Source organism: Sphaerisporangium flaviroseum, from assembly GCF_039537005.1.
In the GTDB taxonomy this organism is placed as follows: Bacteria; Actinomycetota; Actinomycetes; order Streptosporangiales; family Streptosporangiaceae; genus Sphaerisporangium; species Sphaerisporangium flaviroseum.
Genome location: NZ_BAAAZR010000002.1, coordinates 485,112 through 541,460, shown reverse-complemented (window position 1 = coordinate 541,460; position 56,349 = coordinate 485,112). Strand labels below are relative to the sequence as shown.

54 protein-coding genes and 1 pseudogene (2 of these 55 running past the window's edge) are annotated in these 56,349 nt (G+C 70.2%); 20 read left to right on the top strand and 35 right to left on the bottom strand.

Annotation, left to right across the window (positions count from 1 at the left end; genetic code table 11):
* Positions 1-992: the 5' portion of an ABC transporter ATP-binding protein gene (locus tag ABD810_RS08690; RefSeq protein WP_344936545.1), read on the bottom strand. It extends 232 nt beyond the left edge of the window; the window shows 992 of its 1,224 coding nt (coding positions 1-992); it begins with the start codon at positions 990-992; the stop codon falls past the left edge of the window.
* 166 nt (positions 993-1,158) lie between these two features.
* Here ABD810_RS08690 and ABD810_RS08685 point away from each other — a divergent pair, with 166 nt between their 5' ends.
* The gene (locus tag ABD810_RS08685) at positions 1,159-2,157 is read left to right on the top strand and encodes a LacI family DNA-binding transcriptional regulator (RefSeq protein WP_344936542.1); all 999 of its coding nucleotides are present in this window, start codon (positions 1,159-1,161) and stop codon (positions 2,155-2,157) included.
* Positions 2,158-2,173: 16 nt separating this feature from the next.
* On the opposite strand, the gene ABD810_RS08680 is transcribed toward ABD810_RS08685, so the two are convergent.
* A complete protein-coding gene (locus ABD810_RS08680; protein ID WP_344936539.1) occupies positions 2,174-2,662 on the bottom strand; it encodes a glutathione peroxidase in 489 nt (162 codons plus the stop codon).
* A 411-nt stretch (positions 2,663-3,073) separates the two neighbouring features.
* Between ABD810_RS08680 and ABD810_RS08675 the strand changes: the two genes are divergently transcribed.
* Positions 3,074-3,874, top strand: coding sequence for an aggregation-promoting factor C-terminal-like domain-containing protein (locus ABD810_RS08675; RefSeq protein WP_344936537.1), 801 nt, complete (start codon positions 3,074-3,076; stop codon positions 3,872-3,874).
* A gap of 52 nt (positions 3,875-3,926) precedes the next feature.
* Here ABD810_RS08675 and ABD810_RS08670 read toward each other — a convergent pair whose 3' ends face one another.
* Positions 3,927-4,583 (bottom strand): TetR/AcrR family transcriptional regulator C-terminal domain-containing protein, encoded by a 657-nt coding sequence (locus ABD810_RS08670; protein WP_344936535.1) that lies wholly within the window; start codon positions 4,581-4,583, stop codon positions 3,927-3,929.
* Between the two features lie 91 nt (positions 4,584-4,674).
* Here ABD810_RS08670 and ABD810_RS08665 point away from each other — a divergent pair, with 91 nt between their 5' ends.
* Positions 4,675-5,790 (top strand): ferritin-like domain-containing protein, encoded by a 1,116-nt coding sequence (locus ABD810_RS08665; protein WP_344936533.1) that lies wholly within the window; start codon positions 4,675-4,677, stop codon positions 5,788-5,790.
* 136 nt (positions 5,791-5,926) lie between these two features.
* Here the strand turns inward: ABD810_RS08665 and ABD810_RS08660 are convergent, their stop codons facing one another.
* From ABD810_RS08660 to ABD810_RS08645, 4 genes are all read right to left on the bottom strand, one after another.
* A complete protein-coding gene (locus tag ABD810_RS08660; protein ID WP_344936531.1) occupies positions 5,927-6,271 on the bottom strand; it encodes a DUF202 domain-containing protein in 345 nt (114 codons plus the stop codon).
* A complete protein-coding gene (locus ABD810_RS08655) occupies positions 6,268-6,612 on the bottom strand; it encodes a YidH family protein (RefSeq protein WP_344936529.1) in 345 nt (114 codons plus the stop codon). Before ABD810_RS08655 ends, ABD810_RS08660 begins: the two co-directional genes overlap by 4 nt.
* A gap of 163 nt (positions 6,613-6,775) precedes the next feature.
* Positions 6,776-7,144 carry a hypothetical protein gene (locus tag ABD810_RS08650; protein WP_344936527.1) on the bottom strand — a complete coding sequence of 123 codons (369 nt, stop codon included), beginning with the start codon at positions 7,142-7,144 and terminating at the stop codon, positions 6,776-6,778.
* Between the two features lie 24 nt (positions 7,145-7,168).
* Positions 7,169-8,395 (bottom strand): Gfo/Idh/MocA family protein, encoded by a 1,227-nt coding sequence (locus ABD810_RS08645; RefSeq protein ID WP_344936525.1) that lies wholly within the window; start codon positions 8,393-8,395, stop codon positions 7,169-7,171.
* A 159-nt stretch (positions 8,396-8,554) separates the two neighbouring features.
* Here ABD810_RS08645 and ABD810_RS08640 point away from each other — a divergent pair, with 159 nt between their 5' ends.
* The gene (locus tag ABD810_RS08640) at positions 8,555-8,827 is read left to right on the top strand and encodes a UBP-type zinc finger domain-containing protein (RefSeq protein ID WP_344936522.1); all 273 of its coding nucleotides are present in this window, start codon (positions 8,555-8,557) and stop codon (positions 8,825-8,827) included.
* A gap of 17 nt (positions 8,828-8,844) precedes the next feature.
* Here the strand turns inward: ABD810_RS08640 and ABD810_RS08635 are convergent, their stop codons facing one another.
* Positions 8,845-10,458 carry a Na+/H+ antiporter gene (locus ABD810_RS08635; RefSeq protein ID WP_344936520.1) on the bottom strand — a complete coding sequence of 538 codons (1,614 nt, stop codon included), beginning with the start codon at positions 10,456-10,458 and terminating at the stop codon, positions 8,845-8,847.
* Between the two features lie 100 nt (positions 10,459-10,558).
* Positions 10,559-12,310 carry a hypothetical protein gene (locus ABD810_RS08630; RefSeq protein ID WP_344936518.1) on the bottom strand — a complete coding sequence of 584 codons (1,752 nt, stop codon included), beginning with the start codon at positions 12,308-12,310 and terminating at the stop codon, positions 10,559-10,561.
* A gap of 407 nt (positions 12,311-12,717) precedes the next feature.
* On the opposite strand from ABD810_RS08630, the gene ABD810_RS08625 reads away from it, so the two are divergent.
* Positions 12,718-14,847: an ATP-dependent DNA helicase gene (locus ABD810_RS08625; RefSeq protein ID WP_344937564.1), complete on the top strand. Its 2,130-nt coding sequence runs from the start codon at positions 12,718-12,720 to the stop codon at positions 14,845-14,847.
* Positions 14,848-14,878: 31 nt separating this feature from the next.
* Here ABD810_RS08625 and ABD810_RS08620 read toward each other — a convergent pair whose 3' ends face one another.
* The 6 genes from ABD810_RS08620 to ABD810_RS08595 all read right to left on the bottom strand — a co-directional run bounded on the left by ABD810_RS08620 (position 14,879) and on the right by ABD810_RS08595 (position 19,872).
* Complete coding sequence (locus ABD810_RS08620; protein ID WP_344936515.1) at positions 14,879-15,640, bottom strand: SGNH/GDSL hydrolase family protein; 762 nt, start codon at positions 15,638-15,640, stop codon at positions 14,879-14,881.
* Positions 15,637-16,071, bottom strand: coding sequence for a type II 3-dehydroquinate dehydratase (aroQ, locus tag ABD810_RS08615; protein WP_344936513.1), 435 nt, complete (start codon positions 16,069-16,071; stop codon positions 15,637-15,639). The genes ABD810_RS08620 and aroQ overlap by 4 nt, the downstream gene beginning before the upstream one ends.
* A 34-nt stretch (positions 16,072-16,105) precedes the next feature.
* Positions 16,106-17,179 carry a 3-dehydroquinate synthase gene (aroB, locus tag ABD810_RS08610; protein WP_344936511.1) on the bottom strand — a complete coding sequence of 358 codons (1,074 nt, stop codon included), beginning with the start codon at positions 17,177-17,179 and terminating at the stop codon, positions 16,106-16,108.
* A complete protein-coding gene (locus ABD810_RS08605) occupies positions 17,176-17,682 on the bottom strand; it encodes a shikimate kinase (protein WP_344936510.1) in 507 nt (168 codons plus the stop codon). Before ABD810_RS08605 ends, aroB begins: the two co-directional genes overlap by 4 nt.
* Positions 17,679-18,857, bottom strand: a complete 1,179-nt coding sequence (aroC, locus tag ABD810_RS08600) for a chorismate synthase (protein WP_344936509.1) — start codon at positions 18,855-18,857, stop codon at positions 17,679-17,681. The genes ABD810_RS08605 and aroC overlap by 4 nt, the downstream gene beginning before the upstream one ends.
* A 157-nt stretch (positions 18,858-19,014) precedes the next feature.
* Positions 19,015-19,872, bottom strand: coding sequence for a prepilin peptidase (locus tag ABD810_RS08595; RefSeq protein ID WP_344936507.1), 858 nt, complete (start codon positions 19,870-19,872; stop codon positions 19,015-19,017).
* Between the two features lie 68 nt (positions 19,873-19,940).
* Between ABD810_RS08595 and ABD810_RS40985 the strand changes: the two are divergent.
* Positions 19,941-21,851 (top strand): annotated as a pseudogene (locus ABD810_RS40985) (glycoside hydrolase family 2 TIM barrel-domain containing protein); the annotation flags it as partial.
* A 90-nt stretch (positions 21,852-21,941) separates the two neighbouring features.
* Positions 21,942-23,057 carry a beta-galactosidase small subunit family protein gene (locus ABD810_RS40980; RefSeq protein ID WP_425566878.1) on the top strand — a complete coding sequence of 372 codons (1,116 nt, stop codon included), beginning with the start codon at positions 21,942-21,944 and terminating at the stop codon, positions 23,055-23,057.
* Positions 23,058-23,072: 15 nt separating this feature from the next.
* On the opposite strand, the gene ABD810_RS08585 is transcribed toward ABD810_RS40980, so the two are convergent.
* From ABD810_RS08585 to ABD810_RS08560, 6 genes are all read right to left on the bottom strand, one after another.
* Positions 23,073-23,648 carry an SseB family protein gene (locus ABD810_RS08585; RefSeq protein WP_344936503.1) on the bottom strand — a complete coding sequence of 192 codons (576 nt, stop codon included), beginning with the start codon at positions 23,646-23,648 and terminating at the stop codon, positions 23,073-23,075.
* Positions 23,649-23,713: 65 nt separating this feature from the next.
* The gene (gene bar / locus ABD810_RS08580; protein ID WP_344936501.1) at positions 23,714-24,820 is read right to left on the bottom strand and encodes a barbiturase; all 1,107 of its coding nucleotides are present in this window, start codon (positions 24,818-24,820) and stop codon (positions 23,714-23,716) included.
* Between the two features lie 75 nt (positions 24,821-24,895).
* Positions 24,896-25,804, bottom strand: a complete 909-nt coding sequence (locus ABD810_RS08575; RefSeq protein ID WP_344936499.1) for a carbamate kinase — start codon at positions 25,802-25,804, stop codon at positions 24,896-24,898.
* Positions 25,805-25,923: 119 nt separating this feature from the next.
* On the bottom strand, positions 25,924-26,406 hold the full coding sequence (locus tag ABD810_RS08570) for a VOC family protein (RefSeq protein WP_344936497.1): 483 nt from the start codon (positions 26,404-26,406) through the stop codon (positions 25,924-25,926).
* The gene (locus ABD810_RS08565; RefSeq protein WP_344936495.1) at positions 26,403-26,774 is read right to left on the bottom strand and encodes a PadR family transcriptional regulator; all 372 of its coding nucleotides are present in this window, start codon (positions 26,772-26,774) and stop codon (positions 26,403-26,405) included. Before ABD810_RS08565 ends, ABD810_RS08570 begins: the two co-directional genes overlap by 4 nt.
* Entirely contained in the window at positions 26,771-27,133 is a 363-nt protein-coding gene (locus tag ABD810_RS08560; RefSeq protein WP_344936493.1) for a VOC family protein, read from the bottom strand. The genes ABD810_RS08565 and ABD810_RS08560 overlap by 4 nt, the downstream gene beginning before the upstream one ends.
* 129 nt (positions 27,134-27,262) lie before the next feature.
* Between ABD810_RS08560 and ABD810_RS08555 the strand changes: the two genes are divergently transcribed.
* Positions 27,263-27,601, top strand: coding sequence for a hypothetical protein (locus tag ABD810_RS08555; RefSeq protein ID WP_344936491.1), 339 nt, complete (start codon positions 27,263-27,265; stop codon positions 27,599-27,601).
* 65 nt (positions 27,602-27,666) lie between these two features.
* Here the strand turns inward: ABD810_RS08555 and ABD810_RS08550 are convergent, their stop codons facing one another.
* From ABD810_RS08550 to ABD810_RS08540, 3 genes are all read right to left on the bottom strand, one after another.
* Positions 27,667-28,047 carry a type II toxin-antitoxin system death-on-curing family toxin gene (locus ABD810_RS08550; RefSeq protein ID WP_344936488.1) on the bottom strand — a complete coding sequence of 127 codons (381 nt, stop codon included), beginning with the start codon at positions 28,045-28,047 and terminating at the stop codon, positions 27,667-27,669.
* The gene (locus ABD810_RS08545) at positions 28,044-28,241 is read right to left on the bottom strand and encodes a ribbon-helix-helix protein, CopG family (protein WP_344936485.1); all 198 of its coding nucleotides are present in this window, start codon (positions 28,239-28,241) and stop codon (positions 28,044-28,046) included. Before ABD810_RS08545 ends, ABD810_RS08550 begins: the two co-directional genes overlap by 4 nt.
* 61 nt (positions 28,242-28,302) lie before the next feature.
* Positions 28,303-29,490, bottom strand: coding sequence for a pyridoxal phosphate-dependent aminotransferase (locus tag ABD810_RS08540; RefSeq protein WP_344936482.1), 1,188 nt, complete (start codon positions 29,488-29,490; stop codon positions 28,303-28,305).
* 93 nt (positions 29,491-29,583) lie between these two features.
* Here ABD810_RS08540 and ABD810_RS08535 point away from each other — a divergent pair, with 93 nt between their 5' ends.
* The 6 genes from ABD810_RS08535 to ABD810_RS08510 all read left to right on the top strand — a co-directional run bounded on the left by ABD810_RS08535 (position 29,584) and on the right by ABD810_RS08510 (position 34,039).
* Positions 29,584-30,543: a DUF418 domain-containing protein gene (locus ABD810_RS08535; protein ID WP_344936479.1), complete on the top strand. Its 960-nt coding sequence runs from the start codon at positions 29,584-29,586 to the stop codon at positions 30,541-30,543.
* 76 nt (positions 30,544-30,619) lie between these two features.
* On the top strand, positions 30,620-31,441 hold the full coding sequence (locus ABD810_RS08530) for a carbon-nitrogen hydrolase family protein (protein WP_344936476.1): 822 nt from the start codon (positions 30,620-30,622) through the stop codon (positions 31,439-31,441).
* 37 nt (positions 31,442-31,478) lie between these two features.
* Complete coding sequence (locus ABD810_RS08525) at positions 31,479-31,910, top strand: hypothetical protein (protein ID WP_344936473.1); 432 nt, start codon at positions 31,479-31,481, stop codon at positions 31,908-31,910.
* Positions 31,907-32,335 (top strand): hypothetical protein, encoded by a 429-nt coding sequence (locus ABD810_RS08520; protein ID WP_344936472.1) that lies wholly within the window; start codon positions 31,907-31,909, stop codon positions 32,333-32,335. The genes ABD810_RS08525 and ABD810_RS08520 overlap by 4 nt, the downstream gene beginning before the upstream one ends.
* Positions 32,332-32,841 (top strand): SigE family RNA polymerase sigma factor, encoded by a 510-nt coding sequence (locus ABD810_RS08515; RefSeq protein WP_344936469.1) that lies wholly within the window; start codon positions 32,332-32,334, stop codon positions 32,839-32,841. Before ABD810_RS08520 ends, ABD810_RS08515 begins: the two co-directional genes overlap by 4 nt.
* Positions 32,834-34,039, top strand: coding sequence for a hypothetical protein (locus ABD810_RS08510; protein ID WP_344936467.1), 1,206 nt, complete (start codon positions 32,834-32,836; stop codon positions 34,037-34,039). The genes ABD810_RS08515 and ABD810_RS08510 overlap by 8 nt, the downstream gene beginning before the upstream one ends.
* 11 nt (positions 34,040-34,050) lie before the next feature.
* On the opposite strand, the gene ABD810_RS08505 is transcribed toward ABD810_RS08510, so the two are convergent.
* From ABD810_RS08505 to ABD810_RS08495, 3 genes are all read right to left on the bottom strand, one after another.
* Entirely contained in the window at positions 34,051-35,619 is a 1,569-nt protein-coding gene (locus ABD810_RS08505; protein WP_344936465.1) for a carboxyl transferase domain-containing protein, read from the bottom strand.
* 52 nt (positions 35,620-35,671) lie between these two features.
* Positions 35,672-36,829, bottom strand: a complete 1,158-nt coding sequence (locus tag ABD810_RS08500) for a CaiB/BaiF CoA transferase family protein (RefSeq protein ID WP_344936462.1) — start codon at positions 36,827-36,829, stop codon at positions 35,672-35,674.
* A gap of 179 nt (positions 36,830-37,008) precedes the next feature.
* Positions 37,009-37,161, bottom strand: coding sequence for a hypothetical protein (locus tag ABD810_RS08495; RefSeq protein ID WP_344936459.1), 153 nt, complete (start codon positions 37,159-37,161; stop codon positions 37,009-37,011).
* A gap of 358 nt (positions 37,162-37,519) precedes the next feature.
* Here ABD810_RS08495 and ABD810_RS08490 point away from each other — a divergent pair, with 358 nt between their 5' ends.
* Both ABD810_RS08490 and ABD810_RS08485 read left to right on the top strand, forming a co-directional pair.
* Positions 37,520-38,284, top strand: a complete 765-nt coding sequence (locus tag ABD810_RS08490; RefSeq protein WP_344936457.1) for a DUF2786 domain-containing protein — start codon at positions 37,520-37,522, stop codon at positions 38,282-38,284.
* 729 nt (positions 38,285-39,013) lie between these two features.
* Positions 39,014-40,912, top strand: a complete 1,899-nt coding sequence (locus ABD810_RS08485) for a DUF6571 family protein (RefSeq protein WP_344936455.1) — start codon at positions 39,014-39,016, stop codon at positions 40,910-40,912.
* 2 nt (positions 40,913-40,914) lie between these two features.
* On the opposite strand, the gene ABD810_RS08480 is transcribed toward ABD810_RS08485, so the two are convergent.
* Complete coding sequence (locus ABD810_RS08480) at positions 40,915-41,400, bottom strand: hypothetical protein (protein WP_344936453.1); 486 nt, start codon at positions 41,398-41,400, stop codon at positions 40,915-40,917.
* A 104-nt stretch (positions 41,401-41,504) separates the two neighbouring features.
* Here ABD810_RS08480 and ABD810_RS08475 point away from each other — a divergent pair, with 104 nt between their 5' ends.
* On the top strand, positions 41,505-41,807 hold the full coding sequence (locus ABD810_RS08475; RefSeq protein WP_344936451.1) for a hypothetical protein: 303 nt from the start codon (positions 41,505-41,507) through the stop codon (positions 41,805-41,807).
* 85 nt (positions 41,808-41,892) lie between these two features.
* On the opposite strand, the gene ABD810_RS08470 is transcribed toward ABD810_RS08475, so the two are convergent.
* The 3 genes from ABD810_RS08470 to ABD810_RS08460 form a co-directional block, all read right to left on the bottom strand.
* Positions 41,893-43,227: an NsdA family TPR-like regulatory protein gene (locus ABD810_RS08470; RefSeq protein ID WP_486387623.1), complete on the bottom strand. Its 1,335-nt coding sequence runs from the start codon at positions 43,225-43,227 to the stop codon at positions 41,893-41,895.
* Positions 43,228-43,830: 603 nt separating this feature from the next.
* Positions 43,831-44,028, bottom strand: coding sequence for a hypothetical protein (locus tag ABD810_RS08465; RefSeq protein WP_344936446.1), 198 nt, complete (start codon positions 44,026-44,028; stop codon positions 43,831-43,833).
* A gap of 42 nt (positions 44,029-44,070) precedes the next feature.
* Entirely contained in the window at positions 44,071-44,913 is an 843-nt protein-coding gene (locus tag ABD810_RS08460) for a cellulose binding domain-containing protein (RefSeq protein WP_344936443.1), read from the bottom strand.
* Positions 44,914-45,387: 474 nt separating this feature from the next.
* On the opposite strand from ABD810_RS08460, the gene ABD810_RS08455 reads away from it, so the two are divergent.
* Together ABD810_RS08455 and ABD810_RS08450 are read left to right on the top strand one after the other, a co-directional pair.
* A complete protein-coding gene (locus ABD810_RS08455; protein WP_344936441.1) occupies positions 45,388-45,801 on the top strand; it encodes an ATP-binding protein in 414 nt (137 codons plus the stop codon).
* A 275-nt stretch (positions 45,802-46,076) separates the two neighbouring features.
* The gene (locus ABD810_RS08450; protein WP_344936439.1) at positions 46,077-48,344 is read left to right on the top strand and encodes a glycoside hydrolase domain-containing protein; all 2,268 of its coding nucleotides are present in this window, start codon (positions 46,077-46,079) and stop codon (positions 48,342-48,344) included.
* A gap of 133 nt (positions 48,345-48,477) precedes the next feature.
* On the opposite strand, the gene ABD810_RS08445 is transcribed toward ABD810_RS08450, so the two are convergent.
* Complete coding sequence (locus tag ABD810_RS08445) at positions 48,478-48,924, bottom strand: hypothetical protein (RefSeq protein ID WP_344936437.1); 447 nt, start codon at positions 48,922-48,924, stop codon at positions 48,478-48,480.
* A gap of 151 nt (positions 48,925-49,075) precedes the next feature.
* Positions 49,076-50,206, bottom strand: coding sequence for a hypothetical protein (locus ABD810_RS08440; RefSeq protein ID WP_344936434.1), 1,131 nt, complete (start codon positions 50,204-50,206; stop codon positions 49,076-49,078).
* 284 nt (positions 50,207-50,490) lie between these two features.
* Here ABD810_RS08440 and ABD810_RS08435 point away from each other — a divergent pair, with 284 nt between their 5' ends.
* The gene (locus tag ABD810_RS08435; RefSeq protein WP_344936432.1) at positions 50,491-54,033 is read left to right on the top strand and encodes an nSTAND1 domain-containing NTPase; all 3,543 of its coding nucleotides are present in this window, start codon (positions 50,491-50,493) and stop codon (positions 54,031-54,033) included.
* On the opposite strand, the gene ABD810_RS08430 is transcribed toward ABD810_RS08435, so the two are convergent.
* Both ABD810_RS08430 and ABD810_RS08425 read right to left on the bottom strand, forming a co-directional pair.
* Positions 54,030-55,892 carry a hydantoinase B/oxoprolinase family protein gene (locus ABD810_RS08430; protein WP_344936430.1) on the bottom strand — a complete coding sequence of 621 codons (1,863 nt, stop codon included), beginning with the start codon at positions 55,890-55,892 and terminating at the stop codon, positions 54,030-54,032. The genes ABD810_RS08435 and ABD810_RS08430 overlap by 4 nt on opposite strands.
* Positions 55,889-56,349 carry the 3' portion of a hydantoinase/oxoprolinase family protein gene (locus ABD810_RS08425; RefSeq protein ID WP_344936428.1) on the bottom strand. It continues 1,651 nt past the right edge of the window, so 461 of the gene's 2,112 nt are visible here — the last part of the coding sequence; its start codon lies beyond the right edge, outside the window — the gene reads right to left on this strand; its stop codon occupies positions 55,889-55,891. Before ABD810_RS08425 ends, ABD810_RS08430 begins: the two co-directional genes overlap by 4 nt.

Below are 56,349 nucleotides of genomic sequence, written 5' to 3'. Positions count from 1 at the left end.
GCGTCGATGAGGAACAGGACGTTGATCTCGCTGCCCAGCTCCTCGGTGACCTCGGCGCGGGTCGGGATACGGGCCCAGCCGGTGGAGCTGCCGTTGGCGGCGGAGGCGTCCTCGAAGTCGGAAGGACGGATGCCGAGGATCAGCTTCTTGCCGAAGTACTGGTCGAGGCCCGGCTTCTCGGCGAAGGTGGACTCGGGGACCGGGAGCTTCATGCCCGCGAAGGCCACCGCCGCGCCGCCGTCGCTACGCACCAGCTCGGCGTTGACGAAGTTCATGGACGGGGAGCCCATGAATCCGGCGACGAACAGGTTGACCGGGGCGTCGAAGAGGTTCTGCGGGGTGTCCACCTGCTGGAGGATGCCGTCGCGGAGCACGCAGACCCGGTCGCCCAGGGTCATGGCCTCGACCTGGTCGTGCGTGACGTAGACGGTGGTGACGCCGAGGCGCTCGTGCATCTGGTTGAGCGAGGCGCGCATGGAGACGCGGAGCTTGGCGTCGAGGTTGGACAGCGGCTCGTCCATGAGGAAGGCCTGCGGCTCACGCACGATGGCGCGGCCCATGGCGACACGCTGGCGCTGGCCACCGGAGAGGGCGGCGGGCTTCCGCTTGAGGTACTGGTCGAGGCCGAGCATCTTGGCGGCCTCCTGAACACGCTTGGCGATCTCGGCCTTGGGCATCTTGCGCAGCTTGAGACCGAAGGCGAGGTTCTCCTCGACCGTCATGTGCGGGTAGAGCGCGTAGTTCTGGAAGACCATCGCGATGTCGCGGTCCTTGGGGGGCAGGTGGTTGACCACCCGCTCGCCGATGGCGATCTCGCCACCGCTGATGTCCTCCAGGCCGGCGATCATGCGGAGCGCGGTGGACTTACCACAACCCGACGGGCCGACGAGGACCATGAACTCGCCATCGTGGATGTCGAGGTCGAGGCCGTTCACGGCCTTCACGCCGCCGGCATAGATCTTGTCAACGTTACGCAGAACGATTGATGCCATGACAGTCCTTCGTGCGTCCGGGTGCCGCCAGATGTGGATACGTTTTCATGAATCTCATCTGAACCGGACATCTCTGTCAAGCCCTTCTGAAATATAGGCTCCTCACACTCTTCGGATGCCGTTCACGTATTGGCTCATCCATGGAAACCATGATGGAATCGATTCCATGAGGGTGAGCGGACAGCGCCGATCGACCATCAAGGATGTGGCCGAGGCGGCGGAGGTGGGCGTCGCGACCGTTTCGCGCGTGCTGTCGGGGACGGGATCGGCGAGCCCCGCGACGAGGGAGAAGGTCCTGGCCGCCGCCGCGCGGCTCGACTACCGCCCGAGCGCGCTCGGGCGGAACCTGCGCCGGCAGCGCACCGGCGGCATCGGTCTTCTGGTTCCCGACATCACGGACCCCTTCTACGGCCGGCTCACCGACGGCGTGCTGACCTGCGCGCAGTCCGCGGGCGAGCCGGTGATGATCGGCACCACCCGGGACGACCCGGAGCGGGAGGCCCAGCTGATCGGCTCGCTCATCGAGGAGAGCGTGGAACGGGTGATCGCGGTGCCGTCCGGCGACGGGGAGATGTGGGGGCCGGCCTTCCGCGCGGGGCTGAGCGTCGTCTTCGCCGAGCGGCCCGTGCAGGGCCGCGAGAACATCCCCACCGTGGTGGCCGACGACCGCACGGGGGTGCGCACGGCGGTCGAGTACCTCGCCGGGCTCGGGCACCGGCGCATCGCGTTCCTCTCACGGCACGGGCAGGCGCAGCGGGTGCGCGCCTTCAGGGAGGCGCTGGACGCGCTGGGCGTGCCGGTCGACGAGGAGCTGATCGTGCGGGCGCACTCCAGCCGCGACTCGGCCTACGCCGCCGCCTCGGGCCTCTTCCAGCACCGCCCCGACCTCACCGCCGTGCTGGCCGGGGGGAACATGCTCGGGGAGGCCGCCGTCCTCGCGGCCAAGGAGCTCGACTTCCGCGTGCCCCGCGACGTCTCACTGATCATGTTCGACGACGTGCCCTGGGCGGAGCTGTGCTACCCCCCGCTCACGGTGATCTCCCAGCCCGCCCAGGACATGGGCTACCGTGCCGCCGAACTGGTGCTGCGTGAGGGGCGCCGGTCGCGCACGGTCACGCTGCCCACCGAGCTGATCGTCAGGGGCAGTTGCGGGCCGCGGCGCTGACCGGCTCCTCGCCGGGCTAGCCGACCGCCTTCTCGATGGCCTCGACGACGGCCGGGTCCTCGGGGTCGGTACGCGAACGGAACCGCGCGACGACGTTGCCTTCCCTGTCGAGCAGGAACTTCTCGAAGTTCCACTGGACGTCGCCCGCGTTGCCCGAGGCGTCGGCGGACGACACCAGCGTGGCGTAGAGCGGGTGGCGGCCCTCCCCGTTGACGTCGGCCTTCTCCAGCAGCGGGAAGTCCACGCCATAGTTGGTGACGCAGAACTCCTCGATCTGCTCGGCCGACCCCGGCTCCTGTCCGCCGAACTGGTTGCAGGGCACGCCGACGACGGTGAACCCGCGGTCGCCGTACCGTTCCTGTAGCCGGACCAGGCCGGCGTACTGCGGGGTCAGGCCACACCTCGACGCCACGTTGACCACCAGGGTGGCCTTGTCGCCTGTGAGCTCTCCCAGCGTGGTGGGCACTTCGGCCAACGTACGCACCGGAATATTACGAACACTCATTGAACCACCCTAATCAGGCACTGACCTCCGGCGCGGCACGCCGGGTGTGATGTCGCATCGGTCCCGTATCCACGGGGGCTACCGTGCCAAACCTCAACCCTCCGGCATCTCTGGATCATGCGGCGATCATCGCGGACACGACGCGGGCCAACGGGCCCCCGCGAGACGGCAGAGATGTGCCGCTCCGATCGCAAACAACTGTCCCACGCGTGTCGCGAATCACTTGTCGCGGGGGGATCGGCTACTAGAAACCGCCGTAGAACACGTCGCGGCGCCTTCCGGGGACAGCAGTGTCCTCAACCGATTCCGGAACGGCCACGCGGACGTCCAGCGCCCCATCCATGGGCGCGGGACGAAGGCGGCCGCCGCGTGTGGCCGCCTTCCGCACGCGGCCCGATGAATAGGACCGAGTTGGACAGTAACCGCGCTTTTCGTGGCGCAGTCGCGGCCGTCATCGCCGCCGCCGTCCTCAACGGGACGGCGGAAGCGGCACACGCCCTCACAGGGTCCGATGCAACGGCCGACGCCATCACCGGCACAGCAGAACCAGGCGAAACCAGAACCGGCCCGGCCGACACGGCACGGGCGAACACGGACCCGACCAGGACGGCGACCGCCGCGACGGTCCCGGCCGAGGCATCCGGCCCCGCCATCGGCGCGCGGCCGGCGAGCACCACCACCCGGTTTCAGACCGGGCAGCCGATCTGGACCCGCGCGGGGCTGGCGGGGATGATCGGCGGGATCACCGGAGCGACCGGGGCGACGGTGATCCCGAAGATGGGAACGACGGCGAAGGCCGGGGTGACGAGCAAGGCGAAGGCGGCCGGAAAGGCCTCCTATCGGGTGCACCGCCGGGTGTGGAGGACCTCCGCACGTCCGCACGTGCGCGTATGGGCGGCACGGACGCCCAAGGGCAGGAACAAGGCGATCGCCTATCGCCTGGTCACCCGGCGGTCATGGCCGGTGACGCAGTTCCGCTGTCTCGACAGCCTGTGGACCAGGGAGAGCAACTGGAACCACCGGGCACAGAACCCCTCGTCAGGGGCCTACGGCATCCCGCAGGCACTGCCGGGGACGAAGATGGTCGGCGTCGGGCACGACTGGCGTGTCAACCCGGCGACCCAGATCCGATGGGGACTGAAGTACATCAAGGGGCGCTACGGCTCGCCCTGTGGCGCCTGGGGTCATTTCCAGTCGCACAACTGGTACTGAGTGCCGGACGGGGAGTGCCCAGGGGAAGGGCGCACTCCGGCGCCCGGGGGGATCACCCCCGGGCGCTTCCCTTCGGCTCCTTGGACTCCTGAAGCTGCACGGCCACCGCGCGGATCAGCATGTCGAGCCCGTACTCGAACGACTCCTCGTGGTCGCACACCCCGAGCAGCGGCGCCAGCGTGCCCACCTCGGGGAACAGCACGGGATCCACGTCTGTCAGGTGCACGTCGGAACGGTGCACCGGCGCGAAGGTGGGCGTCACGCCGACCTCGCGCAGGAGCGACCCGATGATGTAGGCGATGAAGGTGCGCAGGATCTGGACCGCGTCCTCGCCACCGAAACCGGCCTCGCGCAACGTGGCCAGGGCGCGCTCCACCGGGAACAGCCCGGCCGGCGACTTCAGCTGGCGGCTGACCACCACCATGGTGGAGCGGGGATAGTGGTGGGCGATCTGCCGGAAGGCGCGCGCCTGGATGCGCACCCGCTCCGTCCACTCCGCCGAGGGATCGTCGGTGAACGAGATCTGCGAGAGCACGGTCTCGGCGACCGCGTCGAGCAGCGCCGCCTTGTTCGGGATGTGGTTGTACAGCGACATGACCCCCACGCCGAGGTCGGCCGCGATCCGCCGCATGGAGATCGCGTCGGCGCCCTCCCTCTCGATCAGGTCGATGGCCGCTGTGACGATCCGTGCTCTCGTGAGAGGTGGCATGGGGCCATTGTCTCCCGTTCCATTGACGCACGTACAGCGTACGTGTCACTCTCGAAGGTACGTACGGTGTACGTCCCCTCTGGAGGCCTCTGTGTCGACCCACGAGCTGTACACGATCCCAGCCGAGCTCTCCACATGGGATGTGGAGATGGCCGGCTCCTCCCGGTTCACCTGGGAGTACGACGAGGGCCGCGACCGCATGCTCGCCCTGTACCAGAAGGGCAAGGACAAGCAGTGGGACTCGGTGAAGCGCATCGACTGGGGCCTCGAGGTGGATCCCTACGACGTGCTGGGCATTCCCGACCAGTCCATCGCGATCTACGACACTCCGTTGTGGCACAAGATGGACGAGAAGGCGCGTAAGGAGGTCAGGCGCCACGGCGCCGCCTGGCAGTTCTCGCAGTTCCTCCACGGAGAGCAGGGCGCGATGATCTGCTCCGCCCGCATCGTGGAGTCCGTGCCGGACCTGGACTCGAAGTTCTACGCGGCCACCCAGACGATGGACGAGGCCAGGCACGCCGAGACCTACGCCCGGTTCCTGCAGGAGAAGGTGGGCATCGCCTACCCGATCAACACGCACCTCAAGGCCCTGCTCGACGACACGCTCAGCGACTCGCGCTGGGACATGCCCTACCTCGGCATGCAGGTGCTCATCGAGGGCCTGGCCCTGGCGGCGTTCGGCGTGATGCGCGACATCACCACGAAGCCCCTGCCGAAGCAGATCCTCGCGTACGTCATGCAGGACGAGGCCAGGCACGTCGCCTTCGGCCGGATGGCCCTGCGCGACTACTACAAGCAGCTGTCGGAGGCCGAGCTGCGCGAGCGCGAGGACTTCGTGATCGAGGGCTGCTACCTCATGCGCGACCGCCTGCGGGGCGTCGAGCAGTGGGAGACCCAGGGCCTCTCGCCCGACGAGGTCAAGCAGGCGATGACGGCGGTCGACGAGTCGGAGTATCTCCAGCTCTTCCGCTCGCTGCTGTTCAGCCGGATCGTGCCGTGTGTGAAGGACATCGGCCTGTGGAGCGAGCGCCTGCAGAAGGCCTACGCCGACATGGGCGTGCTGGACATGGCCGGGCAGAACCTGGACGCGTTGATGAGGCAGGACGAGGACATCGCCGAGAAGCTCGACGCGGAGCGGTTCGCCGCCGAGCAGGCCGAGCGGGCGGAGGAGATCGCCAAGACCATCTCGCTCGGCGACCCCGCCTGAGACACCTTTCCGGCGCGGGCCGGCAGCAGTGGACACGGCCGCCGCGCGGCGCAGGTGAGCGCGGCGGCGTGGCTCAGGGCGCGGTCAGCACGCGGCGGTGTCGCTCAGGGCGCGGTGAGCACGGCGGCGGCGTGGCTCAGGGCGCGGTGAGCACGAACACCAGCGCGCCGGCGGCGACCGCCAGCACGCCCAGCCACGCCAGCAGGGCGTCCGCCCGGATGTCCAGCGGAAGGCCGTCCCGCAGCAGCCCCTCGACGTGCCGGTGCCGTACACCGCTCCTGGCGAGCAGGACGGCGCCGCACAGCGCGGCGAGCACGAACGGGAGCAGGACCGCCCCGCCCGCCGAATGCCGCCCGGCGAGCCCGGCACCGGCGAGCCCGGCGGCCGCGAGCGTGGCGGCGGTACGGGTCCAGGCCAGCAGGGTGCGCTCGAGGTGCAGGCCCGCCGGGGCCGGCCCTTCCCGCTCCGGCCCCGGGCTCATCTCCCGGCGATCAGGATCAGGACGAGCGCCAGCACGGCCACCCCCGCGACCCCGTAGCCGAACAGGGAGGCCACGGCGAGCCGCGGGAGGGGCGCCTTGCGCCGCAACGCCCGCTGCACGTGCCGCCAGCGGGGGTAGGCCATCGCCCCGGCCAGCACGGACAGCAGCACCAGGACGACCGCCAGCGCCGTGCGCAACCAGGGAACGAAGACGTCTCTGGGCACGGCCGCCATGGCGACGCCGCCCGCGCTGAGGGCGAGCGACGTGGTCAGCCAGGTGAGAAAGGTGCGCTCGTTGGCCAGCGTGAACCGGGGGTCCGGCTCCTCCCCCTCGATGTCCATGAAATCAGGCTAATTTATGCCTATTTCCCCTAGTGAAATAGGGTTGCGACCCCCTACCAGGGACAACACATGGTGTGATCTTGTCCAGGGCAGATCCAGGGCAGTACAGGGATGATCAAGGAATAGGCATGATCCCCTAGAGATGTCGGGTTTTAGGGTTTTATCAGGTGCATTCCTGGGCGATGGTCTTCACGGCCTGCGCGGTGTCGTTCGCGACCTTCTGGGTCGCGTCCACCGCCTCGTTGGCGTTGTTGACGTTGAGCCCCTTGAAGCTGTCCGCCAGCTTCTGCAGCGCTTCGTTGAGGGTGGTGTTGCCGGCGGTCTGGGCCACGTCCTCCAGCTTCGCGGCTCCGTCCTCGAGGGCCTTCTCCATCGCCTTGGGGTCGTCCGCCAGCTGAGTGATCTTGGCGCCGGTCTCGGTGATGACCTTGTTGGCTTCGATGCAGGCCTGGGCCTTGTCGACCGTGCTGCATCCCGTGGTGAGCAGGGTGAAGCCGAATGCGGCCGCTGCGGCCAGGGGGAGAAATCGCATGATAAAGACCCTATCCAACTTCCTTCACGACTGACCGTCCGAGAAATACGCGACCAGTTCGGGATCGAGCGGGGGCACGTCGAGCGGCACGGAGCCGTTGCGGAGGGACTCGGTGGCGAGCAACCCGGCGGCGACGCTGTCCCTGGCCGCCACCGGCGAGGTGTCGGTGGCCCCGCCCTCGCGGACGAAGCGGACGAACTCATCGACCAGTTCCTGATCGGCCCCGCCGTGGCTCCCCTCCCCCGCCACGACCGGCACGCTGAGATCTCCCTGGGGGTCGTAGGTCCGCCTGCCGGCGTTCCACACGCGGACGACGCTTCCCGTGGCGGTGTCGCCGAAGTTCTCGAGGCGCCCCTTGGTGCCGATGACGGTGTAGTTGCGCCAGTAGTCCGGCGTGTAGTGGCACTGCTGGTAGCTGGCGTAGACGCCGTTCTCCAGGCTCATGTGCATCATCGACAGGTCCTCGACGTCCACGACCGGGTTGAGGCCCTTCTGCGCCAGCGGGGGCCAGTTGCGCGCCGGGTCGTACCAGTCGTCCGGCAGGCCGGGCGTGCGGTCGGTGATCTGCCCGTACACCGTCAGCGCGCCCATCCCGGATACCCGTGTGGTGCGGGAGCCGGCCAGCCAGTGGATCACGTCGATGTCGTGGGCGCCCTTCTGCACCAGCAGCCCGCCGGTGTTGCGGCGGTCGGCGTGCCAGTCCTTGAAGTAGTAGTCGCCGCCGTCCCCGACGAAGTGGCGGCACCAGATCGCCTTCACCTCGCCGATGGCCCCCTCCGCGATCAGCCGCCGCATGGTCCGTACCACCGGCATGTGGCGCATGTTGTGGCCGACGTAGAGACGGGTGCGCTGCTCGCGCGCGGTGCGCAGGATCAGGTCGCAGTCGGCGACGGTGATCGCGAGCGGCTTCTCGACGAAGGTGGGCCTGCGCGCCTTCAGCGCCCGTACGGCCAAGCCGGCGTGGGTATGGTCGGGGGTGGCGATGATCACCGCGTCGACGTCGTCGTCCAGCAGCCCGTCGAAGGCGGTCGTCGTCCGCGCCTCGGGGCCGAACTCCCGGCGGGCCGCCGCGAGCGCGTCGTCACGCGGATCACAGACGGCGACGACCCGGCTGCCCCGTCCCGGACGATGCGCCTCCAGCGCCACCGACCGCCGCAGCCCGAAACCCGCGACCCCGATCCGCAGGTCCGGCCGCCCATTACCCGAAAGCCGTCCAATGCCCGAAGGCCGTCCATCCGTCTCCTGGCTCATGCTTCCCCTTGGCCATTTATGCCGCTTTGTCCATATGGGTAGGCACTTTAGGGCACGAACCGCCGGGACGCCCCGCCCCCGGCCACGGCGGCCGGACAACGGCCTGACGAAGGGTGATGTCGCCCTCGACTACGATTCACCCTCAAGGGGGGATCACTGTTGCATTGTGAAGATATGGTCTTCGACCCGGATATCGCTCCGCGGACGCCGGAAGGGTGCGAGGAGTGCCTCGCGGAGGGCCAGCGCTACGTCCACCTGCGTATATGTGTCGAGTGCGGGCATGTCGGGTGCTGCGACTCCTCGCCCGCCCGCCACGCGACCGAGCACTTCAAGCAGACCGGCCACCCGGTGATGCGGTCGTACGAGAACGGCGAGCGCTGGCTCTGGTGCTACGTCCACGAGGTCGTGGGGCACTCCAAGCCCGTGCGGTAGCCCGAGGGCACCGGCGGCTACTCGCGCGCCAGGGTCGCCTCCTCGTAGTCGAGCTCCATGGTGACCCTGCGCAGCACCTCGTCGTCGATACGGCGCTCGTCGCGCATCCGCACCAGAACGGAGCGCTCCGCCTCCAGCATGGCCCGGCGCAGCCGGCGGTACAGCGCGCTCGGCGTCTCCTCGCCATCGGGGCCGACACCACCCCCAAGGCGCTCCCACGCGCCCATCGCACGGCGCTCGGCGTTGGTGCGCAGCCGGTCGATCACCTCGGTGTGCGTCTCGATGACCCCCTCCTCGGTCAGCTCGTCGAGCCGGGCGAGCGCCGCGCTCGCCGCCGCCTGCTGCGCCGCCGCCTCGGAGAGGTTGTCCTTGTAGATCTCCACGTCGCTGGAGACGCCGAGCTTCCTGATCAGCCACGGGAACGACATCCCCTGCACCAGCAGCGTGCCGATGACCACCACGAAGGTCAGGAAGAGCAGCAGGTCGCGGTAGGGCAGGTCGACGGGGAGGGCGAAGGCCGCGGCCAGCGACACCACGCCTCGCATCCCCGCCCAGCCGATCACCGCGACGTGGGAGGCGAGCGGCTTCGCCTCGCGATTCCGGATCCCGCGGACCAGTATCCGGGGCAGGTAGACGCCGGGGATCAGCCAGACGAACCTGGCCACCACCACCGCCGTGAACACGGCGGCCGCGTAACCGGCGATCCGCCACGGATCCTGACCGCGCAGGCCTTCGAGGATGAGCGGGAGCTGGAGCCCGATCAGGAGGAAGACGATGATCTCGAGGAAGAAGTCGAGGACCTTCCACACCGAGTAGGACACGACCCGCGTGCCGTAGCTGGCGCGGTTCATCCGGTGGCCGAGGAAGACGCCCACCACCACGACCGAGAGCACTCCCGAGGCGTGCACCTCCCCCAAGTGCACCGCTTCCGCGGCGAGGTACGAGGCGAACGGGATCAGCAGCGAGATGGTGTTCGTGATCAGCGGATCCCTCAGCCGGTCGAGCAACCACCCGAACGCGTACGCCAGCACGACGCCGATGAGCAGCCCGCCGCCGGCGGCGAACGCGAACTGCCCGACCGCGCCGAACAGGCTGATGCCCTGGCCCACCGCGGCCGCCACCGCGACGCGGTAGGCCGTCAGCGCGGTGGCGTCGTTGAACAGGCTCTCGCCCACCAGGATGGTGATGATCTTCCGGGGGAGCCCCAGCCTGCGGGCCACCGCGACGGCCGCCACCGCGTCGGGCGGGGCGACGATGGCGCCGAGGGCGAACGCCACGGCCAGCGGAAGGCCGGGGATCATGAGGTGCACCAGCAGGCCCACCACGGCGGTGCTGAAGAGCACCAGCCCCACCGACAGCAGCCCCACGGGCCGCCGGAAGTCACGCAGGCGCAGGTAGGAGCTGTCCAGGGCCGCCGAGTACAGCAGCGGGGGCAGGAAGATGAGCAGGACCACCTCGGGGTCGAGCTCGTAGGTGGGCATGCCGGGGATGCGCGAGGCGATGAGCCCGGCGATCAGGCCGACGAGCACCAGCAGCAGCGGCGCGGGCCAGCCACGCCGCCGGGCGAAGGCCGCGACCGCCACCGCACCGGCGGGGAGTAAGACGAGCTGAAGCGCGGTCGTGATGTCCATCGATCAGAAGGATATGCCGGGCATGGAGGCGCGGTGGCACCTCCACGTGGCCCTCACCTTCCGTACGCCCGATATGGCCGGGCACCTGACCTGCCGGCGGTCACCAGTCGCGGCCGTTGTCGTGTGGGTAACGCGGCCCGCCGCCGTCGGGGTGCGGCCGGCCGTCGGGGTGGACGCGCTCCCCGGTGGTGTACATCGGATCATGGACGTACGGCCGCGAGAGCTGCGGATCGGTCGAGTCGCCCGAGGGCTGCGGCATGGAACCGAGCCCCAGCGGGTCGGAGGGATCCACGGCCGACTGGGCGGGCACCTGCGGCGACCACTCGTACCCGGGCGGCTCCCCCGGGGCGCCGTAGCCCGCCTGGCCGTACGGCAGGGAGTCGTTCACGATCATGTTCTCCCTCGGCACGGCCTCGTTGTGACCGCCCCCGTACCGGGACGCGCCGCCGTACTCCGGAAGCGGGGGGAAGTCGGGCGAGGACCCGTAGGCGGGCGGAGCCGAGTAGTCGAGGGGCGGGGTGGTGTAGTCGATCGGGGCGAAGGGATCGACCGGCCGTCCGTGGCCCGCCTGGGAGCCGAACTCGCCACCCGGCGCGTGGGCGTCCCTCGGGCCGTAGTCGTCCCGGGGAGCGAACTCGCTCGATGGACCGAACTCGCCGTTCGGCCCGGGGGCGCCGAACGGCGCGGAGGCGCCGCTCGCGGGCGCGAAGTCGGATCGGGAGCCGAACTCGCCCTGTGGCCCGAACTCCGCCGCGGAGCCGTACTCGGGCAGGGATCCGTGCCCGGGCCGGCCGTACTCGTTGGACGCGCCGTAGTCGGTCTGCGGCCCGAACTCGCCCTGCGGCCCGAACTGGCCACGGGGCGCGTACTCGTCGTGCGCACCGTAGTCGGCGCGCGGATGCTGCTCGGCGGGATCGCCGGTGAAGGAGAAGCCGCTGGGAGGCGTGTAGTCGGGGTTGACCCCGTGGTCGCTCGCGGCGGCGGCCTGCGGGCCGGTGGCGGGCAGTGGGGCGAAGGCCCGGTCGCCGGGGGGCGGAGAAGCCTGCTGGGGGACGCGCTGCTGGGCCAGGCCGAGCGCCTGTGCGGGCCGGGACCCCTGGTCCCCCGGGTAACCGGGCTGGGGCGCGAACTCGGACCGGGGCGCGAACTCGGATTGCGCCGCGTGGTCGGGCCGGGCGGGGAACTCGGGCGAGACGGGGAAGCCGGGCTGCGGGGCGAACTCGGACCGGGGCGCGAATTCGGGCGGTACCGAGTGGTCGGGCTGTGCCGGGTAGTCGGAAGGACCGAGGTGCTCGGCCTGGGGGACGCCCCGAGGGCCGTAGTCGTCCTGCGAGGCGTACTCGGCGGGGCGGGTGTGGGAGGCGACCAGCTTGTCGGGGGCCGCCGCGCCGCCGCGCGCCACGAGGACGTCCTTGGGGCCGAGGGTCACCGGCACCGCCTGCTCGCGCGGCCCTCCGCCGCGCCGCCCGCGGGGGACCTGCGCCTCGGGGTAGGGAAGGGCCTGGGTGTACTCGTCTTCCACGTCGTCGGGCACGCCGGCCGGGCGGGCGTACTGCCCCGTTCCGGGATACTCGGGGTACTCCGGCTGGTCGGCGTGCTCCGCCTCCTCGCCGTAGTCCTCCTCTTCCCCCTCGACGTACTCACCGCCGGCCTCTGTGTAGCCGTCGTCGAGGGTGTCCAGCAGGCGGCCGACGTCGTCCATCGGCATGCGAAAACTGGCGGTGCACATCTCGCCCCGCCACAGGCTGAGAACCAGCGTGCCGTCGTGCCAGGTGACCCGGAGAACACGCTCCTGGCCCCGGGCGTCGAAGAACACCTCACCGAACGATGGCAGTGGGACAACTTCCGACATGGCAGACATAGTGCTTTAACCAGCCTTTATTCGTCCACTCGACCTCAGAAAACCCTACCGAACCCTGAACATCGCCTCCATAGGCAGGCCCCATCGGTCACTCGCAGCCCACTGTCCCCACGATCGGGCAGGCGGCGGTAGATCGTCGTTGACCCCCGGGACCTGGCCACGCCAGTCTGCCACGCGAACCGCCGCGCGGGTTCCGGAATGCCGAGATGGACCCGGAACGCACCGCGAGTCGACTCCCGGCAAGGGGCGCGGCCACCCCCTGGAGGCCGGTAGCGTTGCATGTCGTGCTCGACGACTCCCTCAGCGCCACCGACGACGTCCTCGACGACACCGATGGCGCCGCGCGCCACAGCGACGACGTCTCCCCCGGTGACGACGCCCTCGCCGACGACGAGGAGCTGCTCGAAGAGGAGGATCTCCCGCCGGTCGAGCAGTTGCTGGCGGCCGCCGTGGCGGGAGTGGGCGGCACCGACAGACCCGGCCAGGTGACGATGACCCGGGCCGTCTCGTACGCCATCGAGAACGACGAGCACGTCGCCGTCCAGGCCGGCACCGGGACCGGCAAGTCCCTGGCCTATCTCGTGCCGGCGATCCGCCACGCGATCGAGTCGGACAGCGCCGTCGTGGTCTCCACCGCGACGATCGCCCTCCAGCGCCAGCTGGTCGACCGCGACCTGCCCCGGCTCGCCGAGGCGCTCGCCGACCACCTTCCCCACGAGCCACAGTTCGCCATCCTCAAGGGAAGGCGCAACTATCTGTGTCGCTACAAGGTGACGGCTGCCTGGCCCGATGACGAGGACGACCAGCTTTTCGACCCCCGCGAGGTGAGCGCCACCGGCCGCATGGTCCAGCGCCTCCAGGAGTGGGCCGAGCAGACCGAGACCGGCGACCGCGACGAGCTGGTCCCCGGGGTCAACGAGCAGGCCTGGCGGCAGTTCTCCGTCAGCGCCAAGGAGTGCCTGGGCGCCCAGCGGTGCCCGAGCGGCTCCGAATGCTTCGCCGAGCAGGCCAGGGAGCGCGCCGGCCAGGTCGACGTGGTCGTCACCAACCACGCGCTGCTCGCGATCGACGCCATGGAGGAGTTCGCGGTCCTGCCCGATCACGACGTCGTCGTGGTCGACGAGGCCCACGAGCTGGTCGACCGGGTCACCAGCGTGGTCACCGACGAGCTTTCCGAGGTGGCCGTCGCGACGGCCGTACGCCGCGTCGGGCGGCTCATCGAACAGGGCGTGGCCGACCGCCTCCAGGAGGCGGGCGAGGACCTGAAGGCCCTGCTCGCCGCCGCGCCCCCCGGCCGCCTCGACCAGCTCCCGCAGGTCCTCGGGGTGACGCTCTCGGTCCTGCGTGACGCCGCCTTCGCCTGTATCACGGCGATGGGGCCGCGCGGCGGCGACATGTGGGGCGGCCGCGCGGGCGAGGATCCCGAGCAGGCCGGGCAGCGCAAGGCCGCGTACACCGCGCTCGACGAGGTCCACGACACCGCCGTGCGCATCCTCGAGGCCTTCGGGGGCGACTCCGAGGTCGACCGGGCCGAGGTCGTGTGGCTCGAGGGGGCCACCGACCGCCGTCCCGCCCTGCTGAAGGTCGCGCCTTTGAGCGTGGGCGGCATGCTCCGCGACAAGCTGTTCGCCGACCGCACCGTCATCCTCACCAGCGCCACCCTCGCGCTCGGCGGCACCTTCGAGGGCATGGCCCGCCAATGGGGCCTCGGCCCGGCCCGCCCGCCCCACCAGGCCCCGCCCGCTTCCGGCCAGGAGACCCCCGATCAGAACACGCCCGGCGACGGCCCCTCGCCATCGGCGGAGGGGGCCGGCGACACCCATAAGGGACCCGGCCCGAAGTCCGAGCAGAAGCGCAAGGACTGGACCGGCATCGACGTCGGCTCGCCCTTCGACCACGCACGCGCGGGCATCCTCTACGTAGCCAAGCACCTTCCCCAGCCGGGGCGCGACGGCCTTCCCAAGGAGTACATCGACGAGATCGCCGAGCTGATCGAGGCCGCCGGCGGCCGCACACTCGGCCTGTTCTCGTCCATGCGCGCCGCGAAGGCCGCCACCGAGGCACTTCGCGAGCGCATCCAGACGCCGCTGCTGTGCCAGGGCGACGACTCCACTTCGCTGCTGGTCAAGCAGTTCGCCGAGGATCCGTCCACCTGCCTGTTCGGCACTCTGTCGCTCTGGCAGGGCGTCGACGTCCCCGGCCCGTCCCTCAGCCTGGTGATCATCGACCGCATCCCGTTCCCCCGGCCCGACGACCCGCTGGCCTCCGCCCGGCAGCGGCACGTCGCCGCCAAGGGCGGCAACGGGTTCATGGCCGTCGCCGCCACCCACGCCGCGCTCCTGCTGGCGCAGGGGGCCGGAAGGCTGCTGCGCGGCCAGAACGACAAGGGCGTGGTGGCGGTCCTCGACCCCCGGCTCGCGACCGCCCGCTACGCCGGCTTCCTGCGCGCCTCGCTCCCCCCGTTCTGGGCGACCAGCGATCCGCAGAAGGTGCGCGCCGCGCTCCGCCGCCTCACCGCCACGCCCTGAACACGCCCGCCGTGGCCGGGCGGCGCCAGGTCTAGGTGTACGGCTCCAGGTGGGGACGTTTGGGATCGAGGGCGTCGCCCGAGGAGGTCCCCCGCAGCCGGCGTCCGACCCAGGGGAGCAGGTGCTCGCGCAGCCACAGCCGGTCCTCGCGGAGCTTCGCCCGCCGGTCGACCCGCTCGCGGGGCGGCCAGGCATGACGCCAGTCGTCGGTGGAGGGCACGCCGAGGACCTCGCACACCTTCGCGGCGACCAGCCGGTGCCCCTCGGCGTTCATGTGGAGCCGGTCCTCGCTCCACGCCCGCCAGTCACGGATCGACTGCATGGACCACTGGTCGACCACGTGGCACCCGTACAGGTCGGCGATGGACCGGATGTGCAGGAAGAACACGGCGAACCGGCCGCGGACCTGGCGCATCAGCGGCGTGTCCCGCGGATCGACGCCGGTGAACAGCACGACGTCGGCGCCGGTGCCCCGCAGGTCCCGTACGGCTCGGGCGAGCGTCTTGGCCATGCGGTCGGGGTCGCTGCCGGGCCGTATCAGGTCGTTGCCCCCGGCGCAGAAGCTGACCAGGTCGGGCTTGAGCGCGATCGCCTGGGGAACCTGATGCTCCACGATCTGGTCGAGCAGCTTGCCGCGCACCGCGAGGTTGGCGTACCGGAACTCCGGCTCCAGAGTGGCGAGCCGCTCGGCCACCCGGTCGGCCCAGCCCCGGAAGCGCCCGTTCTCGCCCGGGTCGTTGAGCCCTTCGGTGAAGCTGTCGCCGATCGCGACATAAGAGGTGTAGCTCTTCACCGCCCGTCCTCCGCGATGGCGCGCAGCGCGAGCTCGTACGACCGGAGGCCGAAGCCCGCGATCGTGCCCGAGGCGACGGAGGCGACCACCGAGGTGTGCCGGAACTCCTCGCGCGACGCGGGATTGGAGATGTGCACCTCGATCAGGGGCGCCGTGCGCTGGGCGATCGCGTCGCGCAGCGCGTAGGAGTAATGGGTGAAGGCCGCCGGGTTCAGCACCACGGGGATCGCCCCGTCGGCGGCCTCGTGGATCCACGACACCAGCTCGGCCTCGTCGTCGGTCTGCCGCACGTCGACGGTGAGGCCGAGCTCCCTGCCGGTCTGGCGGCACAGGGAGGCGAGGTCGTCGAAGGTCTCCGCGCCGTACACATCGGGCTCGCGCGTGCCGAGCCGCGAGAGGTTCGGGCCGTTGAACACGAACACTGTCCTCATCGCGCCCTCACCATGTCCCGTCCGCACTCGCCCGTCATCTCGCGATCTCCCGATAGGCCGCTTCGAGCAGCTCCTCCGCCGGGTCCTCGAGCCTGGTGACCTTGCCGATGTCGTCGAGGATCACGAACCGTTGCTTCGCGCCCCGGTTCTTCTTGTCGACCCGCATGTGGTCGCGCAGCTCGGGCCAGGCCTCGTGGCGGTAGGCCGTCGGCAGGCCGACCGAGGTGAGGATCGATCTCGTGCGATCGACGACGCCCATGCCCGCGTGGCCGGACAGCCGGGACAGCTCCGCGGCGTACACCATTCCGATGGCCACGGCCTCGCCGTGCCTCATGTTGTAGTTCTCGACGCGCTCGATCGCGTGGGCCAGGGTGTGGCCGTAGTTGAGGATCTCGCGCATGCCGGACTCGCGTAGGTCGGCGCCCACGACATCGGCCTTGACCTGGATCTTGCGCTCGATCAGCGCGCGAGTGTGCCGGCCGTCCGGCACGCGGGCGCCCTCGGGGTCGTCCTCGATGAGCAGCAGGATCGTCGGGTCGGCGATGAAGCCGCCCTTGATGATCTCGGCGAGGCCGGCGACGTAGTCCTCGCGGGGCACCGACACCAGCGTGGCCAGGTCGCACAGGACGCCGGCGGGCGGGTGGAACGCGCCGACGAGGTTCTTGCCTTCGGGGGTGTTGATGCCGGTCTTGCCGCCCACCGCCGCGTCGACCATGCCCAGCAGCGTGGTCGGCACCTGGACGACCTTGATGCCGCGCAGCCAGGTGGCCGCGACGAACCCGGCCAGATCGGTGGTCGCTCCCCCGCCGACCCCGACCACGGCGTCCGAGCGGGTCACGCCGTAACGGCCGAACGCGGACCAGAGCTCGGCGGCCACCTCGACCGACTTGGCCCGCTCGCCGTCCGGCACGGGCAGGCCCACGATGGAGTATCCGGCGGACTCCAGCGCCCCGCAGACCGGACGCGAGATCTCCGGCAGGCTCGCCGGATGGACCACCGCGACCGTGCGCACGTCGTCGCCGAGCAGTCCCGGCAGCTCGGACAGCACCCCGGCGCCGACGACCACGTCGTAGGGGCGCTCGCCCTTGACCCTGATGCGGCTCGTCACGCGGGCAGTCCCTTCAGGATCTCGCCGACGATCTCCTCCGGCTGGCGGCCGTCGGTCGCCACGATGATCGAGGCGAGCCGCTCATAGACCGGGCGGCGCTCCTCCATCAGCCTTTTGAGCTGGCTGCGCGGGTTGAGCACCAGCAGCGGGCGCGCCTGCGCGAGGCCCACGCGCTGCACGGCGTCGGTCAGGCCGACCTGGAGGTAGATCACATGGTGCCCGTCAAGCAGCTCTTGGGTCGCCTCGCTCAGGATGGCCCCGCCCCCGAGGGCGAGCACGCCGTCGTGGCCGGCGAGCGCCTGCCGCACGGCCGCCGCCTCCAGCTCGCGGAACCGCTCCTCACCATCGTCGACGAAGATGTCGGCGACCGGCTTGCCCGCCACGGTCTCGACGTCGGCGTCGGTGTCGCGGAAGCCCGTGCCGAGGCGGTGGGCCAGCATGCGGCCAACGGTGGTCTTGCCCGACCCCGGTGGGCCGATCAGCACAGCTCTGGGAGACGTCACTTGATCACCATCGAGGAGAGGTAGCCGGAAAGGTTGCGGGCGACCTCCTCAACGGAGTCGCCGCCGAACTTCTCGACGGCCGCGTCGGCGAGCACCAGCGCGACCATCGCCTCAGCGACGATACCGGCGGCGGGAACGGCGCACACATCCGACCGCTGGTTGATGGCCTTGGCCGGCTCACCGGTGAGCACGTCGACCGTGGACAGCGCGCGGGGCACCGTGGAGATCGGCTTCATCGCGGCGCGCACCCGCAGCGGCTCGCCGTTGGTCATGCCCCCCTCGACGCCACCGGCCCGGTTGGTGACGCGGCGCACGCCGTCGGCGGTGTTCTCGATCTCGTCGTGGGCCTGGGATCCCCGGCGGCGCGCGGTCTCGAACCCGTCGCCGACGCCGACTCCCTTGATCGCCTGGATTCCCATGAGCGCCGCCGCGAGGCGCGAGTCGAGACGCCGGTCCCAGTGGACATAGCTGCCGAGGCCCGGCGGCAGCCCGTACACGACGACCTCCACGACGCCGCCGAGCGTGTCGCCTTCCCTCTTCGCCGTGTCGATCTCCTCGATCATGGCCGCGCCGGCCTCGGCGTCGAGGCACCGCACGGGGTGCTCGTCGACGGTGGCGAGGTCCTCGGGGGCGGGGATGACGCCGGGCGGCGCCTCGGCCGTGCCGATGGCGACGACGTGGCTGACGATGTCGACGCCGAGCGCCTGCTTGAGGAAGTTGCGGGCGACCTGGCCGAGGGCGACGCGGGCCGCGGTCTCACGGGCGCTGGCGCGGTCGAGGATCGGGCGGGCGTCGTCGAAGCCGTACTTCTGCATGCCCGACAGGTCGGCGTGGCCGGGACGGGGGCGCGAGAGCGGGGCGTTGCGCGCCTGGGCGGCCAGCAGGTCGGGGTCGACGGGGTCGGCCGCCATCACGGTCTCCCACTTGGGCCACTCGGTGTTGCCCACGCGGATCGCGACGGGGCTGCCGAGGGTGCGGCCGTGGCGCACGCCGCCGACGATGGCCACCTCGTCCTGCTCGAACTTCATCCGCGCGCCGCGGCCGTAGCCGAGGCGACGCCTCGCGAGAGCCTGCTCCACGTCGGCGGTCGTCACCGCCACCCCGGCGGGCATGCCTTCGAGGATGGCGACAAGCTCGGGGCCGTGGGACTCACCTGCGGTCAACCAGCGCAACATGATGACAAGTCTTCCATGTACCGCCCACTGCCCTCACCGCCCACGCTGCTCCCCGATCCCCGGTCACGGCATCCCCGAACGAGGCCCCGGCGACGAACAGGTCCCGCCCTCAGCGCAGAACGGCGGGAGGCGCTCAGCGCAGAACGGCGGGAGGCGTTCAGCGCAGGACGGCGGCCAGCGCTCCGAGGAGGATGAAGGGGCCGAGGGGGAACTGGCTCTTCAGCGTGCCCCTGCGGGTGGCCAGCAGGACGACGGCGTAGAGGGCGCCGAGGAACTGGCCGCCCACCGCGCCGATGAGCCAGGCGTCGATCCCGAGGGCACCGGTCACCATCCCGGTGAGCCCGGCCAGCTTGACGTCGCCGAGGCCGAGCGCGCCGGGCCGTACGAACCACAGGACCGCGTAGAGACCCGCCAGCGCCAGCCCGCCGAGCAGCCCGGCCACCAGGTGGCCCGTAGGGGCCAGCAGGACTGCGATGATCGGGTAGGACGGCAGCGTGATGGCGTCCGGCAGCCGCTCGGTCCTCCAGTCGATCACCGCGAGGGCGCATCCGGCCACCGCCGCGTAGAGCCAGGCGAAGACGATCGGGGTTCCCGCGAGCCGCCACGCGACCAGAGCGCACACGGCGGCGGTGCACACCTCGATCAAGGGCGGCCGGCCGAGCGAGGGGACGGAGCGCAGCGCCCGGCCGAAGGCCGCCCGGGCCTCCGCCCGATACGCCCGCCGCCACCGCGCCGCCTCCTCCCTTGACACGCCCTCATAGCCCTCGCGCTCGGCCTGATCACGCCGGGCCCTCACCGGCGACCCCCCTCCCACGACCTCCTCCTCAGCGCGGGCCGTGCCGTCCACCCGTTCCTCCGCGGGGACTGGGCCGTCCATCTGTTCCCCGGCGGAGGCCGGGCCGGTGCTGCGAGCTTCGTCGAGCTCTGTGGCGGGGCCGAAGCCGCCGCTCAGAACGCGGACATAGGATCCCGCGACCAATCCGAAAAGGCCCGCCCCGGCGACGATGAAGCTCACCCGCCGACCCTAGTGCCCACCGGCCGCCCGGAGTCGTCCACCGCCTGAAGGGGCCGGGCTCGCGGGTCATGGCCAAGGGCGTCCGCCCCTGGCACAGTGGGAAAATCGTTTCGATGCGAGCGTTCCGGAGCGAGGGCAGAGGATGGGGGAACCCCGCCGCTCACCCCTTTCGGCCGCCTCGCGGCCGGGCACGCCCTCGATCGGAGACCCCCCACATGGCAGAGCTCTCGCCGGACCGGCGCCCGGACACCTCATGTCGAGGGGAAGGCGCCACCCCTGCTGACGAGGGAGGCCACGCCGCGCCCGGCGGTGGCCTGGACACGCGGACGGTCGATCCCGAGTACCTCACCGCCTTCGCCCGCCCGCGCGGGACGCTGCCGCCGAGGGCGGCGCCGCGCTCCGACGCGCCCATGATCGACCTGTCGGGCACCTGGCGCTTCCGCCTCTCCCCCACCGTCGCCGAGGCCCCCGAGGGCTTCTGGGCGACCGGCTTCGACGACTCCCACTGGGACGAGCTGCCGGTCCCGTCGAGCTGGCCGATGCACGGGCACGGCTCTCCGGCCTACACCAACATCGTCTATCCCTTTCCCGTGGACCCGCCCTACGTGCCGACCGACAACCCGACCGGCGACCACCGCCTGGCCTTCGAGGTGCCCGCGGACTGGTCGGGCGCGAACGCCGTCCTGCGCTTCGAGGGGGTCGACTCCTGTGGCAGGGTCTGGCTGAACGGTGCCGAATTGGGCGTCACCCAGGGCAGCCGGCTGCCCGCCGAGTTCGACGTCACCGCCCACCTGCGGCCCGGCGAGCGCAACGTGCTGGCCGTTCGCGTGCACCAGTGGTCGGCGGGGAGCTACCTGGAAGACCAGGACATGTGGTGGCTGCCGGGCATCTTCCGCGAGGTCACGCTCCTGGCCAGGCCGGAGGGCGGCATCGACGACGTGTTCGTGCACGCCGGCTACGATTCCGCGACCGGCGCCGGCGTCCTGCGCGTCGACGCGCCCGACGGCACGCTGCTCAGCCTGCCCGAGCTCGGTGTCCTTGATGTGCCCGCCGGGCAGGAGCTCACCATCGAAGGCGTGCGGCCGTGGACGGCCGAGACCCCCGCGCTCTACGACGCGACGCTGTCGAGAGGCGCGGAGACGGTCAGCCTGCCGATCGGGTTCCGCACGATCGGCATCGTCGACGGCGTCCTCACCGCCAACGGGCGGCCCCTGCGGCTGCGCGGCGTCAACCGCCACGAGTTCCATCCCGACCTCGGCAGGGTCGTCCCGCCCGACGTCGTCAGGGCCGAGCTTGAGCTGATGAAGCGGCACCACGTCAACGCCATCCGCACGAGTCACTACCCCCCGCACCCCGCGATGCTCGACCTCTGCGACGAGCTGGGCTTCTGGGTCATCGACGAGTGCGACCTGGAGACCCACGGCTTCGAGCCCCTCGGCTGGCGCGGCAATCCTACGGACGACGCCCGCTGGGCCGAGGCGTACCTCGACCGGATGCGGCGCATGGTCGAGCGCGACAAGAACCACCCCAGCGTGATCATGTGGTCGCTCGGCAACGAGGCCGGCGTGGGCGCCAACCTCGGCGTGATGGCCGGCTGGGCCCGCTCGCGCGACCCGGAGCGCCCGATCCACTACGAGGGCGACACCGAGTGCCGCCACACCGACGTCTACAGCCGCATGTACGCCTCCCCCGCCGAGGTCGAGTCCATCGGCAAGGGCGAGGACCCAGACGAGCGGCGCCGGGGCATGCCGTTCATCCTGTGCGAGTACGCCCACGCGATGGGGAACGGCCCGGGGCGGCTGGAGGAGTACGAGCGGCTGTTCGACACCTACCCCCGCTGCCAGGGCGGCTTCGTATGGGAGTGGATCGACCACGGCATCCGGCGCCGCACGGCCGGCGGGGACGAGCACTTCGCCTACGGTGGCGACTTCGGCGAGCCGGTGCACGACGGCAACTTCGTGGTCGACGGCCTGGTCTTCCCCGACCGCGCCCCCTCCCCCGCGATGGCGGAGCTGGCGACGGTGTTCGCGCCCGTCCGCATCGAGGAGGGCACGCCGGGCACCATTCGCGTGACCAACCGCCACACCTTCCGCGACCTGTCGCACGTGCGATTCACCTGGCGCCTCGCCGCCGACGGTCGGCCGCCGGCCGAGGGCGAGCTGGAGGTGGGGCCGCTGGGCCCCGGCGCCGGCGCGGAGGTGGCGCTGCCTCCGCTCCCCGCCGGCCCCGAGGCGGAAACCTGGCTCACCGTCACGGCGGTGTCCACCGCGGGCGAGGTCTCGCCCCCCGAGGGGACCGTGCTCGGGCTCGGTCAGGTCCGGATACGGTCCGCCGCGCCCGCCGCCCGCCCCGCGGGCGCGCCCGCCCGGCGGTCCGGCTCCGGACGGGTCACGCTCGGGCCGGCCGAGTTCGAGCCGGTCCGCGGGACGCTGGTACGGCTCGGCGGGCTGGAGCTGGACGGACCCCGGCTCGACGTGTGGCGGGCGCCCATCGACAACGATCGGTACGGCCCGGACCCGATCGAGGCGCGCTGGCGGGCGGTGGGCCTCGACCGGATGACCCACCGCCTGGTGGGCCTGCGGATCGAGGGTGATGAGCTGGTGGTCCTCACCAGGGTCGCGCCCGCCGCCGGGGACCTGGCGCTGCTGGCCACCTACCGCTGGAGCGCCGACGAGCGGGCGGCCTGCGTCCGCGTGTCGGTACGGCCGCAGGGCTCGTGGACGGTCCCCCTGCCCCGTCTCGGCCTGCGGCTCGCCGTGCCGGACCGGCTCGGCGCCGTCCGCTGGTTCGGCGGTGGCCCCGGTGAGGCCTACGCGGACTCTCGGCGCGCCGCGCGTGTCGACGCCTTCACCGCCACCGTCGAGGAGCTGCAGACCCCGTACGTGTTCCCCCAGGAGAACGGCAGCCGTACGGCGGTGCGCTGGGCGGAGCTGCGCGGTCCGGACGGATCGGGGCTGCGGATCGAGGGGCACCCGACCGTGGAGTTCACCGCGCGGCGATGGACCAGCGAGGACCTCGACGCCGCGCGGCACACCACCGACCTGGCGCCGCGCGACCGGATCTTCGTCAACGCCGATCTCGCCCAGCACGGCCTCGGAAGCGCGGCGTGCGGCCCGGGGCCGCTGCCGGTACATGTGCTGCACGCGCGGCCGGCCGAGTTCACCGTGTCGCTGCGGCCACTGTGACGGGGCCGGGGTGGCTCAGTCTCTCGTCCGGCCGAAGTAGCGGGAGAACCTCCGCTTGGGCGTGCGGACGCGTGCGACGGTCACCTCAGCGTGATCGGCCAGGCCGCGCAGGAGGTTCTGGACGCCCTCCTGCTGCCCGGTGACCTCCCCGATGGAGGCCAGGGCGCGCAGCATGCCGCCCTCGATGGTGAACGGCACCGGCCCCGCCACGTCGACCACCACCGCGGCGGCGTCCTCGCCCAGGGCCGCCCGGCACACCTGCGGGGTCGAGGCCTGGATGGGCCGGGCGTCGCCGCGCCACAGCCGCAGCGACTCGGCGCCGGTGAACGCCGGGACCGCTTTCCTGCCGTCGGCGCCGACCAGCACCGGCAGCGCCATCTCGCTTTCCTTCTCCTGTTCGAGCCCATGCGCGCCGACCTCGGACTCCGTCAGCAAGGCCACGACGGGTACGAGCAGGCGGGTCGCGCTCAGGGCCGACGCCACGGCCCCGGCGTCGCCCGTACCGGCGGCGAAGGCGGCCAGCGCGGCCGCCACGGAGGCGTCGGCGCTGCCGTCGTCGCCGGGGACCAGGGGCTGCGGAATGCTGGGCACGACCCACGAGCCTACCCGCCGCCGCGGCCCGGCCGTGTCGTCCGCGATCCTCTGGAACCCGGTGGTCAGCCCAGGTCGGCGATGGCGGCGACCGGGCCGCCGCCTGAGGGTCCCTGGTGCACGGCGGCGACGGAGACGAACACCGCCGGGTCACCGGTGACGCTCGCCGCGACCCCGCCGACCGTGGCCTTGATCTGCCGGTGCCAGTGCACGTCGGAGTCGTCGAGCATGATGTTCCTGCGCCCGCGCACCCGGCCGCCGGGGTCGGCCTCGCACTTCATGAACACGTTGACGAGCCTGTCGCCGAGGTCGCTCGGGTGCGGGCGGTCGGGCAGCTCGATGCCGCTGGAGCGGATCGCCTCCCAGATTCCGTCGGCGTCCAGCGCGTCCTTCATGACGCTGTGCCCGATGCGGTACCGGCCGCCGATGCCGCGCACGTTGCCGACCACGACGATCTGCGCCCGGTCCAGCTCGACGCCCGAGGAGCACGAGGCGACGCTGGAGTAGAGCGACAGGTCCTTGTGGATCTGGCCGGCCGACGGCATCTCGATCTCGCCGAGCGCGACGGCGATGCCGAGGGCGGTCGTGGAGTTGGAGATGTCCATGGACGGACCGGTGTCCTCGATCACGACGTCCTGGCCGCGCGACTTGGCCTCGGTGATCGTGGAGAGGGTCAGCAGCGGGGTCTTGGTCTGGACGTAGTGGACGTCGGCCGGGTCCTCGATCCCGGCGATCTTCATGGCCTCGCGCACTCCGGCGGCGACCTTCTCGACCATGGCCGGGCGTCCGATGTCCTCGGGCAGGATGACGTCGCTCATCGCGACCCCGACCGAGACGCGCGGCTCGTCCGACCGCTCGGCGCGCGAGGGGTCGACCGAGGCGAAGATCGTGGCGTGCGGGCTGAGCACGCCGTCGGTGCCGCCCGACCACACCAGCGGCACCTGCGCGACCTCGTCCGGGGTGCGGGTGCCCTTGGCGATCAGCACCTCGCGGAAGGCGCGGTCGGCGAGGATGCGGGTGTAGTCGTTGACGCCGCCGTTGCCCTCGGTCTTGCCGATCACGGCGAGCACCCGGTCGGCCTCGATCACCCCGCTGTCGATCAGTTCGGCGAGGCCGGAGGCGTCGGTGACGCTCTCGATGGCGACCTTGCGCACCTCTATGGGGTCAGGCATATCTCCTACCTCTCAGTCGTTTGCGTCCGGCACGTCGGTTCGCCGCGCCCGCCAGGTGGGGAACCGGCGCGGCGGTCATCCCTCGACGAAGGTGCCGACGTCGCCGGCCAGCGCGTCGCCGATGTGCTCCAGCGAGGTGATCACTGCCCGGCCACCGGTCTCGGCGAACCGCAGCACCGCCGCCACCTTGGGGCCCATGCTTCCACTCGCGAAGTGCCCGGCCGCCTGGAGCGCGCGCAGGTCCTCGACGGTCGTCCGGCCGATCGGGCGGGCGGCCGCGGTGCCGAATCCGGTGACGGCCGCGGGCACGTCGGTCGCGACCACCAGCACGGTGGCCTGTACGGCCCGCGCGAGCACCGCGGCGGCCGTGTCCTTGTCGACCACGGCCTCGACTCCGGTGAGCGAGCCGTCGGCCCGGCGGACGACGGGCACTCCCCCGCCTCCGGCGACCACCACCGTGTACCCGGCCTCCATCAGCGCGAGCGCGGCGGGGGCGTCGAGGATCTCCAGCGGCTCCGGCGAGGCCACGACCCGGCGGAAGCCCTTGCCGGGGAACTCCCACCAGGTCTGGCCGAGCTCACGGAACCTGCGCGCCTCGGCCTCGGTGAAGTACCTGCCGATCGGCTTGACCGGATTGCGGAAGGCGGGATCCATGGCGTCCACCAGCGTCCGGGTCACCACCACGGCCGTACGGTCGCCGAGCGCGTTGAGTATCAGAACGCCGACCGTCGCCTGGGTCTGCGCGCCGCACCAGTCGAGCGGCACAGGAGGCACCACATCGGCCGCCATCTGGTTCTTCAGCAGCAGGTTGCCCACCTGGGGACCGTTGCCGTGCGTGAGGATCACCTGGTGGCCCCGGGAGATCAGGGCCGCGACATGCCTCATCGCGCCTTCGACGGCCTGCCGCTGATCAGCCGGTGACGCGCTCCCGTCGGGCGCGGTCATCGCGTTGCCGCCGAGAGCGATCAGTACGCGTTCGCCCACAGCCTGAAGCTATCCACACCGGTACCTCGGCCTCATTGGCGATGATTGCCCAGGAACCGCGCGCCCTTCGGATAGTTTCGCCAGCGCCACCGGGCCACTCGCGAGAAGGCCGAGAAGGCTCAGTGCGGGTGCTCGGGGTCGGCCCGGTCGCGGAGGTAGGCTCGGCCGCGCTCGTTGATCTCGTCGGGCGCGAGGTCCTCGAGTTTCTGGCCGAAGGACCACCGGTGGCCGGACGGGTCGAGAACCTGGGCGTAACGGTCTCCCCAGAAGGCGTCCTGCGGCTCCATCAGCGGTGTCGCCCCGAGGCGCACCGCGCGGGCGAACACCTCGTCCACGTCGGCGACGTAAAGATGCAGGGTCACCGGGCTGCCGCCGAGCCTTTCCGGTGTCACCGCGCCCGACTCGGCGAACTCGTCGTGCACCAGCAGCCTGCCGCCGCAGACGAGCAGCTCGGACAGCATGACCCTGCCGTCGGGCAGTTCGTTCCTGCGAAGCTCGTCCGCGCCGAAGGCCTGCCGGTAGAACTCGACCGCCGCGGCGGTGTCCGGCACGATGAGCTGGGGGGTCACCCCCGCGAACTCGTCGGTGACTCCACCGCTCATACGTCCTCCTCCTCGACGTCGACCTCGACAAGGCCGCACTGGACGGCCGCGGCCATGAGCACCGCGAGCCGCCGGGCCTCGGCCCGGGCCGCCGCCCTGCCTCTCCGCGTTATGCGGTAGCTGCGGCGGCGCTCCGACCTGCGGTCGGCGACCGGCGCCCCGCGGTCGTCGTCGAGCTCCTCGATCAGCCCGTCGACCCTCATCCGCTGGAGCGAGCGGTAGAGCGTGCCGGGCCCCAGTCTGATCAGCCCTTCGGTGATCCGCTCCACGTCCGCCATCAGGGCGTACCCGTGCCGCTCCCCGTCGATGAGTGCCATGAGCAGGGCGAAGACGGCCGGCGTGAGCGGCTGCGAGAGGGCTTCCGTCACGCGGCGCTGACGACGAACTCGTGACCGTCGGGGTCGGTGACCTTGATCCAGGTGGCCCACGGCTCGGTGACCGGCTCGCTCACCTCGACGCCGTTCGCCTTCAGCGTCTCATAGGTGCTGTGCACGTCGTCGCAGCTCAGGGTGGGCGGGGTGCTGCTGCCTGGCGTGGTCTCGAAGTGGGCGGCGTCGCACAGGGTGAAACGGGTCTCGGCTCCGGGTGGCACCACCTCGATCCAGCGGGCGCCGGGACCCATCTCGGCGTCGGTGGCGAGCTCGAAGCCCAGCCCCTTGACGTAGAAGTCGACCGACCGCTGCTGGTCGGCCACATAGAGAACGACATTGGAGATCTTGGTGATCACGGCAGTTTCCCTCCGGACGAATGATCCATCATGGATACTATCCATGTCGGATATATCCGTCCAGCATTGATTCGCGGTTGATCGCCACGAACCCCGCCACGCGGGGGCGATCCAGGGCAGAATCAGGGCGTGGAACCCCAGAAACTAGAGCGCGACGAGCTCGCCGCGGCCATGTCCGCGCGCCGTGAGCTCGGCCCGCAGTTCGAGCTCGAACTCGCCGAGTCGCTGGTCGAACGCGTCAACGCGGTGATCGACTCCAGGCTGGCCGTGCGGGCCCCCAAGCGGCCCGGTCCCGACTGGGCCCAGATGGCCCTCGGGCTGGGGTCGCTCGCCTTCTCGATCCCGCTGACGGCGATCGTGGTGAACGCCTCGTCCACCACCTTGCCGCTCATGCTCATCTTCGCGCTCATCGCCTTCATCAACCTCGCCTACGCCATTTCCAAGATCGGCGGCCGGCGCAGGGGCTGACGTACGGCGGCCACCGGGGCGCGGGGGCCACGCAGGGCGGCCACCAGGGCGGGGAGCCGCAGACTCTAGACCGGGGCGACGAAGCCCCACAGGACCTGGGCGATCTCGTCGACCTCGGCGAACTCGCCGGAGGCCACCGCGCAGACCAGGTCACGGACCGAGTCGTCGCCGGTGTCGAGCCCGACGCCGTTGTACTGGAGGAAGACCACCGTGCACACCCAGGCGACCCGATTGTTGCCCTGGGCGAACGGGCGGTGGATGGCCAGGGAATGGAGCAGCGCGGCGGCCTTGATCAGCAAGTGCGGGTAGGCCTCGTGGCCGAACATGGACGCCTGGGGCCGGTGCACGGCCGAGTCGAGCAGCCCGACGTCCCGTAGCTCCGGCGTGGCGCCGACGGTCAGGCCGGCGAGGTCGATCACCTGCTCGAGCGTCAGATAGCGCGTCATTCGCCGAGTCGGCCAAGCACCGAGCGCCAGCGCTTGACCGTGGCGATGCCCAGGCGGCGCACCTCCTCGTCGGCGTCGTGACGGGCGATGTACTCGTCCACGGCCGCGCGCACGACCTGTTCGACGCTGCGCCCTTCCTTCTCGGCGCGCCGGCGCAGGGCCTCGGCCTGCTCCTCACTGAGGCGAAGTGTCATGGACATACCTCCACCGTACGCATCCAGCACCAGGCGACGGACACGGTGAGTGTATGACTATTTACAGACGGTTGTCTGGTGATTTCCCTTGCAGCCGGCTGAGCCGCGCCACCGCCTCGTCGATGATCTCGTCCTTCTTGCAGAAGGCGAACCGGACGAAATGCCGGCCCCGCTCCTGGTTGTCGTAGAAGACCTGGGTGGGGATCGCGACGACCCCCGCCAGCTCCGGCAGCCTCCTGGCCAGGTCGAGCCCGTCGGTGAAGCCGAGCGGCCGGATGTCGGTCTGCACGAAGTAGGTGCCGGCCGGGCGGTACACGCCGAAGCCCGCGGCCGACAGTCCCGCCATGAGCCGGTCGCGCTTGGTGGCGAGCGCGTCGCGGAGCCCGGCGACCCAGCCCAGCTCCTCACGGAGGGCGTAGGCGACCGCGAGCTGCCACGGAGCGTTGGCGGTGAAGGTGAGGAACTGCTTGACCGTCTGCGCCGCCCCGGTCAGCTCGGCCGGCGCGCAGATCCACCCCGTCTTCCAGCCGGTGACCGAGAAGGTCTTGCCCGCCGAGGAGATCATCACGGTGCGCTCGCGCATGCCCGGCAGCGTGGCGAGGGGGATGTGCTCGACGCCGTCGAAGGTGAGGTGCTCGTACACCTCGTCGCTGATCGCGACAAGGTCGTGCTCCTGGCAGACGGCGGCGATCGCCGTCAGCTCGTCGAGGGTGAAGACGGTGCCGGTGGGATTGTGCGGCGAGTTGACCAGGACGGCCCTGGTGCGCGGGCCGACGGCCGCGCGCAGCTCGTCCGGGTCGAAGGTGAACCTGCCCTCCACCGGGCGCAGCGTCACGGGCCTGCGCACCGCTCCGGCGAGCGAGATCGCGGCGGCGTAGGAGTCGTAGTAGGGCTCGAAGACGACCACCTCGTCACCGGCCTCGCACAGCGCGAGGACGGAGGCGGCCAGCGCCTCGGTCGCGCCCAGGGTGACCAGGACCTCGCCGTCGGGGTCGTAGACCAGCCCGTAGTGCTCCTTGCGGTGCTCGGCCACCGCCTGCCGCAGCTCGGGCAGCCCAGGGCCGGGAGGGTACTGGTTGAAACCGCCTCGGATCGCCGCCACGGCCCGCTCGAGCATGGCCTCCGGCCCGTCGGTGTCGGGAAAACCCTGACCCAGGTTGATCGATCCGGTCCGTACGGCGAGCGCCGTCATCTCGGCGAAGACCGTCGTGCCGAACTCGCGCATTCGGGCGACCAGAGGTTGGCTCACGCCGGACAGCTTATCGGCCCTGGCGCGCTAGCCTCATCGGGTGATTGCCAGGTTTGCCCACGCTTGCGGGATATCGCACCTTGGTCGTCCTCGGTGACGCGGATCCGGGATCTGGACGCGCTGCGCGGCTTCGCCGTCTGCGGGATCATGGTGGTCAACACCTGGCAGCACGCGAACGACGCCGTCGAGGAGCACACCGGCACGCCCATCGACTGGGTTGTGGAGAACCTCCTTCAGAGCCGCTTCTATCCCATCTTCTCCTTCCTCTTCGGCGTGAGCTTCGTCCTGTTCCTCCGGTCCGCGGCGCTCAGGACCCCGCACCCCCGTCTGGTCACGCTCCGCCGGCTGATCGTCCTCGCGGGTCTCGGCGCGCTGCACGAGATGGTCAATCCCGGCGAGGTGCTCCTGCCGTACGCCGCGACCGGAGTCCTCCTGCTCCTCCCCGCGTCCTACGTGAACCGATGGCTGGTGCTCCTGGCGGGGATCGGCGCCACGATCTGGGCGATGCTCGCCCACGCCGGGGGCGTCTGGCTCGTTCCCGGCGTCATCCTGCTCGGCATGGCCGCGATGGGGTTCGCCCCCGGGCCCCGCGTACTCAAACCCGCCTTCATCACCAGCGGGCTGCTCGCCGTGGCGCTCACCGGGGCGTGGATGTACGTGTGGCCGCCCCCGGAGACCTTCGACTTCCCCTACACGAGGAGCATCTATCCGCTCGCCGGCCTGGTCACCGCCACGGCGTACTGCACCGGCGTCCTGCTGCTGCGGCGGTGGCGGCCCGGTACCCTGTCGATCCTCGAACCACTCGGGCGGATGGCCCTCACCTGCTACCTCTCCGGCACCCTGGTCATCCTCGCGACGCTTCCCCTCCTCGCCGCCGATGACAGCCGGGTGAGCGTCGTCGCCGTCGCGATGCTCACCGTCGCCGCGCAGGCCGCGTTCAGCCGCTGGTGGCTGGCGCGCTTCAGGTACGGCCCGCTGGAGTGGGGGTGGCGATGTCTCACCTGGTGGGAGATCGTCCCCAACCGTCACCCGCGGCCGGCGCTTCCGGGCTGACACGCGCGGATGGCGTTTCCGGCCGGCAGCCGCCTGGTTCTCGGCACGGGAGGTCCAGGGCCCTTAGGCTTGTGCGGTGACCCGCATCGCCCTGTGCCAGATCCCGGTGTCCGAGGACTCCAAGACCAACCTCGAGCGCGTGCGCGACGCGCTCGGCAGGGCCGCCTCGCGGGGTGCCGCGCTGGCCGTGTTCCCTGAGGCGACACTGACCCGGTTCGGCAAGGGCATCGCCGAGTCCGCCGAGCCGCTCGACGGCCCCTTCGTCACGGCCGTGGCCGACGCCGCGCGGGCGCACGAGGTCGCCGTCGTCCTCGGCACCTTCGAGCCCGCCGACGGCCGGGTGTACAACACCGCCGTCGCCCTCGACCGCCGCGGCCGGCTGAAGGCCGCGTACCGGAAGATCCACCTCTTCGACTCCTTCGGCGCCCGCGAGTCCGACCTGGTCGCACCGGGCGACACGCCGGTCGTCGTAGAGCTGGAAGGCCTGCGCGTCGGGCTGGTCACCTGCTACGACCTCCGCTTCCCCGAGCTGTTCCGCGCCCTGGTCGACCTGGGCGCCGAGGCGTTCGCCGTGATCGCCGCCTGGGGCACGGGCCCGATGAAGGAAGAGCACTGGGCCACCCTGGTCAGGGCCAGGGCGATCGAGAACACCATGTGGACGGTCGCCGTCGGCCAGGCGCCCAACCCCGAGGCCAAAGACGGCTTCGGCATCGGCAGGAGCATGCTCGTCGACCCGATCGGCGTGGTTCGCACCGATCTGGGCCCCGTCGGCGCCGTCCAGGTCGTGGAGATCGACCCGGCCGAGACCGAGCGGGTGCGGGCCATGGTCCCAAGCCTTTCGCACCGGCGGGAAGATATTTATCGTGCCGTGCCGAACGCCGAGGTCCGCAGATCGTAAAATGCGGGATGTGAGCGAGCCGGCGCGAAGTACTCAGATGCAAAAGGTCATACCGCCTCGGCTGCTGGTGCCCTATCTCGCGGGCCAGCGCACGATCATCTCCGGCTACGTCTACCGCGTCCAAGACTGTTCACGGCTGACGAGTCCAGAGCAACTGGTCTCCGCGCTCGACCTCGGCTTCGAGGGATCGGAGCTCACCTTTTCGGTCCCCGAGCTGTACATCCTGCGATGGCAGGTCCGCGACACCGACACCTACGTCGTTCCCTACGGCCCCCACATGGGCGGAGATTGGAACGATGCGCCGCCCTTCGCGGGCAACGGGTTCACCACCTCCCGCCAGCATGTGGTCCCCCAGTTCCACACCACGCCGATGCCCATCCCGGCGGGAGCGGAGATCCAGCACGTGACCACACGCGGCGAGCGCCGGTTCGCCGACTACGACGGGCTCACCTGGCGGCGCGCGGCATGAGCGACATCGAACCGGTAGGCCTCGGCTTCATCGCCCACCAGCACGAGCAGACCTACGCCGCGGCCCTCGGGCCCGGGCCCGACGACGTGGTCCTGTTCAGCGAGGAGTCCCGCCAGGGCTTCGACCAGGCGGGCGGCTACTGGCGGCGTCAGGTCCGCCGCGGCGACCTCGAATGGCTCGTCCTGCTGCGCACGGTGGGCGCGTTCGGCGGCGAGCCCTGCGTGGTCCTCGACGAGGACGACGACGGGCTGCACATCGCCTACACCGGGCACAGCGGCCTGAAGGCCGAGGCGCTCGGCTACTGGATGGTCGACCACGGGGCGTACGAAGTCGTCGTCCCGCACGACGAGGTCCACTCCATCCGCGTCGAACGGATTCCCATCTCCTGTCAACCGACCCAGGGCGCGAGTGTCTCTGGAGTGTGACCGAAACTCCCACCCGTTCCCGCGAGCGACCGACGTTCGCCGAGACCTTCGCCGCGCACTACCCGGCGATGGTGCGGCTGGCGGGGCTGCTCGGCGCGGACGACCCGGAGGACATCGCGCAGGAGGCGTTCGCCCGCCTGCACCAGAGACAGGCGCGGCTCCGCGATGACGCGGCGGCCGTGCCCTACCTCCGCTCGATCGTCTGCAACCTGACCCGCAACCGCCTGCGCCACCTGAGGATCGTCCGGCTGCGTCGGCTCGAACCGCCACCGCACGCGTCCGCCGCGGAGCAGGCGTTCCTGGTCGCCGAACGGCACCGGAACCTGCTCGCCGCGGTCGACCGCCTGCCCCGCCGCCAGCGCGAGGCGCTGGTCCTGCGTTACTGGCTCGACCTGTCCGAACGCGAGATCGCCGACGCCATGAACGTCTCCCCCGGCTCCGTCAAGAGCCACACCAGCCGCGCCATCGCGGCCCTCGGCCGTGCCCTGGAGGACAACGATGCTTGAGGAAGACCTGCGTGAGGCCCTGCGCGCCCGCGCGTCGACGTACGAGGCGAGCCCGCACGCGTGGCTGGAGGTCCAGCGGCGCGGCCGGACGGCCAGGCGCCGCGGCCGGGCCATGCTGGTCGCCGTCCCGCTCGCGGCGGGGGCCGTGCTGGCCGGTGTGCCCATCGCCATGCTGAACGGCGGGCCCGGCCCGGACACCGCCGCCCGGACCACCACCGAACCGCCCTCCCCCTACCGGGACGCCTACGAGGCGGCCGTCGCGGAGCACCCCCCGATCGGCGCGACGCTAACGATCAACGATCCCACCGCCGACCGGCCCATGCGTCTGTGGTTCGCCAACGAGAAGACCAAGGAGGGGACACGCCTCACGTTGTGCGCAGCGACGCAGCACGCGCCCGGTGGCTCCGTGAGCTGGTGCTCGGACGACCAGAGCACGCGTACTCACGAGGAACCTTTGTACGGCGGGAGCACCGCGACCATGATCCCGGGGCCGGACACCCTCCTCGCATTCGGCGCGACCCCGGACACCACCGAGCGGGTGGCGGCGGTGGCCAAGGACGGAACGCGCCTGCCGGGCACGATCCACCGGCTCGACGGCGTCCCGAAGGCGGTGTGGACGGTGACCTATCCCCCGCACGCCAAGGCGACCTCGGTGGAGCTGTCCGACGCCCGCGGCGCGGTGGTGGAGACCGTGCGACTCCCCGTGGATCCCAAGCCGGTGACCAGCGCGCCGCCGGTCGGACCAGCCGCCAAGCCGGGCGCCGGCGTCACCGCGCGCCTCCACACCGACGCCTCCCTGGTCTGGCGGCACGACGGCAAGGTGATCGCGCTGAACGTGATCGCGTCGACCCCCGTCGTCAAGCCCGGCGAGACCCTCGCCGACGCGCTGCGGGGCAATGAGGCGCCGGTCATGTCGCGGTTCGCCGACGGGTTCTGGGTCGGCTACGCGCGGGCCGGCACCGAGCGGGTGCGGCTGACCCTCGCCGACGGCCGCACCGTCACGACCGGGACCGTCCCCGACCCATGGCACCACGACGCCGTGCTGTTCGCCGCCCCGTTCACGGTAGGAAACGACGTGTACGCCGACGGGTACCGCATCACCGGCCTGGACGGGGACGGCACGGAACTCTGGCACCACGACGTGCGCCCCAGCCCTCCGCTGTGGGAACCCAGCCCTTCGGCAAGCCCGAGCGGGTAACCCTCGGCAGGTCAGAGCGGGTCGCCCTCGGCGGCCGGAGGTGCGGCGCCGAGGCGGCGGTAACGGGCCAGGCGGGTCGCCAGACGATCCTCGGGAGCGCGCTCCATCAGCCCGATGATCTCGTACTCCAGGGTGCGGGCGACCCGCTCGCAGAAGGCCCTGGGCTCGTAGGCGGCGTCAGGAAGCTCGGGGATGATGCGGTCGACGATGCCGTCCCGCTTGAGGTCCTGCGCGCGGACCCCCTGCGTCTTGGCGATCTCCGGAGCGAAGTCGATGGTCCGGTACAGGATCGCCGAGGCGCCCTCGGGCGGGAGCGGTGACAGCCAGCCGTACTGGGCGCAGAGCACCCGGTCGGCCGGCAGCAGGGCCAGCGCGGCCCCGCCCGCTCCCTCGCCGAGGAGCAGGCAGACGGTCGGGGCGTCCAGCATCACCATGTCGGCGAGGGATCGGGCGATCTCGGCGGCCAGCCCGCCCTCCTCCGCGGCCTTCGACAGCGAGGCCCCGGCCGTGTCGATCACGGTCACCAGCGGCAGGCCCAGCTCGGCGGCCAGGTGCATGCCCCGGCGGGCGACCCGCAGCCCGGCGGGGCCGAGCTGCCGGCCCGTCCGCTGCCGCCGGCGGTCCTGGCCGAGCACGACGGCCGGAGCCGTGCCGAACCTGGCGAGGGCGAGCAGCAGGCCGGGGTCGTTCTCCCCCACACCCGTGCCGTTCAGCGGGGTGACGTCGGAGGCGCCCAGCTTGAGCAGCGCCCTGACCCCCGGCCGGTCGTCGCGACGCGACCGGCTGATCGCCTCCCACGCCTCCACCGCGACGGGCCGCTCCTCCGGCTCGTGCCGGCGCGCGAGCTCTTCCCTGCGCGCGAGCTCTTCCCTGCGCGACCGCAGCTCCTTGGCCTCCCTGGGCGCGCACAGCACGGCCAGGGCCCTGATGGCGATCGCGCGGGCGTTCTCGGCCGAGACCACGGCGTCGACCAGGCCGTGCTTGAAGAGGTTCTCCGCGACCTGGACGTCCGGCGGGAAGGGGTATCCGTACAGGGATTCGAAGACCCTCGGGCCGAGAAAGCCGATCAGCGCACCGGGCTCGGCGGCGGTGAGGTGACCCAGCGAACCCCATGAGGCGAAGACCCCACCGGTCGTGGGATGGCGCAGGTAGACGATGTACGGCAGGCCGGCGGCCCGATGGGCGGACACGGCGGCGCTGATCTTGATCATCTGGACGAAAGCGAGCGCGCCCTCCTGCATCCGGGTGCCGCCCGAGGCGGGCGCGGCGAGCAGTGGCAGCCCTTCGGCCGTCGCCCGCTCGACCGCCCGGACCAGCCGCTCGGCGGCGGCCACCCCGATGGACCCGGCCAGGAAGGAGAACTCACACGCCATCACCGCCACACGACGGCCGCCCAGCAGCCCTTCCCCCGTCACCACCGACTCGTCGTACCCCGTCCTGGCGCGCGCGGACGCAAGCTCCTCTGCGTACGGCGACCCCGGCGGCGCGGGATCCACCGTGGGCTCGTCCCACGACTTCCACGAACCGGAGTCCAGGACGGTGCGGATCAGCGTGTTGGCGTCTGGGCGGACGAGGGTCATCGCCGTCCTCCGCGCGGCCCGTTCCGGGGCACCGATCGCGTCACCGTGCGTGTCACGCTTCCCGCTCGGCCAGCCAGTCGAGCACCGCCTGGTTGTCCTGGCCGAGCGCGGGCGGGGGAAGGTGCTCGGCGGGTGGCTCGCCGTCGAAGCGGAGCGGCGACCCCGGCAGCTCGATGGCTCCGAGCTCCGGGTGCTCCACCGTGACGACGAGCTGCTGCGACCGGGCCTGGTCCCAGGAGTAGACCTCGTCGAGGGAGCGGATGGCGCCCGCGGGGATGCCGACGTCGGCCAGCGCGGCGAGCCAATGTGCCCGGTCATGGCCGGTCAGCGCCTTCTCCATGTCGGCGATCAGCTCGTCGCGGTGGGCGAACCTCTGCCTGTTGACCGCGTATCGCGGATCGCCCGGGTCCATACCGAGGAGGGGCGCGAGCTTGCGCCACTGCACGTCATTGGCGACCGCGATCTGGATCATGCCGTCGGCGCAGCGGAAGGCACCGTACGGGGCTATCGAGGCGTGATGGTTCCCGCCCGCGACCGGCACCTTGCCACCGACCGTCCACGCCGTCCCGTGGTAGGAGTGCACGCCCACGACCGAGGCGAGCAACGAGGTCCGCACCACCTTTCCCCTGCCGGTGCGCTCGCGCTCGTACAGGGCGGCCACCACACCGTAGGCGCCGTGGATGCCCGCGAGCAGGTCGGCGATCGAGGCCCCCACGCGGTACGGCTCGGCGGGCGAGGGGCCGGTGAGGCTCATCAGGCCCGCCTCGCCCTGCGCGATCTGGTCGTACCCGGGGCGGCCGCCCTCGGGGCCATCGTGGCCAAAGCCAGTGATCGAGAGGATCACCAGGCGAGGGTTGAGCTCGTGGAGTCGCTCCACGGGGAAACCGAGGCGGTCGAGCACGCCCGTACGGAAGTTCTCGACGAGCACGTCGCTCTGCTTGATCAGCCGGGTGAGCAGCTCGGTGCCCTCGTCGGACTTGAGGTCGAGGGTGATGGAGCGCTTGTTGCGGTTGGCTGACAGGAAGTACGTGGAAATATCGCCTGAAGGGCCGACAAACGGCGGGCCCCAGCCACGCGACTCGTCGCCGCCGTCGGGATGTTCCACCTTGATAACCGTGGCGCCCAGATCACCGAGCATCTGCGCTCCATGCGGCCCGGCCAGCGCTCTGGACAGGTCGAGGACGACGATGTCACTCAGAGGTCCCTGCAAGGTCAGCCTCCACGGGGGGTCGGGGGGAGAGCACCTTCTCCACCCGCAAGCCTGCCAGGTGGCACCGCCCGCTCGACACCCAGGTGACTCCCCGATCCGGTCCCCGGTCTTGACGCGACCCGGGCCACCCAACCTGCAGGGACCCGGATCGCCCGGCTGGTCCGCGGCCGGGGCGCCGGCTAGTGCGTCCTGCGCGCGCGCCAGCGGTTCACGAGGTCGCGCAGCTTCTGCTGGTGTCGCGGATCGCGGGCCATCGTCTTGGCCTTCTCCATGTGCGCCTGTCCCTTCGGAGTGCGCAGGTAATCCTTGATGCGGTCAACCATCGAGGTCATTCTCTTCACCACCGTGTGTAGGTCACCGTTTCCATTGAACGGCTACCCAGGACCTCCCTCGCCAATCACACATAGTGCCCAGCAGCTCCAAAAACGGGACATTAAGTGACGGTTGCCGGACATAACCACGACTAACCCACGATGGCCGCATGACGATTCCGACGTTCTCGGCGACCCGCCGCCGACCCGCGGGCGACGCCTTCCAGCATGACGGCGTGAGCTAGGTTGGGGTCCTTCCAGACATCACAGGAAGGCGAGAGCACATGGTCACACCGTCGCCCATCGGCGTCCGGCCACCATCGGCCTCTTCCCGGAGCCCCCGCTGACCGGAACCGACGAGGCGTCCCGGGCCAAGATCATGCAAAGGGTCCGGCGCCTGCTCGACCTCGCGGAGCACCCGAACACCGGCGAGGAGGAGGCTGCGCTGGCCTCCGCGCACGCGGCCGCACTCATGCTCAGGCACGGCCTGGACGCCGCAGCCATACGGCGCGGAACCACCGGCCGCGTCGAGACCATCGACGGCATCGAGTTCGAGGTGTCCAACCGCGGCGGGCACGCCCGGGAACGATGCTGGGCACTCCACCTCGTCTGCGACGCGCTCGGCTGCAAGGGCGCGCAACGCTGGACCGGCGTCAAGGGCCGCGGCATCCGAAGCGCCAAGCGCGTCACCATGACGGTCATCGGCCCCGAAGCCGTGCTGGACGGCATGCGCGTGCTCCTGCCTTCCATCACCCTGCAGATGGAGAACCAGGTCAGACCTGCGCTGCGGCGCTTCACCGCCGCCGAGCTGGAGTACGTGACGGCCAAGGACCGGCGAGCCCGCGCGGCGGCCGACTTCCGGCGGGCCTTCTACGTCGGCTTCGGCTCCGGCGTGGCCACCAAGCTCCGCGACCGGGTGGGTGAGGTGACCGAACAGGTGAGAGGGACGGGCGCCGAGCTCGTCCTCCTGGACCGCACGGCTCTCGTCCAGGCCGAGTTCGACCGCCGCTTCCCCGGCCTGCGGCCCGCCCGAGGCACCACCCTCGACCGCGACGGCTACGACACCGGTCGCAAGGCAGGCCACCACGCCGACCTCAACGACCGCACCATAGGCGGCTTCCCAACCGGAGAACTCACCACCTGATCCCGCCTCCGGCAACCCCGCCACCTATCCCGTACGCCCCACAAGAGCCCGGCCGCCCGGCCCTGCAAGTCCACCCACAAGCACTACACGGCTCGGCCAGTGCGGCCAGCGTGACGCGGCCATCCTCCGGCACGGCACGGCACGGTGATGACGCGGGTCTGGCACTGGGAGGGCACGTCAGGACCCGTCAGCGCGCACCTAGGGGACCGGCCGGAGATCTCGCGTCCCTGGGTGAACATCAGCCACGGCGACCCGGCCCTCACCCCGTCCGCACGCCACCGCGCCCCCGCACGGGCCGCCGGAGGCGTGAGCTCCCGGCACGACGAGTCGGCTCCCACCCCACGGGACGACCAGCACCGCCATGGTCACCCAGAACAGCGCCCAGAAGACGGGGACGACGGGCCAAGGACCCCAATGTGCTGAGGCATTTCTCCTCCCCGGATCGGACGCCCTCCACACTGCTCTCCCGCTCCCGGTTTGCCATAGCTCCGACGGCGCGTCCCGCACTACGCCGCCGCAGGTAATGTGCCCCACCCGTACTACTCCCACAGTCGTACGCCAGCACCCTCAAGCATTGCGATCGACCCACAACGGCGGGATTTCCGGGAGCGACTGGGTTACGTTGGTCGTCCGGCAACAGGGGCGTCGGAGGGGCTAATAGGCATGGGCACATTACCGTCGGGGACGGGACCGCTCTCCCCTGACTTCACCGGGATCGATCCGGGGCTTATGGACGGTTTCATCACTGAGATGGAACACGCCCGCGGCGTCATCGGCGAACGCACCGCCGCGATCCGCCAGGCCTTCGCCGCCGAAGGCGTCCCCGCCACCTCCCTGGACCCCATCGGCGAGGTAGAACGCTGGATCGACGACCGCCTCCCCGACCTCCGCCGCCGCAGCAAACTCGCCCACCAGACCTCGAACCTCCCCAACTGGTCCCCCACCGGAACCACCGGCCTGGTGGCGTACCAAGAAAACCATGTCCTTCCTCCGGCCGAAGCTCAGCGCCTCGGCCGCGCCCTCGCCGCGAAGTACCAGGGAATGGCGTCCAATTCGCGGTACCCCCTGTTCACGAACGATCATTTCGGGGAGATCGTCAACGCCCTGGCCGCGCACGTGAACGATCCTGACTACACCGCCGCATTCTTCGCCGCCCTCGGCGTGGAAGGCACCCGCGAACTGCCGATGATGCTCAGGCAGCACCTCAAATCGCCCGAGGAGGCCCTGCTGACTCCGAAGCGCCAAGACGAGGTGATCCGCACGGTAAGCCTTGCTCTCGGCACCGCTGTGGCAGCCGGATCCGGTGTGGCAGGCTTCACGAAGGTCAAAGACGGCCTCGCCAAGCCAGAGAACCGGCACGACGAGGCGGGCACAGGGCTGCTCCTGAGCTCGGGAGCGTTTCCCGCCGAGTGGCTGGCTCAGATTGCCGTGGCCAACGGCCTGCGCGAACCGCGCCGGGCGAACGCTGGACTGCTGAACGCCCTGGGCAACAATCCGGCTGCAGCGCGCTTGGCCCTGGGCATGGTGACCGACCACGACGACGCCAAGCTCAAGAAGTACATAGCCGATCTCGCCGCGCGCACCGGGCCGAACAGGGGCCTCGCCGGTGATGCTGACGCCTTCGGTCGCCTGCTCGCCGCCGCCTCCGGTGCCTACGACGAGAAAGACGGACACCACACCAAGGAAGCCGCATCGTTCGCCTTCACCGTCATGACGACCATGGACGACCTGAAATTCGGCCAGGAGACCAGAGTCCATCTAGCGGAGATCGCCGGCGCCTACGCCACCGAAATCACCGAAGGCGCCAACTTCGGAGATGCCAATCACTTACTCTCCAGCGCCTTCGGAGATGTGAAGTCACGAATCCCCGGGCTGAACCCCCAGTTCCGGCTCAGCCCAGAGGACACATACCGCTACCTCAAGACCTTCACCGACACCGTGGACAACCAGATTCCCTTCCAGGCAGGCATGGAGCTCCTCACCGCCGATCTGATCAGCAAGAATGTCCCGGAAATGAAGAAGAACCAGGATCCCACCAAACTGGATGACGTGTTCGCCGCCTTGGGCAACGTCAGCGGTCTCCAACTGGCGGCCCAGGAAGTGCACGGCCAGATAAAGGACGACGCGGCCGAAGCTGCCGACAAGGTCAGAAGCTTCTTAATGGGCGCCAGCATGAACTTGGCAGGCCTGACAGCAATTGGTGAGGCCATTCCACTGACATGGACCCTCCTAAGCACCGCCCAGTCCGCCGCCGACACCTTCAAACCAGGCGAAAAAACTGCAATGGACAAGATCCGTGAGACTGACGAGCAGCAGACCCTCGCTCGCCAACACGCAATAGCCCAGTCCTTGATGAGCGTAGGATTCACCCCCACCGTCTCCCCCCACGACTATCAAGCATCGAACCCCACTGGAGGTATCATTGCCGACTCCAAAGGACACCTCCGTCCCTTCAATGACATTCTCAAATCTGGAAAAGAAGGCTTAAGCACTCTTGATCGGTGGTTCATAGAAAACGGCGCAGGTAGCGATAAACGCTCTCTGGGTGACCTCAGCCGTTTACTTGCAGACCGATTCGATGGACGCAAAAATTATGCCAATGCCCGTACATCACAGTTTAAGCACTAGCATCACTCTTCGTCGAGACAAAACGTTTCGCCCGTAACGAGGTACTTTCCACTTCGAGGCGAGCTTAGAACCAGTACGGTTCGAGTCATCTTGCTTTGCAGGCGAACAGGGGCGCCTGGATCTCCAGCAGATACAAATTCATAAGGCGCAACACGCCCTAACGCTCCCCACAGTGAGTCGACAAGGACATCCGGTTTCCTCTCCGGAAGGTCGTCGCCCGTCGCGGCAAATGTCTGCTTGGCCTTGCCATCTCCACACGGAATGTCTTTGCCACCCGGATCGGTGACAACCACGTTCTCAGCGTTACGTTCCTTCAATAGCTGAAGAATATGCTTTTTAAGCGTTTGACCGGCTTGAGTAGCCGTGGGGCCTGTGTCGGAACTACACGATGTCATGGCCATCGGCGTGAGCGATACTAGAAGGGCCAGAGCTAGATAGCGCCTGAGACTATCGGGACCCATCAGGCCGAGCATCGTCTGCGCCTCCACATCTGGCCGAAACTCGTCCCGTCCTACATAATCTCAACGGGAACCGCTGCACCATCTAGTATCTACGCTCTCATCGAGTATTTCATCGCAGCAGGAGTCTAGCGTTGCCTCTCGACGACGATCTGGTACCCAACCCGAAGTATCGGGACCTGGAGACTGCACTCGCCGCTGTGCGGGCGCATGTTCATGTGTTGGAGACGGCGCTCGATCGGGCGTGTGCGCAGTTCGGGGGTCAGGCGGTCTGGGTGGGGCCGTCCGCGCGGGCGTTCGGCGAGGAGTTGAACGGGCGCAGGAGCAGGATCAAGACGGCGGCCGAACACGTCCTTGCGGAACTGGAGGCGGAACTCCAGTCCACACCGACCAAGGTGTCCAGAGCGACCGCTTCCAGCCTCGGCGGCTGGAGTTAGGCTTCGCGAGCCGATGCCGTGCGCGAGGCGGATCAAGACGATGACCGCGGAGGGCCGACATTGCGCATGAAACGCCCAGATCCGCTCAGTTCGCCTGATGAGCTGATGCGAGGAGCAACCTTGGGTCAGGGGCGCGCAGGTCGGACAGTGCTTCGCGCCAGTCTGCGGTGACCGACCCAGAGGGCCTGAGCAGGTCATCGAACTCGTGAGCACGTACGACTACGGTGACGCTGGGCCTGGTGGGTGATTCGCGGAGGGCGGTTGTGGCGAGGCGGCAAGCCTCCTCGACCTCCCCAGCCTTGACGAGAGCGCACGCATAGGCGAAGCGTGCGAGCGCGGGATCGTTTGAGGCACCGGAGTCATATGACGACAACACCCGGGACACCGCGTCGGCCGTGCCGTCGAGATCGCCGAGATCGGCCCTCCCGCGCGCTTCGTAGAAAGTGAGCCTTTCCAGTTGGAAGGAGAGGATTCCCGGCTGAAGCGAATCCATGGGACAGCGATCAAGAGTCTTGCCGGATCGACTGACGGCTCTCTCGAAGGCGTCTCGATCGCCAAGGGACGCGTGCGCGAGTGCGGCGAAGCCCCACATCCAGGCAATCGCGGGCGTCGCTCCAACGGCGTTTTCCAACCGGGGAGCGACCGTGGAAAGAACCACATGCGGATCAGACGAATAAGTTGGTATAAGTGCTGTGCTGGCCAGCACGAGATCTGCCAGGTACCGGTCGCCGGCCTCCTCTGCCGCACGTGCGGCTGCTGCGAACCAGCGGCGGGCGAGGGGAAAGTGGTTGGCGCAGAACATGATCTCGCCGACAACGATCGAAAGTTTGGCGCCGATTCGTATCAGACGGCGTTGAGCCTCCACGGGCTGCCTACGTTTGAGCAGGTCTTTGACGCTCTCCAGATGGAGAAGAGTCTCTGGCAGCAAGTCCGGTGGCGGGACTTTCAGACCGAGCCTCTCGGCTTCGCTCTCCAAGTAGAGGAGGCGGGATTCGCTCACATTGCTCGCATCAAGGACCTGTTCCAGCAGGTCGGGGCCACGCCAGACGGTGTCCGCTAGCCCTAAGGCCATGGTGGTGGCGCCGAGGTGGAATACTTCTCGCCTGTTCGTGGCCGCCTCCCTCGGGTCCGGACGTGCCTGGACAACGACGTCCCTGTTTTCAGGGTCGTACGGGGCGAGGAGTTCCGCAACGGTGTGGCCGGGGAACATTCGTTCCAGGACGCGGCAGTGGTCGGCTTGGGGCTTGGTCTTCAGGTGGCCTTTCAGCCACCGGCCATATGCCTCTCTGCTCGGGGACGAGCCGATCAGCCTGCGGTCGATGTTCCGCGCCACCTTGTCGTACTCCAGGCAGAACGCCCGATGCGTCTCCAGGTGCCGCTTCACCAGCAACGCCTTCAGCAAGGTCCGCGGAGAGGACATGAGCGTCGCCCACTTTCGGTGATTGATCGACTACATCAAGTGACAGCATGCTCATGGTAAAGCCGACCCGGTGTGCCTCCTGCTCCTTTCGCGTCGACGACACGGAGGCGGAATACCCACGCCACAGCGGGGACCGGTCGCGACACGAGGCATGGCCACGCTTCTCTCCAGGGCGCTCAGGCTCGGCGGAGAGAACCTCTTTCTCTTCTCGGACCGAGGCGACCGCCCGGCGAGAAAATATTGGAAGGTGCCCGGATCGGCCCCGAACCGGTTTGAGGTCGCAGTGGACGACCCCGGCCTCGTGGATGGCGGTCGGCGCGGTCGCGATCGCGGTGGCCAGGCGATGCAGGTCGTCTCCGCCGAAAGCGCGTCCGGCGGACACGGCCTGGCGCAGGCTAGACCACCCCCTGGCCGCCCTCGCCGATCTTGCCGGCCAGCCAGTAGTCCCCCAGCCGATCTCTTTCCATGCGAACTGAGACGTCAGCCCAGGCGGAGAAGTTGGCGACGTGCCAGGAACCCGGCCCAGGCCACCGCCGGTCGCCGCGGCCGCACTCCGGGCCGCATCGGCCTGGCGGTCGCGACCGGCACCTGCGGGGGCGCCGGTCAGGTGTGGAACCAGTGGATGCGGCGGCACTCGCTGCACACGAAGCAGTTGGCGTCACGGTTGGCCCAGTCAAGGTTCATGAACGACATTCCGGTGGTCTGCAGCTTCCACTGGTGGTACTCGAAGAGCTCGTTCTGGCAGGTGTCGCAGCTGAGGTTGCGGCCGTTGGGAAGCGTGACATTCTGCGGCTCGTTCATCCTTTCAATGCTAGCCAAGCGGCCGAGCGGGGCACACGAAGTTCAGCGGCAGGTGGAGCCGTTGACCTGGAAGGTGGTCGGAGCCGGGTTGGCGCCCTTGTTGGTGCCGTTGAAGCCGATGGTGACGGCGTCACCGGGGGGGATCTGCCGGTTCCACGTGAGCGAGGTGGCCGCCACTGTCGAGCCGGTCTGCGACCAGTCGGCCGTCCACCCGTTGGACAGCTTCTGCCCCGGGTCGGGGAAGGCGAAGGTGAGCCGCCAGCCGTTGATCGGTATCGCACCGGTGTTGTTGATCGACACCGACGACGTCATGCCGCCGAACCAGGTGTAGGAGCTGTAGGTCACGTGGCAGGCGACCGACGGAGTCGGGGACGGAGGCGGAGGCGGCAGATCGTTGTAGATCGTGACGTTGATCGTCCCTGACGGCGGGCTGACCGCCCCCCACCGGTCGACGGCCACGATGTAGAGGGAGGCGACCCGCGACGGCGTGTGGCCCGACGGCCAGTTCACGGTGAACGTCCCGTCGGTGACATCGGGACCGAACGTGCCGACCTTGATCTTCGTGCCGTTGCTGTCCTCGTACACCTGGTAGCAGGCCAGGCCGTCCGGGTCGGTGGCGGCGGCCCAGCGCAGATGCACGTAGACGTTGACCACCTGCACCACTTCGGGGGTGCCGGGGGCGGTCGGCGGCGTCGGCGGCGGCATGCTCGGCGGGTAGGTCTTGGGGTCGTAGCACGGCCACAGCAACGACGACGACGGCGCCGGCGTCCCCGCGGCCGGACTGCCGCTGAGGTCCGCGGAGGAGGCGCTCGCCGCCACGGGGATGATGAAAGCCGCGGCGACCAGTGCGGCGGCGGCCCAGGAGACCGCCCATCGTCTGTTCATCGTTCGCCCTTCCGCACGGCACGGATGCTTTCCGCACACGAGCATGGGAATCGGAACCGGGCCGGTCAACGGCGCGGCGCAGCGGGCGGGAGGCTGCGCGGACTGTCGGCAGGTGGCGAGCCCGGACAGGACGCCGAGCCACCGGTGGGGATGTAACTTTCAGGGTTCCAAGGCGGACGTTCCGGGATCCCCGCGGACAGGGCCGGAGCCTGCGCGGCCTCCAGGTGAGGGGCACGCGCCGCCCCGCATGACGCGCCCGGACGGGGCGAGCGGACACCGGGGAGACACGGGGCAGGTGCCCGGGCGACCTGGCGTGACGCACCGCAGTGCTGCCTTTCCTCGGATCACCTTCCTAGCGTCACCTGCAAGTACCAAGGCCAGGAGCAAGGAGGTGGGCGAGAAGTGTCCGTCGAAGGTGATGCACCCCTCTCGTCGGGGCTACCGTTTCGCGACGGGCGGAGCGTAGAGAAGGCCGTGTTCCCGGCGCTGGAGAAGGCCGTGTTTCCGGCCGTCGAGACATCGGTCGCCGAGGCCCGGCGGTGGCTGCGCAAGGTGGTCGACGGCCATCCGCGCCTCGACGACGCCGTCCTCTTGCTGTCAGAGAGCTTCACCAACGCGGTGCTGCATACCCGGTCGGCGGCCGTCGGGGTTGTCGTCCTCGTCGAGGAGGGGCAAAGGCTGCAGATCGAGGTGATCGACGAAGGTGCGGAGACCTCGCCGTGCGTGTGCGGTCACACCTCCCAAGACGACCTTGGTGAGTCCGGACGGGGGATCCGGTTGTTACGCGCCCTCTCCGACCAGTGGGGGTTCGTCGAGGAGCACCCCCGCTGCGTCGTGTGGTTCACTCTCGTCCCTGAGGGACCGTCACAGCCTGGGACGGCCCGTTAAGGGCCTCCAACAGCCAGCTCGCAAGAATCAGCACGAACAGCGGAACATGCTGATGGGCATCGACCACATGCGTGCTCGCTCCCTCGGCGAACCCGATGACGTACAAAGCCACAGCGGCCGTCCGACCTGCCGCACCGGCACCAGTCCGACCCTACGGGGGCCACCGAACGCTGAGCACGGCGGCCATGGTCATGATCTGCTGCCTCATCTAGCGTTGAGGCGTATTGGCATGGCTTGGGGGCGTTGATGGTGGTTTCTGCGGTGTAGGAGGGACGATGGTGGGCGATAAATTGGTCCTGCAGGCGCAGCAGTGGGTCAACTCGGTTTATGGGGGCGTCGCCGGATACACGCCCATCCCGGAGGACGGAAAGACCGGGTGGACGACGGTCCGGGCTCTCATACGGGCGCTGCAGCACGAGTTGGGGGTCGCCCCGCTGAGCGACACGTTCGGACCCGCCACCATGGGCACCCTCACCACCGCCTGGCCGGTCATCGACGCCGCCACGACGAACCAGAACATCATCAAGATCGTGCAGAGCGCCCTGTACTGCAAGGGATACAACGGCAGCGGCATGTCAGGCACGTACGACTCCACCACGAGCGCCAGCGTGACCAGGTTGAGAACGGACATGGGTGTCGAGGGGTCCTTCCCCCCGGGCGTCGTGCCGAAGGTGTTCGCGGCACTGCTGACGATGGACGCGTACGTCCTCCTCAGCGGTGCGTCACCGCAAATACGAAATATCCAGCAATGGTTGAACGCCACCTACATCACCCGCCGGAACTTCCGGGTCGTCCCCTGCGACGGGCGCTTCTCCCGTGAGGTCCAGAAGTCGCTGCTCCTGGCGATCCAGTTCGAGATCGGTATGGACGACGAGACCGCGACCGGCCGGTTCGGTCCCGGCACCCAGGCGGGCCTGAAGGATCAGGCCGTCCTCGGCCCCGGCAGCCTCGACCAGGCGAAACGGTTCGTCCGTCTGTTCCAGGCGGCGATGAGGTTCAACGGGTGGAACGTCCCCTTCGACGGGTCGTACACCCCCGCCGTGGCGGACGCGGTGGCCGAGTTCCAGGCGTTCGCGCGGCTCCTGCCCGCCAACGGCATCGCTGGCTACCAGACCTGGGCGTCGCTGCTGGTGAGCAGCGGGGATCCCACCCGCAGGGGAACGGCGTGCGACTGCGTCACCGAGATCACCCCGGCCCGCGCGTTCGTCCTGAAGGTCGAGGGCTACGGAACCGTGGGGCGCTACCTGACGAACGCCCCCGGGTCGTCGCTGAACAAGAAGATCCAGCCGGGCGAGCTTCAGACCATCACATCGGCGGGCCTGAGCGCGTTCCCGATCTACCAGACGAGCGGCCACACACGGGACTACTTCTCCCCCGAGCAGGGCGCGCAGGACGCTCTTGCCGCCATGGAGGCGGCCCGTGACCACGGCTTCGGCCGCGGGACCACCATCTACTACGCGGTCGACTTCGACGCGCTCGACAGCGACGTCACCCAGCGGATCATCCCGCACTTCAGGGCACTGGCCACCCGCCTGCGGCACTTCGGCGGCGGATACCCGATCGGGGTCTACGGGCCGCGCAACGTCTGCGCCCGCCTGGCTAGCGAGGGCCTGACGGTGTCGAGTTTCGTGTCGGACATGTCGACCGGCTTCAGCGGGAACCTCGGCTTCCCGCTGCCCGCCGACTGGGCGTTCGACCAGATATCGACCATCACCGTGGGCGACGGCGACGGCGCCGTCGAGATAGACAACGACGTGGCCTCCGGGCGGGATCCCGGCCAGTCGCTGTTCGCGCCGCCCGCCCCCCCGAGCCGGCCGCTCGACGTGGGTTTCGCCATGTCACGCCGCGACGACCTGCTCCGCGACCTGACCGGCTATCTGGACTCCATCGGTGTCCGCGAGATGCCGCTGATATGGCCGAACTCCACCGAGCACGCGCTCGACCTGGTCCTGGCGCACGACGCGCTCATCACCGGCCTGAGCCGCATCCACCGGATGCGCAAGGCGCTGATCCAGGGCCCGATCTTCTGGGAGATCCGCAAGCTCACCCCCGAGGACGCGCTGGCCGATCTGGCGGTCACCGCCTATTACGGCTACCGCACCGAGTTGGAGGCGTGGGAGGCGCTCCCGCCCGACCAGCGGCTCGACGTGCCCATGCCGACCCCTCCTTTCGTACTGAAGGAGGACGCGAGCACCGGCCTGGGGCAGATCTTCGCGCGTACCGCGATCGCGGCGCACAACCACGGGATCGTCTCGGGCCTCATCGACGAACGGCCGCTGGACCCGGACGACTGGCATGTGACCCAGGCCGTCTGGCGACGGCTCCGCGAGGACCCCGATCACAACATCAGCACCGTGCCGCTTGTGCTGATCAACGGCGCCCACGAGTCGGGCGTCGGAGGCGACCCTCTGGCCTACGACACGACCCAGTTGGGCGAGGTACTGGCCCGGTACAACGGCACCGGGGCCGGCGCCGAGCAGTACGGGCACGAGCTGTCCGGCGTCTACGCGGTGTTCGAGAAGTACAACGCCTCTCTGAGATGACGGTGCGGCCGCACCCGCGCCGGGGAGTGCGAGGGAGCGGCCGAACACGTCCAGGAGGGGAAGATGGGAGGCGGAGCCCCGTGCCGCGTGGGTGCGATGACATCGGAGCTCCGCCACGCTCAGGCCCTGGCGGCTAGAACCGGCTGGTCGTCGCGACGCACGAGGGGTCGCTCGCGTTGTTGCGGTCGAAGATGAAGTTGAACCGCCCATAGGCGTTGTAGCTCGCCGGCACGGACACGGCCTGGCTGGGCGTGTGGCTGCCGGCGCCGTTGGACGCGCTTCCGGTGGACCACGAGTAGTGCACGGTGTCGGAACCGACGTTGACGTCCCGCTTCAACTCGAGGATGACGTCGTTCTGGGTCGAGCCCGACTGGCCGTTGATCTGCCAGGTGAACTTGTCGATCTTGTCCCGGGCGGTGCTGGAGACGTAGGTGTAGTGGACCCATCCCGTCGCGCTCAGACCGGAAGTGGTGCAGGCACCGGATACGGACGCGGCGTGCGCCACGGTCGCGCCCCCGACGATGGCCACCATCGCCATTCCTGAGGCGAGGATCGCACTTCCTGTAAGCTTCTTCAGCATTCTTGTCTCCTTGTCAAAATATTTACGTTAAGTGCCGAAATTTCGAGAAATAGTGCGCTGCATCACCTCCTGCCGAGTCGGCTGATTCCGCGCGGATATCGCGGTGGTATGGGGGGCCGACGCCTCCGAGGACGATCCCGAGCCCCGGGATTCAGGGACTTTCCGCGTTGGCCTTGCCGATGAGGTCGGCCGGCAGCCACCGCACCTCCCCGTCCGGGGCGACGACCACGAGTTGCCCGTCCGATGTGAACCGCGCGGCGGTGACCGCGTCTCGTGTCCACACGGTCTCGCCTCTGGCGTCCACGAGAGCGAACGTCCTGCCGTCCGAGATCCCGAGATACGGCTCGGACGGATGTGCGGTGACGCCGACTTCGGCGGCGAACTCCCGTCGCCACGTGGAGCGGCCGGTCGGGTCCAGTCCGTACACCACCGTGCGGTGGTCGCCCTGGACGCTGACCGCGCGGGAGATCAGCGCCGCCACGCCGGTCCCGAGTGCGCACTCCCCCGCTTCGGCGAGCGCACGGTCCACGGGGACCCGGCCGGAACTCCAGCGCACCAAGGCCGTCTCGGCCCCGGTCACCAGGGCCGTCTCGCCGTGGCCGGCCAGGCAGGCGTCGGTGATGGGACCCCACTGGAGCCCTTCTCCGACCTGCTTCCAGCCATCCGGCTCGCGGGCGAATCTGAGCAGCCGTCCGTCCCGCGCGTCCGGCCGGGTGGAGAAGGCGAGCGCCGCGCTGCGGTCCGCCGCCTCCACCCACCGGTAGCCGGAGTGCGGGACCGCGATGCGCTCTCTTCCCCCAGGGCGCACGATGGTGATCCAGGTGCGGCCACCGGCCACTTCCTCCACCACCGTGTCTCCGGGTGAGACGGCGGTGAGCACGCGCGCCGTGCCGGAGACCGGAAACGGTGCCCGTCCTTGCGCTGTGAGCTGGAACGGCGCGGCCGCCCCGTCACGAGAGGCGTCCACCGCGGGGCTCGGCGGGATCTCCGCCTGGCTCGTTGACACGACCACCGCGGGGCAGCGGGCGAGGCACATGATGTCGGTCGCCGTCTCAGAGATCTCCCGGTCCTGCCAGATCCGCCCGCGAACGCGATCGACGCCGCTGATCGTGGCCGCCGCGGGATCGAAGACCACGGCCCCGCCCGCGTCCGCATGCAGAACGCGTGGCGGACGCGGCGCCGTGGACGTTACGGACGGTCCCTCACCACCGGTCCCGAGAGAGCAGCCGGTGACGAGTGCGACAAGGCCGGTGACGAACGCGGCGGCTTCCCTCACTCGCATGACTGCTTCCTCGCTCCCTTCCGTGCAGGCCGGATCCAGCGCTGAATGCCATAACTCCGGCAAGCGGCGCAGTTCTGGGTATAGTCATCGCTGGGTTGTCCAGGTGGGGGTTGTCGCACTGGACAAACAACGCTTACGGGGGAAGCAGGAGTATGGGACGCCCGGAACGCGGCCTCGACCCGGCAAGAGACCCACTTCACCGGTTCGCCATCGAACTCCGCCGATTACGGGAAAGCGCCGGAAAACCGAGCTATCGGGAATTGTCCAGAAAGGCGCACTTCTCGGTGACGGCCCTTTCCGAGGCGGCGGGGGGCTCGGTGCTGCCGAGCCTGCCGGTCACCCTCGCGTACGTGCGAGCGTGCGGTGGCGACGCCACCGAATGGGAGCGGCGCTGGCACAAGCTCACCCAAGAGCTGGCCCCGTGCGACGACGCAGAGCCCGCGCAGCCGGCGGGCGAAGCGCCCTACCTCGGGCTCGCGACGTTCGGACCAGAGCACGCCGATCTCTTCTTCGGCCGGGAACGGCTGGTGCGGGACCTGTGCGCCCGGCTCGCCGAGACCCCCCTGCTCGCCGTCTTCGGAGCCTCGGGGGCCGGCAAGTCGTCACTGCTCCGCGCGGGGCTCATCCCCGCGATCTCCACCGGAATCGCGCCCGGTGCCGAGGATTGGCGGGTCGCCCTTTTCACACCGGGTGAGCACCCGCTGGAGGCGCTCTGCGTCCATCTGGCGAACCTCAACGGGATCGCGGCCTCCTCGCTGTACGACTCGCTGAACGCCATCCCCGCCGCCATCCGTGTCACGGTGGCACAGCTCCTGGCCGAGCGACCGGCCGGCGCGTGCGTGCTCGTGGTGGTCGACCAGTTCGAGGAGATCTTCACCGTCTGCGAGGACGAGCGGGAGCGGGCACTGTTCATCTCCGTGATCACCGCCCTGGCCGGCGAGCCGAGGGCGCGCGTCCTTCTCGGCGTACGGGCCGACTTCTACGCTCACTGCGCACGGTACGGCGAGCTGATCGACGCCCTCCAGGACCGGCAGGTTCTGGTCGGCCCGATGGACGAGGAGGACCTGCGGCAGGCGATCATCGGACCGGCGGAGCGGGTGGGCTGCAAGGTGGACCCGCGGCTCGTCGACCTCGTGGTGTCCGAGGTGCGCGACCAGTCCGGCGCGTTGCCCCTGATCTCGCACACGCTGCTGGAGACCTGGCGTCGGCGCCGCGGCGCGGCGCTGACCTTGGCGGGCTACCGGGCGGCGGGCGGGGTGCACGGCGCGATCGCCATGACGGCCGAACGTGTCCACGACGAGCTTCCCGACGACCTGCGGCACCTGGTCCGGCGGGTGATGTTGCGCCTCACCGCCCCCGGTGACGGGACCGAGGACACCCGGCGGCGAGCCCCCCGCCTGGAGCTGGTGAGCGGCCCCGACAGCGTGTCCGTGGCGTTCGTGCTCGACAGGCTGATCGAGAGGCGGCTGGTCACCGCCGACCAGGACAGCGTCACCGTCGCCCACGAGGCGCTGATCCGCACCTGGCCCCGGCTGCGTTCCTGGCTCGCCGAGGACCGCGACCTGCTTCGCGCCCACCGCAAGCTGACCGAGGCCGCCGGCGAATGGGATCAGCACGGCCGTGACGGGGCGTTCCTGTACCGGGGAGCACGGCTGGCCCGCTGGGAGGAGCATCCTCTGGACCAGCTCAACGATCTGGAGCGCGACTTCCTCGCCACCGGCCGCCGCCAGCAGGCGAGCGAGCGCGCGGCGGCCCGGCGGCGGGTATGCCTCTGGCTGGCCGGGCTCACTTCGGCCGTGCTCGCGGTGAGCGTGCTCGCGGCGATGACGCTGGCGCAGGCGGGGCAGCTCACCACCCAGCGCGACATCGCGATATCGCGGCAACTGGCGGCCGAGGCCCGCGCTCAGTCGCAGTTCGACCCGGAGCTCGCGCTGCGGCAGGCACGGCGGGCGTACGCCGTCTGGCCCACCGATGAGGCGGAGACCGTGCTGCGGCAAGGGCTCATCGACGACCGGCTCATCGGATCGGTGCCGGGTCATCAGGGCCGGGCGCTCGGTGTCGTGTGGAGCGAGGATGGCCTGCGCCTCGCGTCGAGTTCCTCGGACGGCGTCGTGCGCGTGTGGGACCGCCCGGGCACCGGTCTCCCGAAGGGGCCTCCCGTCGAGCTGTCCGGGCACCGGGGTGAGGTGTGGAGCCCCGTCTTCAGCCCGGACGGACGGCGCCTGGCCACCGCGGGCATCGACGGCACGGTCCGGGTGTGGTCGCTGGACGGCGGCACCGCACCCCGCGTGTTCACCGGGCATCGAGGACCGGTGTGGAACGTGGCCTTCAGCCCCGATGGGCGTCGCGTCGCGAGTGCGGGCGATGACGGCACCGTACGGATCTGGGACGCCGCAGGAACCGGCCGACCACGCGTGCTGCACGGGCACAAGGGAGCGGTGGCGGGCGTGGCGTTCGCCCCGGACGGCCTGCTCGCCAGTAGCGGTTACGACGGCACCGTGCGGATCTGGGACGCCACCGGGCGGAAGGCCTCCGCCGTGCTGCGCGGCCACCGCGGCGCGGTCAAGAACCTGCGCTTCAACCCGCGCGGAACCCGGATCGCCGGCGCCGGCGTCGACGGCACGGCTCGGATATGGCCGGTGAAGCCGGGCGCCGACCCCGTCGTGCTCCGAGGCCACGATGGGACCGTCGAGGGCCTTTCCTTCAGCCCGGATGGCCGCTGGCTCGCGACCACCAGCGACGACTCATCTGTACGGATCTGGAGCAGCAGCGGCGGGGGCCACCCCCTGGTATTACGCGGTCACCAAAGGGTGGTCTGGAACGCGGCGTTCAGCCCGGACGGAGCGCGGCTCGCCACCGCCGGTGAGGACGGCACCGTACGGATCTGGTCTCCCTGGGATGGCACCCAGGTTCTGCGCGGGCACCGGGGGGCCGTCTGGACCACCGCGTTCAGCCCCGACGGGCGCCGGCTCTACAGCGGCGGGATCGACGGGACCGTGAGCGTTTGGGACCTGGCCACCGGCGGACGGCGGGTGCTGCGCGGTCACCGAGAAGAGGTCCTCGGCGTCACCGCCGGTCGAGACGGGCGGCACGTGGTGAGCGCGAGCCGCGACGGCACGGTGCGCATATGGGATACGACCGGTGCGAAGCCCCCGGTGATCCTGCGTGGTCACCGGGGCGTCGTCTGGACGGCGGCTCTCAGCCCGGATGGGCGTCGCGTGGCCAGTGCCGGAGTGGACGGCACCTTGCGGATCTGGCCGGCGGACGGCAACGGCCCCGCCGTGGTACGGCAGGCCGACGACCGCCAGATCCGGTACGCGGCCTTCAGCCCGGACGGGCGCCGCGTGGTCACCGGCGGGCAGGACGGCACCGTGCGGATCTGGGACGCCGGCGGTGCCCCCGCGCCGGTCGTGCTGCGCGGCCACCAGGGGCTCGTCTGGTCCGTGGCGTTCAGCCCGGACGGCCGTCGTGTGGCCAGCGCGGGCGCCGACGGGACCGTGCGTGTCTGGCCGGTCGACGGACGGGCCGCCCCCCTGGTGCACCGAGGCCATCAGGGCATGGTGTGGTCGGTGGCCTTCAGCGGCGACGGCCGCTGGGTGACGTCCGCCGGACACGATGACACCGTGCGCATTTGGCGTTCCGACGTGGCCGGCGACCCCCTGACGATCGCGGGGTTCGGCGCCAGTGTGGAAAGTGTCGAGTTCGCGCCGGACGGGCGGCGGCTGGCCACCGCGCATGGGGACGGGACGATCCGCGTCTGGAACTGCGACGCCTGCGCGCCGACGACGCTGCTCCTCCAAGGGGTCGACCGGCGGGTCGACCGCTAGTCCTGACGGCTTGGCCTCCCCGCGTCGCCCTCCACGAGGTCGGTCTCGGCGTACTGCCGTCCTCCGGACAGGAGGGGGTAGCCGGGGCCACGGTCGAAGAAGGCCACCGGCCGGGCGGCTCGGAGCCGGTCGCGCAGCGCCTCGGTGGCCGCGCCGTCGACCCGCGGTTCGGTGGCCGGGCCGTACAGGACGACGCCGTAGTCGTCCCGCGCCGCCTCCGCCGACACCTTGCCGTCGCGGACGTCCGCCGCCACCAGCGCGGGGTCGCGGTCGTACGGCGAGCCCCAGCCGCCGCCCCCGGTGGTCCGGACCCGGACGATCTCCCCGGCGCGCACGGGGAAGTCGTCGACCAGCCCTTCCATCTCCTGGCCGGCGACGGTGACCAGGAACGGGCGTCCGGCCCTGCCGCCGTTGACCCCCCAGCACGCCAGGATCGAGCGGTCGGCGATGGACATGAACGAGGCGTCGCGCAGCATCCGGATGTGCTTGTCGTATCCGAGGCCACCCCGGTAGAGACCGGGGCCGCCGGAGTCCTGGGCAAGGCCGAGCCGCTCGACCCGGAACGGCCAGCGCGACTCGGCGAACTCGACCGGGATGTTGCGCGAATCGGGGACCACGTGGATCGTGTCCTCCCCGTCGGCGTACCAGCGCCCGCCGGACCCGCCGCCGAGGACCTCTCTCATGAGATACGGCCGGCCCTCGTGGTCGTCCCCGTACACGCCGGTGTAGCGGATGGTCTCCTGGTCGGCGGGCATGCGTCCGCCGGTGGCCTTGGCGAGCACCCCGGCCAGCACGCCGAGCAGGCGCAGGATGACGAAGGTGCGGGCGTTCGTCGGCGCCGGGAAGATCGGGGTCAGCAGGGTGCCCTTCTCAGGGAACCTCATCTCGATCAGCGGGACCACGCCCTCGTTGACGTCCAGCTCCGCCATCCGCTCGGGCGTGTCGGCGAGATTGCGCAGGATGGGCGCGAGCCACTTCTTCAGGAACACCCCCCCGGCGTAGTCGCCGGCGTGGTTGATCGGCCCCTTGGCCTGGCGCGAGGTGCCGGTGAAGTCGATGACCAGGGGCTTTTCGGCCGAGTGGTCGACGGTCAGCGTGATGCGCTGAGTGTGCAGCCGGGGCTCGTCCACCCCGTCGTGCTCGGCGTAGTCCTCCCAGACGTGGGTCCCCTCCGGGATCTTGGCGAGCAGCTCGCGCCGGAAGGTCTCGGTGGTCTTGGAGATGACGGCGTCGAAGCACGCCTCGACCGCCGCCCGGCCGTACCGGTCGAACAGCTCGCCCAGGCGGCGGGCTCCCATGAGACAGGCCGAGCACTCCGCGTCCAGGTCCCCGGACAGGGAGTCGGGCATGCGGGAGTTGCGCGTCATGATGGTCAAGGCCGCCCGGTTGGGCACACCCCGGTCCCACAGCTTGATCGGCGGGACCATCAGCCCTTCCTCGAAGGCGCTGCGCGCGTGGGAGGGCATCGAGCCGGGCACGGATCCGCCGATGTCGTCATGGTGGCCGAACGCCTGCACGAAGGCCACCACCTCGCCCTGGTGGAAGACCGGCACGGTGACGCACAGGTCGGGCAGGTGGCCGATGCCGCCCTCGGAGAGGTAGACGTCGTTGTGGAAGAAGACGTCACCCGGGTTCATCTCCGAGATCGGGAAGTCGCGCACGATCGGCTGGACCAGGGCGGAGTAGGAGCGGCCGGTCAGCTTGCGCAGCCGTACGTCGTGGATGCCCGCCCGGAAGTCGTGCGCGTCCCGGATCATCGGTGAGCGGGCCGTACGGGCGATGGCCGTCTCGACCTCCATCTCCACCGAGGCGAGCGTTCCCTCGACGATCTCGACCAGCACCGGGTCAACCGTTGTCACTCGCCCGCTCCATCCTTGATCCGTGCCCCGCGCTCCATGTCGCCGTCCCCGGCCTCGCGGCGCACCACGAGGTTGCCGTGCCCGTCGGCCTCGGCGGTGAAGCCGGGATGCAGGGGAAGCGTGGAGCCGTACTCCTCGATCACCGCGGGCCCGGTGACGACGTCGCCACGGCGCAGGTCGCCGCGCCGGTGGATCGGGGCCGTCCGCCAGCCGTTCTCCTGGAGCGGGGAGCTCAGGTCCTCGTCGAAGTACACCGGGCGGGCGTCCGGGGCCGCGGTCGCGCCGCCGTCCCCCGGCGGGAGCTCGGGGACTGCGGGGCGGGTGATGGGGCCGATGCCCGACACCCGCAGATTGACCCACTCGACCGCGTGCCGGGGGTCGTCGCGGTATCCGTACCCGTAGAGCTTGTGATGGGCTTGGTGGAACCGGTCGAGCACGTCGGCACGCCACGCCTCGT

What these genes read in the sequence shown, in the direction of transcription:
- ABD810_RS08645 (WP_344936525.1), bottom strand. Translation starts at nt 8,395, where the DNA reads ATGAGCCAGGAGACGGATGGACGGCCTTCGGGCATTGGACGGCTTTCG.
- ABD810_RS08680 (WP_344936539.1), bottom strand. Translation starts at nt 2,662, where the DNA reads ATGAGTGTTCGTAATATTCCGGTGCGTACGTTGGCCGAAGTGCCCACC.
- ABD810_RS08465 (WP_344936446.1), bottom strand. Translation starts at nt 44,028, where the DNA reads ATGAACGAGCCGCAGAATGTCACGCTTCCCAACGGCCGCAACCTCAGC.
- ABD810_RS08445 (WP_344936437.1), bottom strand. Translation starts at nt 48,924, where the DNA reads ATGCTGAAGAAGCTTACAGGAAGTGCGATCCTCGCCTCAGGAATGGCG.
- ABD810_RS08660 (WP_344936531.1), bottom strand. Translation starts at nt 6,271, where the DNA reads ATGAGCCCGGGGCCGGAGCGGGAAGGGCCGGCCCCGGCGGGCCTGCAC.
- ABD810_RS08470 (WP_486387623.1), bottom strand. Translation starts at nt 43,227, where the DNA reads ATGTCCTCTCCGCGGACCTTGCTGAAGGCGTTGCTGGTGAAGCGGCAC.
- ABD810_RS08485 (WP_344936455.1), top strand. Translation starts at nt 39,014, where the DNA reads ATGGACGGTTTCATCACTGAGATGGAACACGCCCGCGGCGTCATCGGC.
- ABD810_RS08650 (WP_344936527.1), bottom strand. Translation starts at nt 7,144, where the DNA reads ATGCGATTTCTCCCCCTGGCCGCAGCGGCCGCATTCGGCTTCACCCTG.
- ABD810_RS08505 (WP_344936465.1), bottom strand. Translation starts at nt 35,619, where the DNA reads ATGACCCTCGTCCGCCCAGACGCCAACACGCTGATCCGCACCGTCCTG.
- ABD810_RS08635 (WP_344936520.1), bottom strand. Translation starts at nt 10,458, where the DNA reads ATGGACATCACGACCGCGCTTCAGCTCGTCTTACTCCCCGCCGGTGCG.
- ABD810_RS08495 (WP_344936459.1), bottom strand. Translation starts at nt 37,161, where the DNA reads ATGACCTCGATGGTTGACCGCATCAAGGATTACCTGCGCACTCCGAAG.
- ABD810_RS08550 (WP_344936488.1), bottom strand. Translation starts at nt 28,047, where the DNA reads ATGACGCGCTATCTGACGCTCGAGCAGGTGATCGACCTCGCCGGCCTG.
- ABD810_RS08520 (WP_344936472.1), top strand. Translation starts at nt 31,907, where the DNA reads ATGAGCGACATCGAACCGGTAGGCCTCGGCTTCATCGCCCACCAGCAC.
- ABD810_RS08510 (WP_344936467.1), top strand. Translation starts at nt 32,834, where the DNA reads ATGCTTGAGGAAGACCTGCGTGAGGCCCTGCGCGCCCGCGCGTCGACG.
- ABD810_RS08570 (WP_344936497.1), bottom strand. Translation starts at nt 26,406, where the DNA reads ATGAGCGGTGGAGTCACCGACGAGTTCGCGGGGGTGACCCCCCAGCTC.
- ABD810_RS08440 (WP_344936434.1), bottom strand. Translation starts at nt 50,206, where the DNA reads ATGCGAGTGAGGGAAGCCGCCGCGTTCGTCACCGGCCTTGTCGCACTC.
- ABD810_RS08655 (WP_344936529.1), bottom strand. Translation starts at nt 6,612, where the DNA reads ATGGACATCGAGGGGGAGGAGCCGGACCCCCGGTTCACGCTGGCCAAC.
- ABD810_RS08545 (WP_344936485.1), bottom strand. Translation starts at nt 28,241, where the DNA reads ATGACACTTCGCCTCAGTGAGGAGCAGGCCGAGGCCCTGCGCCGGCGC.
- ABD810_RS08685 (WP_344936542.1), top strand. Translation starts at nt 1,159, where the DNA reads ATGAGGGTGAGCGGACAGCGCCGATCGACCATCAAGGATGTGGCCGAG.
- aroC (WP_344936509.1), bottom strand. Translation starts at nt 18,857, where the DNA reads ATGTTGCGCTGGTTGACCGCAGGTGAGTCCCACGGCCCCGAGCTTGTC.
- ABD810_RS08450 (WP_344936439.1), top strand. Translation starts at nt 46,077, where the DNA reads ATGGTGGGCGATAAATTGGTCCTGCAGGCGCAGCAGTGGGTCAACTCG.
- bar (WP_344936501.1), bottom strand. Translation starts at nt 24,820, where the DNA reads ATGCCTGACCCCATAGAGGTGCGCAAGGTCGCCATCGAGAGCGTCACC.
- ABD810_RS08630 (WP_344936518.1), bottom strand. Translation starts at nt 12,310, where the DNA reads ATGTCGGAAGTTGTCCCACTGCCATCGTTCGGTGAGGTGTTCTTCGAC.
- ABD810_RS08460 (WP_344936443.1), bottom strand. Translation starts at nt 44,913, where the DNA reads ATGAACAGACGATGGGCGGTCTCCTGGGCCGCCGCCGCACTGGTCGCC.
- ABD810_RS08490 (WP_344936457.1), top strand. Translation starts at nt 37,520, where the DNA reads ATGCAAAGGGTCCGGCGCCTGCTCGACCTCGCGGAGCACCCGAACACC.
- ABD810_RS08525 (WP_344936473.1), top strand. Translation starts at nt 31,479, where the DNA reads ATGCAAAAGGTCATACCGCCTCGGCTGCTGGTGCCCTATCTCGCGGGC.
- ABD810_RS08670 (WP_344936535.1), bottom strand. Translation starts at nt 4,583, where the DNA reads ATGCCACCTCTCACGAGAGCACGGATCGTCACAGCGGCCATCGACCTG.
- aroQ (WP_344936513.1), bottom strand. Translation starts at nt 16,071, where the DNA reads ATGAGGACAGTGTTCGTGTTCAACGGCCCGAACCTCTCGCGGCTCGGC.